Origin of the sequence: Glycomyces dulcitolivorans, from assembly GCF_003265355.1 — a bacterium.
Lineage (GTDB): Bacteria > Actinomycetota > Actinomycetes > Mycobacteriales > Micromonosporaceae > Glycomyces > Glycomyces dulcitolivorans.
Genome location: NZ_QFRW01000076.1, coordinates 1 through 56937, shown reverse-complemented (window position 1 = coordinate 56937; position 56937 = coordinate 1). Strand labels below are relative to the sequence as shown.

The following is a 56937-nucleotide window of genomic DNA, read 5'->3' as shown; positions in this document are numbered from 1 at the left end:
CTCCAGGCCTTCGACCAGATCTACGTCATGACCGGCGGCGGCCCCTACGGCCACACCCAGACCCTCGTCATGGAGATCTACGAGTCCGGCTTCCGCAAGCTCGACATCGGGTTCGCCTCGGCGCTGTCGTACGTGCTGCTCATCGCGACCCTGCTGCTCAGCCTCGTGCAATTCCTGTTCTTCGGCCGCAAGGAAAAGGACCTGACCTCATGAGCGCCCTCGCCCGCCGGTCCCGGCTGCGGGACGTCACGCCCGGCACCGTACTCGCGGTGATCGCGCTCGTCCTCGTCAGCGCCGTCGTCCTGCTGCCCATCGCGATCATCGTCTTCACCGCGTTCAAGCCCGTCGCCGAGGTCAACGCGTTCCCGCCGAGCCTCCTGCCCGACACGTGGACCCTCGACAACGTCAAGGAGGTGACCTCGGAGCTGCCGTTCGCGCGCCTGGTCGGCAACAGCTTCCTGTTCGCCGGCGGCGTCACCGCGTTCGCGCTCGTCTTCGACTCGCTCGCCGCCTACGCCTTGGCGCGCATCGACTTCGCCGGACGCAAGGTCCTGCTGATCGCGATCATCGCGACCCTGATGATCCCGTTCCAGGCCACGCTGATCCCGCTCTACCAGCTCGTCGCCGACCTCGGCTGGGTCAACACCTACGCCGGGCTCATCGCGCCCCGCGCCGCCGACGCGTTCGGGATCTTCTTCCTGCGCCAGTTCTTCCTCTCGCTCCCGCGCGACGTCGACGCGGCCGCCCGCATCGACGGCGCCTCAGAGTTCCGGGTGTTCCGGTCGGTCGTGCTCCCCAACGCCGTCCCGGCCCTGCTCACCCTGGGGCTCTTCACCTTCGTCAACAACTGGAACGACCTCCTGTGGCCGCTGGTGTTCACCACCGACGCGGACATGGGCACCATCACCTCCGGCCTGACGCTCCTCACCGGACCCAGCGGCATCGTCCCCCACGGCGTCATGATGGCCGGCTCGCTCATCGCGATCCTGCCGCTCGTCATCGCGTTCCTCCTCATCCAGCGCCGCTTCATCGAGAACATCGCAACGACAGGACTCAAATGACCTCCCACCCATGGCACCGCGACGGCAGGCTCCACTTCGCGGTCGGCGTCGAGGACACCTTCGTGCCGCAGTCGCGGCCCGGCGAGCGCGCGATCGACGAGTACGCGCTCACCGAGCACTACGAGAAGTGGCACGGGGACCTCGCGCTCGCCTCCGGCGCCGGTGCCGAGCTGGTGCGCTGGGGCGTCCCCTGGCACCGGATCGAACCGGCCCTGGGGCAGTGGGACTGGAGCTGGCTCGACCGAGTCATGAACCGCTTCGCGGAGCTGGGGCTGCGCCCGATCGTGGACCTCATGCACTACGGCACGCCACTGTGGATGGAGGGGCAGTTCGCGCACCCGGACTACCCCAAGCACGTCGCCGAGTACTCCGCGGTGGTCGCCGACCGCTACGCGCACCTCGGGTTCACCGACTACACGCCGGTGAACGAGCCGATGATCCACGCGCTGTTCTCGGGGGAGTACGCCTACTGGCCGCCGTACCTGTCGGGCCCGGAGGGCCTGAGCACCATGGTCGGCCAGCTCGCGCGCGGCTTCGTGCTGGCCCAGCGGGCGATCGGCGACGTCCTCGCAGACCCCGTGTTCGTCCACGTGGACGCGGGGATGCGCTTCACCGGCGACACCGACGCCCCCGAGCACCGCGAGCACGCCGCCCGACTGAAGGAGCAGGTCTTCCTCGTCGAGGACCTCGTGACCGGCCGGGTCGACGACGCGCATCCGCTGGCGCCGTTCCTGCGCGCGAACGGCTGGGGCGACGGCGACTTCGCGTGGTTCGCCGAGGCCCCGGTCCGCCCGGACGTGGTCGGCGTCAACTACTACCCGCTGCACTCCACGGAGGTCTTCGAGGCGGGCGTGTTCCACACCGGCGGGTTCCCCGACCCGCGCCCGGTGCGCAACGACGGCACCGCGGGGCTCGTCGAGCTGCTGCGCGAGGCCGCGGACCGCTACGGCGCCCCGGTGATGCTCACCGAGACCTGCGTGACCGGCTCGGTCGAGGCCCGCCTGGCGTGGCTCGACGAGTCCGTCGCGGCCCTGCACGAGCTGCGCGAGGCGGGGACCGACGTCGTCGGGTACACGTGGTGGCCGCTGTTCGACATGTACGAGTGGACCTACCGCCACTCCCAGGAGCCGCGCGAGGCGCACCGGCTGACCATGGGCCTGTGGGAGCTCCAGGAGACCCCGGGCGGGCTCGACCGGGTCCGCACCCCGATCGCCGACCGCTTCCGCCTCCACGCCGATCACGCTGCGGCGCAGACGATTCGATAAAGTCCCCGCCGATCCCGCATAGTCCGCGGAGACACGGGTAGCCGAACTCCACAGGACTTGCACGAAGGGGACAGAGGCCGCCGGTCCGGCGCCAGGGGGGATTCGGACCGGCGGCCTCATTACGCCATAACGCCAGGGCGAGCAGCGCCACCGCGACCGCCGCCAGGCCGAGCCCCGCGATCTGGCCGCGCTGCAACCGCTCCCCGAGGACCCGCCGCGCCAGCAGGACCGTCCCGGCCGGGTAGAGCGCGACGATGACCGCGACGACCGCGAGGTCGCCGCCGCGGGCCGCCAGCAGGAACAGCAGGTTCGCGATCGAGTCGAGCGCCCCCGCCGTCGCCGACAGCGCGTACGCCGGCTTCTCCGGCCCGAGCCGCCGGTGCAGCAGCCCGGCCGCCGCCAGCGTCAGCGCCGAGGCGACCGCCCGGCCGATCAGGAGCGGCCCGACGCCGCTGTCATCGGGCGCCTGGTGCAGGAACACCAGTTGCAGCGCGATGGCCGCGCCCGCCCCGAACGCGAGCAGCAGGGCCTTGCCCGACGGCCGTGAGGACCGCGCGCCCGGCCCGGCGCTCACCAGCACCACCGCCGCGAGCGCCAGCGGCAGGCCGATCAGCCCCGCCGTCCCGAGCCGCTCGCCCTGCACGAGCCCGACCGCGACCGGCAGCATCCCCGACACCAGGGCCGTCACCGGCGACAGCACGTTCATCGGCCCGATCGCGAGCGTCCGGTACAGCAGCAGGAACGCCGCCGCCGACGCGAACCCCGAGGCCGCGCCCCACACCAGCGTCGCCGGGGCGAACGAGGCCCCCAGCAGCGGCCACAGGGCCAGCTCCACCACCAGGCTCGCCGGGGCCGCGATCATCACCGTCCGCAGCACGTGCGCCTTGCGCGCGCCCAGCCCGCCGAGGAAGTCGGCGGCGCCGTACGCCAGAGAGCTGCCCAGCGCCAGGACGAGTGCGAACACCATGACCTCCAAGATTTGACCGGAACGAATACTAGGCCCTGGTCACCCCGTCCCGCCCCGCCCGGAACCCGCCGCACCCCGATGGCAGCATTGGGGAGTGATCATCCTGCCGCGACTCGGGGGCGCCGGGGCCCCGGCCGAGACGGCCGACACCGCGAGCGGCGCGACCGCCGCACCGGACGTGCCGTGGACGACGATCGTCCACAACGACCCGGTCAACCTCATGAGCTACGTGTCGTACGTCTTCCGCACCTACTTCGGCTACACCGAGTCCATGGCCGAGAAGCTCATGCTCGACGTCCACAACAAGGGCCGCGCCGTCGTCTCCTCCGGCAGCCGCGAGGAGATGGAGCGCGACGTCCACGCCATGCACGGCTACGGCCTCTGGGCCACCCTGAGGCAGGACCGCTGATGGAGGGCTTCGAACCGTTCCCCGGCGGCGCCGCGATCCGCCTCGGCCAGGCCGAGGCGAGCATCCTCCGCGGACTCGCTTCACAGCTCGTGGACCTCCTCGCCACCCGCGGTGAGAGCGTCGACGACCCCATCGCCGCGATCTTCGAGCCCGGCCCCAGCGAACCGCCCGCCGACCCCGTCCTGGCCCGGCTCTTCCCCGACGCCTACGACGACGCGGACGACGCCGAGGAGCACTCCGCGGAGTTCCGCCGCTTCACCGAGAACGACCTGCGCAACCGCAAGCGCGACGACGCCAAGGCCCTCATCGCCGACGTCGACGCCCTCGGCCCCGACGGCGGCATCCTCAGCCTCGACGCCGAGGACTGCCGGCGCTGGCTCGGCGCCCTCAACGACCTCCGCCTGGCCGTCGCCACCCGCCTCGGCATCGCCACCGAGGACGACGCCGAGGAGCTCTACGACCTGCCCCCCGACGACGACCGCGTCCCCACCGTCATCGTCTACTCCTGGCTCAACCTGTTGCAGGACAGCCTCGTCGAAGCGGTCATGCCCTAACGCCTTCTATGCCGCTCTTCCACGATTGCGGCCGCCCTTCGGAACGCCTCCAGGACCCTGCCGACCGCCAGGCGCTCGGCCCGGTCGGCGCGCAGGATCGCCGTGATGTGGCGCCGCGTCGGCACGTCCTCGATCTCCCGCAGCACCAGGCCCGCGCCCGTCGGGGTCGTGAACCGGGGGAGGACCGCGACCCTCCGGCTGGCCGCCACCAGCGCCTCGACCAGGCGGTTGTCGCGGATGCGCTGCGACACCCGCAGCGACACCCCCGTCGCCTGCTCGATCGACCCCAGGACGTGGTCGAACGGGTAGCCCTTCGGCACCCCGATCCACTCGCAGTCCACCAGGTCCTCGGTCCGCACGGACTCCTTCGCCGCGAGCGGATGGTCCGCGGCCATCGCCACGTCCAGGGGCTCCCTCGCCAGCGGTTCGACATGCAGCGGCGCCGTCCCCTCCGGACGCACCCCCGTGAAGCTGTGCGCGACCACGATGTCGTTGTCGGCCGCCAGCGCCGCGAACTCCGCCTCGGCGATGTCGAAGTCGCTGCACCGCAGTTCGATCGCACTCCCCTCCAGCTCCCGCATGACCTCCGGCAGCAGGAACGTCCCCGCACTGGGGAGCACCGCCACCGTCACCGTCCCGGACGGCTCTCCCCGGAACGAGTCCCACCGGGCCCGCACCCGCTCCAGCGCGGCCGCGACCTCCGCGCCGCCCCCGGCCAGCACCCGGCCCGCCTCCGTCAGCCGCAGCCCCCGGCCCGAGGGCTCCACCAGGACCATCCCGAACTCGCGCTGCGCGGCCTTCAACTGCTGCGAGACCGCCGACGGCGTCCGGTGCGTGGCATGCGCCACTTCAGTCACACTGCCCCGCAGGGCCAGTTCGCGAAGCAAGTCCAGGTGGCGTACGTCCATGAAGCGATGCTACACAGTGCCTTAAGCATTTTTCATTTGTGCTTCATCGTCCGGCCGCCGATGATTGGACCCATGCCCGTTCGCTACGTACTGCTCGCCATGGCCGTCGCCGTCATGTGGGGCCTCAACTTCATCGCCATCGACGCCTCGCTCCAGCACTTCCCGCCCATGTTCCTCGTCGCGCTCCGCTTCGCGCTCATCGCGATCCCCACGATGCTCCTCGTCAAGCGCCCCGACGTCCCCCTGCGCTGGCTCATCGGCTACGGCCTCGGCTTCGGCACCCTCCAGTTCCTGTTCCTGTACTGGGGCATGGCCGCCGGCATGCCCGTGGGCCTCGCCTCGCTCGTGCTCCAGGCCTCCGGGCCCTTCACGATGCTCCTGGGCGCCACCTTCCTGCGCGAACGCGTCACCGGCCCCCAGCTCCTCGGCATCCTCGTCGCCGTCGGCGGCCTCGCCGTGGTCGGCTGGCAGCGCGCCGAGCACGCCAGCGTCATCCCGTTCCTGCTCACCCTCGCCGGCGCCCTCGGCTGGGCCATCGGCAACATCTCCAACCGCCAGGCCCGCGCCGCCAACCCGCTGCACCTGACGCTGTGGATGTCCACGGTCCCGCCGCTGCCGATGCTCGCGCTGGCCCTCGCGATCGAGGGGCCGACGCGGATCCTCGACTCGCTGACCACCTGGACCCCGGATGCGGTCCCGGCCGTCCTCGGCCTGCTCTACACGGTCGTTATCGGCACGATCCTCGGCTCGGGCCTGTGGACCTGGCTCATGTCGCGCCACCCCGCCGGCGTCGTGGCGCCCTTCTCGATGCTGGTGCCGGTGACCGGCATGACCGCCGCGTGGCTCATCCTCGGCGAGACCGCGACCCTCCCGGAGTTCCTCGGCGGGTTCCTCGTGGTCGGCGGCGTCCTCCTCGGCGGGCTCAAGCGCCGCCCGAAGGCCCTCCCCGACCTGGTTCCGGCCGTCGCCCGCGCGGGGGACTGAGGGACCCGTCCCGGATGGCGGGCACGCGTTGCAATATTCCTAGCGGAGACGTAGGATTCGCAGGCCGCCCCGTGTGCCCGCGCTGTATCCGACGGAGTGTTCCATGCGCCAGCTGTTCAGCTTCCCCAATCCGGTCAACGAGGTCTCCGCGCGCCTCGTCGCCGGAGGCGTCGTGCTCATGAGCCTCGCCGCCCTGGTCCTCCAGGCCGAGTGGCTCGTGGTGATCATCGCCCTGGGCTTCATCGCCCGCGTCCTGACCGGCCCGACCCTGAGCGTCCTCGGGCAGCTCGTCACCCGCGTCATCACGCCCCGCCTGCCGGTCGCGGCCAAGCCCGTCCCGGGCCCGCCCAAGCGCTTCGCCCAGGGCATCGGCGTGGCCTTCTCGGCGACCTCGGCGCTGCTGCTCCTGGTCTTCGACGCCGACCTGGCCGGCTGGATCGTCCTCGGCGCGCTCGCGGCCGCCGCGACCCTGGAGTCGGTGTTCGCGTTCTGCCTCGGCTGCAAGATCTTCGCCGTCCTCATGCGCGCCGGGATCATCCCCGACACGGTCTGCGAGGCCTGCAACGACATCTCCGCCCGCACCGAGGCGAACCTCCGCCGCAAGGCCGCGGCCGCCTCAGCTCCCTAGGGTGCCGAACACCTTCGGCCACCACGCGTCCGCCTCGAACGCCCGCTCGTCCACCGCGCGCAGCGTGAACCGCATGCCCCGGTTCAGCGCGGCCCGCACGTCCGCGGCGCCCGTGGCCTCGACCGCCGCGCCGATCCTGCGCAGGAACTCCACGAACCACCGGTAGCTGGAGTTCACCCCGCGCACCGCCACGTTCGACGGGTCGAACTGGAGGACCTCCCCGGTCCCCGGGTCGAGCACGTACAGCAGGCTCGACCCCGGCTCGACCGCGCCCAGCACGATGAACCGGACGTCGAGGTCGGTCCCGTCGGCGCTGACCTGGATCTGGTCGAACACCGTCAGGCCCTCGGGCAGCACGGTGGAGTACAGGCCCGGGATGCCGTCGGGGACGTCGAGGTCGTCGGGCAGCGCCGCGGCGCTGATCCCCTTCGCGAGCCACGCCTCACGCGGGTACTGCAACGCGCTCACCTCAGGCTGCCTTCGAGCTGCATGAGCGCGATCGACCACCACGACTCCGGGTCGGCGAGCGCCCCGGGGTCGATGCCGTTCCAGGCGGCGCGCAGCGCCCTGGCCCGCGCGGGCCGCCCGGCCGCGCCGGTGTCGCCGTCGACGAACCGCGCGAACTCGTACAGGTACCCGGTCAGTGCCTTGAACGTGGAGTTCACCAGTTCGAGCGTGCCCTCCGCGACGCCCAGGAGCAGGACGCGCCCGCTCGCGGTGTCGAGGCAGAACAGCAGGTTGTCCCGGTCGGAGGGGACCGCGCCGATCACCTTGAGCTGCAAGCCGCCCTCGCCGAGGCTGATCGAGGAGTACAGCTCGAACCGCCCGGTGAGGTAGGCGGTGTAGACCGCCGACATGTCGATGGGCAGGAAGTCCACGTCCGGATACGCGGCCGCCGGGGCCGCGAACTCGCGCATCCACTCGTCCCTGGGGAACCGGATGACGTTGTCGGGCTCCCACGCCCGCAGGTACGCGTCGCGATCGGTCACTACTCCGCCTCTCCCGCAACGAGACCGGCCTCGATCAGGTACGAGTACCACGGGTCGGTCTCCCACCACGGCTCGCTCTGGCGGTCCACCGGGCCGCGGATCTCCTTGTGGCGCGGGCCGATCGCGACCGTGTCGATGAACTCGGGGACGTCGGCGCACCTGAGGACTACCGAAGAGTCCCAGCCGTACTTGAAGTACGAGTTGACGTACACGATCACTTCACCGGAGGCTTCGTCCATGAGCAGCGCGTCCTCGTAGCCGATGTCGCCGATCCGCAGCCACGTGCGGTCGTCGATCGGCTCGCCCTCCGAGTCGACCGGCCGCGAGGGCTTCACCTGCTCCTCGGGCCGGACGTCGACCCCGCCGAAGCTCGCCGCCGCCGTCAGCCGGTAGAACTCGCCCAGGCCGCCGGCCCACTCCCGCGACGGCTCGGCCCCGTCGGCGATCTCCACGACCGCGTACGTCGCGTACGGCGGGTCCTCGTCGGCGTCCTCCCAACGGCGTTCGAGCTCCTCGACCGCCCCGGTCGAGCGCAGCAGCGCGATCTTGCGCGCCATCTCGTCGCGGTGGTTCATGGTGCGTCTCCTTCACGGGTTCCCGGCTGCGCACTTCACTGTACGATGTTGATCCTGACCTGCGCCCCCGGCGGGACCTGGAGCAGCTGCGAGTTGATCTGCCCGCCCATGCCGTGGTTGGTCACCGAGTCGATGCCCCACATGTTCGCCTGCTGGTCCCTGCCGCCGAGCTGGAGCTCGTGCGCGTGGTCGATCTGCTGCTGATCCAGCTCCTGGAGCCGCCGGTTGACCTCCGCCTGGTTCTCGGAGGTGTGCAGGATCTCGTACTCCTTGTCGCGGCGCCACTGGTCGACGGTGCTGCCGCGCGTGTCGCCGTCACCGGTCTTCTTCGTCAGTTGGCCGTCCTCGCCGAGCTGCTGGAGGTGGTTCGCCTTCGCGTCGAAGTCGGCCTGGTCCCAGTCCTCGTGCTTGCGCAGGTTGATGGTCCACGAGCCGTCCTCGTTCTGCGTGGGCGGGTCGAGGTCCTTGGTGAACCCCGAGGTGTAGTCGGGCTCGTGCTTCGGGCGCTCGGGCGAGCCCTTCTTGGGGATCTCCAGGACGGTGCCGTCCTCCATCTTGCGCTTGCGCCGGTGCGGGTGCGCTTCGGGCGCGCCCGGCTGCTTCGGGCGGGCCTCGGTGATGCGGGTGCGCGTCTCGGCGGAGTCGCCGGCGTGGCTGCGGCCCGACAGCGGGCTGCGGACGCGCCTGGTGTCGGTGTCCGAGTCCGAGTCGGTACGGGGACGGCTGGTGTCGACGTCGACGTCCACATTGGTGCGGGGTCGGCGGGCGTGGAGGCCGAGCAGCCCGAATACGATCGGGACGAGCAGGGCCTGGCGGAGGAGTCGGCGCATGGCAGTCACCCGAAGAGGAGGTCGCGGAGGGCGGTGATGGAGTCGATGAGGCCGGTGATCCAGCCGAAGATCTTGCCGACCCATTCGGTGATCCTGATGACGGCCTTGGGGATGACCCAGGCGGCGCCGATGCCGACGGTGAACGCGACTTCGGCGGCCCAGGCGATGAGGGAGCCGATGCACTCGGCCACGAAGTCGCGCACGAACTCCCGGACCATGGACACCAGCTGGCCCGCGCCGCGCGTCGCCGTCCCCAGCGACAGCGCCGTCCCGCCGACACAGGCGATGACGTCGGAGTTCGCGTCGGCCATGCCCCGGTAGGCGTCGGCCGCGCCGCCGCTCCAGGACTGGACGTCGGCGATGATGGCGGTCATCTGCTCCGCCATCGCGAAGCACTCGTTCGCGACGTTGTCCCACGTCATCGCATGGGCCTCAACCAGAGTCGGGTTCCCGGCGAGCATGTCCAGAGCCTCTTTCAGGGGCTGGACGTGCTCGATGAGCCACCCCACCCCCGCGGAGGCGAGCGTCCCGATCGGGTCGATGACGGCGCCGACGGTCTCCAGGGCGACACCGAGACCGGCGACGGACGCGTCGATCCAGGACCCGGAGTCGATGGCCATCGCCAGACCCGCATACGACTCGACGATGCCCGCACCGGTGAACCCGGCGCCGGGCTGGGCCGGGACGTCGGACGCGGTGGCTACGAGATCAGTCATGCCGGCCCGCCTCAGATCTCGGCCTGGATGGAGGTGTACTCGCCGGCGACGGCCTCGTCGACGGCGTCGTAGTCGTCGGCGGTGCCGCGCACGGCCTCGGCCAGGAGCTGGAGGTTCTCCTGCGCCATGGTGGTGAGCTCCTTCTGCTCGTCCTGCCGGTTCGAGAGGATCGGCGGCAGGAACTGGCAGATGATCCCGTAGGCCTCGTTGTCCTGCGCGACGGTGTCGATCGCGGAGAGGACGGCGTCGAAGCGCTGGCGCACGGCGTCGATGTTGGCCGCGTGGGTGCGCAGGTCGTCGGTGACGACTTCGAACCGGTCGCTCACTGCTCCTCCGCCTCGGGTTCGGGGAAGCGCATCTTGATGGAGTCGACCAGCGCCCGGGCGGTGGGGGAGCCGGGGTCGAGGCGCGCCTCGACGGCCGCGCGGGCGTTCTCCATGAGGACCTTCCCGGCGTTGTCGTAGGCCTGCATGAACTGGCGCTCGGCGTGGCGAAGCTGCATGCGCTGGAAGTCCGGGGCGAACTGGACGCTGACGACGGCGCCGGAGGAGTTGAGCTTGACGGCCACCACGCCGTTGTCGTCCCGGCCGACCGCGGTCAGCTCCTGGACGGCCTCGGACGCGGCGATGGCGTCGGCGGCCCGTTTCTCGGCACGCTCCTTCCAGTCCGCCAGGGCGGCCCGGGCGTCCTCGGGGGCGCTGATGTTCGCGAAGGGGTTGTTGTTGTCCACAGCTGTCCCGTTCCGTGCGAGGACCCGTGGATACCGAGGGTCCGGCAGTGGTTACAACTACGGAATATAAGGCTTGTTCACTATCCGTGGGAAGCGTCCCTGTTGCGGGAGTGCACTGCGCAACACCAGTGAGATTGAAGTGATTCGATTGGCCGCGTGGTTGGCACGAATTCGGGAGACAAGGACTCAGCTGGTCGGAAGGTGCCTCGCCACAATGGCCCCGGCGTCCTTCGCCGGCACCGACCCGTAGTTCAGGCCGCGGCCCTCGCCGAGCCTGGAGGCGCAGAACGCGTCGGCGACCTCGGTGGGGGAGTGGCGCACCAGCAGCGACGCCTGCAGCGCCAGGCCGAGGTCCTCGGTGAGCCGCCGCGCCCCCGTGGGGCCGAGGCCGGCGGCGAGGGTCCGCTTCACCCCGTCCACATGCGCCGCCAGCCGCGCGTCGGCGGCCGCCGCCGGTTCGACCTCGGCGAGGAACGCCTCCGCGGTCTCGGGGGCGGTCGCCAAGGCGCGCAGCACGTCCAGGGCGATGACGTTGCCCGAGCCCTCCCAGATCGACAGCAGCGGCTGCTCGCGGTAGCGGCGCGCGAGCGGCGCCTCCTCGATGTATCCGTTGCCGCCCAGACATTCGAGGGCTTCGGCCGCATGCGCGGGGCCGCGCTTGCACACCCAGTACTTCGCGACCGCGGTGGCCAGGCGCCGGAACGCGGCCTGCCCGGGGTCGTCGTAGGCCGAGGCCAGGCGCATCATGACCGCGGTCGCGGCCTCGGATTCGACGCTGAGGTCGGCGAGGACCTGCGTCATGAGCGGCTGGTCGACCAGGCGCCTGCCGAACGCGCTGCGGTGCGCCGCATGCCAGGTCGCCTCGGCGACGGACTGGCGCATCCCGGCGGCGGTGGCGATGACGCAGTCGAGGCGGGTGTGGTTGACCATCTCGATGATCACCGAGACGCCGCGGCCCTCCTCGCCGACGAGGTGGGCGAGGGCGTCGTCCAGTTCGATCTCGGCGGAGGCGTTGGACTTGTTGCCGAGCTTGTCCTTCAAGCGCTGCAAGCGGATCGCGTTCCGCGTCCCGTCGGGGAGGACGCGCGGCAGCAGGAAGCACGAGAGGCCGCCGGGGGCCTGGGCGAGGACCAGGAACGCGTCGTTCATCGGCGCCGAGCAGAACCACTTGTGGCCGCGCAGCACGTACGAGCCGTCCCCGGCGGGGGCCGCGGTCGTGGTGTTGGCGCGGACGTCGGAGCCGCCCTGCTTCTCGGTCATCGCCATGCCGACGAGGACGCCGGCCTTCTCGGCGGCTGGGCGCAGCCCGAAGTCGTAAGTGCGCGAGGTGATCCGCGGCTCCCACTCGGCCGCGAGCGCGGGCTCGGCGCGCAGGGCCGGGACCGCGGCGTACGTCATGGACACCGGGCAGCAGTGGCCCGGCTCGACCTGCGCGAGCAGCGACATGAGCACCGCCCGCGCCGCGTGCGCGCCCGCCTTCGGTGCCTCCCAGGGCATCGCGTGCGCGCCGTACTCGACGGCCAGGCCCATGAACCGGTGCCAGGACGGGTGGAAGTCGACCTCGTCGGCGCGGTTGCCGTACCGGTCGTGGGTGCGCAGCACCGGCGGGTACCGGTGGGCCTCTTCGGCCCAGCGAGCGGCCTCGGCCGATCCGAGGACCGCGCCGAGCCGGCGCGCGTCGTCCTCGACCCAGTCCGCCCCGGCCCGGGCCGCGGCCTCGCGCAGGGGAATGTTCGCGTCGTACAGGTTCAGGTCCGCGAGCGGNCGACGTGGGTCTCGGTCATGGTGCTCCCCGGGCTCGGCAGGTCCCACATCGTAGTACGCGGGGGTGCGGCCGGACCACTGGTCCGGCCGCACCCGCTCACCGGTCTAGAAGGCGCCGTTCGGCATCCGGCTGCGCGCGTCGAGCGCGGCCACATCGCCCGGGAAGTCCAGGTTCGGGCAGCTCAAGCCCTCCTCGGGGACGGTCCGGTCGGTGTAGTAGGCGTTGACCGCGTCGTCGACGCAGGTCGAGTACCCGCCGTAGATGGTGTGGAAGTAGCCCTCGTAGGTGATGAGGTGCCCGTCGGCCTGCTCCGAGGAGGCCAGGGTCCACGGGTAGACCGTGGCCGGGTCGTGCTCGTTGCCGATGAACACGATCGGGGGCGCGGAGCGGGGGACGTCCAGCTCCTCGCGCTCGTTCGTGTAGTCGATGTCCGAGCCGATGCAGGTGAGCGCGTGCTGGTTGTACGGCGTCCACTCCACGTTGGGGGAGTCCTCGGCGAGGTCGGCGACGAGCGTCGCGAGCTCGTCGTAGTCCTCGATCTCCCAGCCCCAGTCCTGGCACCAGGCCGGGTAGTAGAGGTACTCGTACTCGGGCTCCTCCTCCTGGAGCAGCCGGGCCCCCGGCAGCAGGACGCCGTCGCGCATGGCGGCGTACTCCTCGGCCAGGGCGGTCCAGCCCTGCGGGTAGTTCGCGGTGAAGGTGAAGTTCTCGGCCAGGCCGATGAAGTCGAGCGGCAGGCCCTCGTACGGGTCGGTCAGCTCGCCGGCCCGCGCCTTGGCCTTCAGCTCGGCGTACACGGTCTCGACGTCCTCGCCGTAGAGCGCGCACTCGGGCGCGGACTCGCACCACTCGGCGAAGGAGACGAAGTTCTCCTCGACGGCCGCGGTCTCGGTCCGCATGAAGTCCCATGTGGATTCGAGGCTGTGGTCCATGTTGCCGTCCAGGACCATCGTGCGGATGTGGCGCGGGTACTCCTCGGCGTACTGCTGGCCCATGATGGTCCCGTACGAGTAGCCGAGGTAGTTGAGCCTGCCCTCGCCGAGGGCGCGGCGGATGCGCTCGATGTCCTCGACGGTCTCCAGGTTCGAGACGTGGTCGAACAGCCGCCCGGTGCGGTCGCGGCAGTCCTCGGTGAGCGCCTCGTTGGCGTCCTCGCGGGCCTCGAATCCGGCCTGGTCGGTCGGGAAGGGGACCGAGAGCATGTCGAGGAGCGCGTCCTCGCCGCACAGCACCTGGGTGCTGGTGTTGATGCCGCGCGGGTCGAAGCCGACGATGTCGAACCGCTCGGCGGCCTCGCCGGTCAGCGGGTTCCAGTTGATGATCGTGTCGACGCCGGAGCCGCCGGGCCCGCCCGGGTCCATGAGGACGGTGCCGATCTTCTCGTCCGGGTTGGTCGCCTCGCGCTTGGCCAGGCCGATCTCGATCGTGCCGCGCCAGGGCCGCGAGTAGTCGAGCGGGACATCGATCTGGGCGCACTCCACCCCTTCGGCGGGGTCGACGTCGGGGCAGGGGCCCCAGTCGATGCCGCGCGGGTGGGCCGAGGCCGAGAGCGGGTTGACGGCGAGGAACGTGAGGGTGAGCGCGGCGGCGGATGCCGCGGCCGCGAGGGTGCGGGTGAGTGGTCTCAAGCCGGAATGCCTTCCAGTCGAAGGGGGTCCCTTCCGCGCGGAGGTGCGCGGTTCCTCTCAGGATTGTAAAGAACGTACGCATTTGCCGGGGGTCACCGGCGATGTCCCTTTAGTCCGTCGAAACCGCTTCCGTCACTGCCGCAACGGGAGTGCTCACGCCGCGGGCAGGAGCAGCCCTTCGAGGTGGGACCGGAGCTCGGCGCCGATGTCGACCGCCTCGGGGTCGTAGAGCCACTGCACCTGGAGGCCGTCCCACAGCGCGACGAACCACCGGGCCTCGCGGCGCGGGTCGCGGCCCGGGTCTATCTGGCCGCTGGCCCGGAGCATCGCCATGACCGACTCGAAGTGCGCGACCACCCATTCGAAGCGGCGCTTGAAGTACCCGTGCGCGGGGTGCCCGAGGGCGGTGGCCTCCCCCGAGAGGACCGTGTACAGCTCGATGAGGCCGGGGCGGGCGCCGTCGCTGCGCGCGCCCGCGACGATCTCCCGCAGGAACGCCCTGGGCCGCAACGGCTCGCGAATGCGCTCGTTGACGCGCTCGTCGCGGCGGGTGACCACCGCCGTCAGCAGCTCGTCCTTGGTCCCGAAGTGGTGCAGCAGCGTCGACTTCGAGGACCCGACGCGGGAGGCGATGTCGCTCAAGGAGGTCGAGGCGAACCCGCGCTCGGCGAACAGCTCGGTCGCCGAGTCGATGATCTTCGCGCGCCGCTCGCGGCCGGGCGCGTACCCGGTCTCGTCGGGGACCAGGGCCTCCTGCACCTCCACGGCCATGCCCGCCTCGGCGGCCGGGGCCTCGGAGAAAAGGTCCCCGCGCGGCCCGCCCGCGCGCGCGAAGTGCGCGTCCAGCTCGGCGGGCACGTCGACCTCGTCGAGGTACAGCGACATGACCTGGAGGCCGTCCCACGCGGCGATGAGGCCGCGCTCGATCGCGAAGGCGCCGTGCCTGACCTGCCGCAGCTGGTCGTAGCGGCGCCGCATGTGCTCGTGCGCCGGGTGCGACGACGAGGCCGCCTCCCCCGCGAGCGCCGCGAACAGCTCCACGTACCCCGTGACGTCGGCGTTCCGGCGCGCCAGCGCCGGGACCGAGACCTCCGGCGGCAGGTCCAGGTGCTCGTCGTACCAGGCCCGGTTGGCGTCCTCCCAGCGCGTGAGCAGCGCCAGCAGCAGGTCGTCCTTGGAGGAGAAGTACCGCAGGAGCGAGGCGTGCGAGATGCCGGCCTTCGCGGCGATCCCCCGCAGCGAGACCCCGCCGAAGCCCTCGGCGGCGAACAGGTCGCGGGCCGCGTCCAGCAGCTCCTCGCGGCGGGCGAGGCCGGGGGCGTAGCGGCGCACAGTGGGCACTCGGGCTCCTTTCGGGCGGCGCCTGCGCACCGCGCGCCAAGCCTATACGTCCTTGAGCGAATTCCGAGACCAAAAAGCTAACCAGTCGGTCAGGTTTCGAGCTACAGTCCTGAACAGCGGGGGCGACGGAGCCCCCACTGGAGAAAGGTCCCTCCGATGACAACGTCGTCACCTCTGGCCGCGGAAGCCCCCCTCGCGCCCGCCCGCGAACCCCGCAGCTACCCCTTCGCGCTCGCCGGAGCCAACTTCGGCCTCTACGTCGCGCTGCTGACCCCGGTCATGGTCTCCATGGCCTTCAAGGTCCAGCACCTCACCGGCTCCCCCGAGGAGGCCGCCTCCTCCCTCGGCCTGGTCCTCGGCGTCGGCGCCTTCTTCGCCCTCGTCGCCAACCCCCTCGTCGGCCGCCTGTCCGACCGCACCACCTCCCGCTTCGGCATGCGCCGCCCCTGGATCGCCGGCGGCGTGGTCACCGGCTTCCTCGCCCTCGCCCTCATCGGCGCCGCCCAGTCCGTGTGGGTGGTCCTCCTCGGCTGGTGCGTCGCCCAGACCGCCCTCAACGCCGTCATGGCCGCCGCCAACGCCACCCTCCCCGACCAGGTCCCCGCCGAACGCCGCGGCAAGACCTCCGGCATCGTCGGCATCACCACCCCGCTGGGCATCCTCGGCGGCTCGGTCCTGGTCAACTTCATCGACGGCGACTTCGCCCGCTTCACCGTCCCGGCCGCCCTCGCCGTCGTCCTGTGCCTGCTCTTCGTCTTCACCCTCAAAGACCGCGTCCTCACCGAGAAGCCCGCCCAGCGCTTCACCATCGGCCAGTTCCTCGGGTCCTTCGTGTTCAACCCCGTCAAGCACCGCGACTTCGCCTGGACCTGGCTCACCAAGTTCCTCGTCATGTTCGGCTACGCGGGCATCGCCGCCTACCTGCCGTACTACCTCACCGAGGAGTTCCACCTCAGCGAGCAGGAGGCCGTCTCCACGATCCTGGCCGCGAACGTCGCCTCGATGCTCATGATGGCCCTGTCCAGCCCCATCGGCGGCGTCATCTCCGACCGCCTCGGCAAGCGCCGCGCCCCGGTCGCCTTCGCCGGCGTCGTCATGGCCGTCGGCCTCGCCATCCTCGCCTTCGCCCCGAGCGTGGCCGTCGTCGTGATCGCCCAGGGCGTCATCGGCCTCGGCGCGGGCGCGTTCTTCTCCGTCGACCTCGCGCTGGCCACCCAGGTCCTGCCGAACCCCGACGACACCGCGAAGGACCTCGGCGTCCTCAACATCGCCAACGCCCTGCCGCAGTCGATCGCCCCCGCCATCGCCCCGGCGGTCCTCGCGATCGGCGGCGCGACCCCGCTCGGCGGCTACCCGTTCTGGTACCTGTTCGGCGCGGTCGTCGCGCTCGCGGGCGCCGTCCTGGTCTACCGCATCAAGGCCGTGAAGTAGAAAGGAAACCGACCATGTCCGATCTCGACACCCGATACAAGGACGCCTCGCTCCCGGTCGCCGACCGCGTGGAGATCCTCCTGGCGCAGATGAGCCTGGAGGAGAAGGCCGGGCTGTTCTTCCACACGATCATCGTCCCCAGCGAGGACGGCGAACTGGCCGGCCCGGACGCGATGTTCGGCGGACCCTCCAATGAGGAGTACGTCTCCGGGCTCCTCATGAACCACTTCAACCTCCTCGGCGGCATGCCGTCGGCGCGCCTGGGCGCCCGCTGGCACAACCGCCTCCAGGAGGCCGCGCTCAAGACCCGCCTCGGCATCCCGGTCACCATCTCGACCGACCCGCGGCACGCCTTCAGCGACAACCCCCTGGCCGCCCTGGCCTCCGGCGCGTTCTCGCAGTGGCCCGACATGCTCGGCCTCGGCGCCCTCCAGGACGAGGGCCTCGTGGAGCGCTTCGGCGACATCGCCCGCCGCGAGTACACCGCGGTCGGCATCCGCGTCGCCCTGCACCCGCAGATCGACATCTCCACCGACTCCCGCTGGGCCCGCCAGCTCAACACCTTCGGCGAGGACCCCGACACCGTCTCGCGCCTCGGCGCCGCCTACATCCGCGGCTTCCAAGGGGCCGAGCTCGGACCGGAGTCGGTGGCCGCCATGGCCAAGCACTTCCCCGGCGGCGGCCCCCAGAAGGACGGCGAGGACCCGCACTTCGCCTACGGCCGCGAACAGGTCTACCCCGGCGGGAAGTTCGAGCTCCACCTCCAGCCGTTCGAGGCCGCCCTCAGTGCCGGCGTCTCGCAGATCATGCCGTACTACGGGATGCCCGTCGGCACCGAATACGAGGAGGTCGGCTTCGGCTTCAACAAGTCCGTGCTCACCGGGCTCCTGCGCGAGCGCTACGGCTTCGACGGGATCGTGTGCACCGACTGGGGCCTGATCTCCGACGGCGAGATCATGGGCCAGCCGTTCCCCGCCCGCGCCTGGGGCGTCGAGCACCTGACCCCGCGCGAGCGCATGATCAAGATCCTCGACGCCGGCGCCGACCAGTTCGGCGGCGAGGCCCTCCCCGACCTCCTCGTCGACATCGTCAAAGCGGGCGAAGTCTCGGAGGAGCGCATCGACGCCTCCGCGCGCCGCCTCCTGCGCGAGAAGTTCGTCCTCGGCCTGTTCGACCGGCCGTTCGTCGACGAGGACGAGGCCGAGCGCACCGTCGGCGCCGCCGAGTTCGCGGCCGCCGGCGAAGCCGCCCAGCGCGCCTCGGTCACGCTCCTGACCAACGACGGGACCCTCCCGCTCCGCAAGGGCCTCAAGCTCTACGTCGAGGGCATCGACACCGAGACCGCCGCCGAGTACGGCACCGTCGTCGCCACCCCCGAGGAGGCCGACGCCGCCGTCATCCGGCTCCAGGCCCCCTTCGAGCAGCGCGCCACCGTGTTCGAGAACTTCTTCCACGCCGGATCGCTCGAATTCCCGGCCGAGACGGTCGACCACGTCGCCGCCGTCGCGGCCGCCGTCCCCACCGTCGTGGACGTCTTCCTCGACCGGCCCGCGATCCTCGGACCCGTCGTCGACGCCGCCGCGGCCGTCACCGGCAACTACGGGACCAGCGCCCGGGCCCTCCTCGACGTCCTCACCGGCAAGGACGCGCCGCGCGGGAAGCTCCCGTTCGACGTGCCCTCCAGCACCGAGGCCGTCGCCGCCAGCCGCCCCGATGTGCCGTTCGACACGAAGGACCCGCGCTTCCGCTTCGGACACGGCCTGACCTACTAGTCGTGTTCGCGACATGCGGGGACCGTGTGCTACGGTTCCCGCATGTCCGCCGTCCGCTGGTATCAGCGCTTTACGCAGGCTCCGGGTGGAGCCCGCGGTCACTCGCGCTGACCTACGGACACCCGGAGCCACAAGGCAGAGACGATCGTCTCTGCCTTTCGTCGTGAGGCGGGCCGGCCCGGGCTGAATCTGCGTGGACATCCACCCGCCTCTGCAACCAGAGGAGACTTCCGCGCGATGAGCACGCCTTCCGCCCAGCCCGCCCCGCAGACCAGCGACCTGCGCGTCCGCGGCTTCCAACCGCTCGTGGCACCCGCCGTCCTGCGCGGCGAGCTGCCGCTGGGCCCCGACCGCGCCGCCCTCGTCGAGACCAGCCGCGCCGCCGTCAACGACGTCCTCGCCGGGAACGACGACCGGCTCCTCCTCGTCGTCGGCCCCTGCTCGGTCCACGACCCCGCCGCCGCCAAGGACTACGCGCAGCGCCTCGCCGCGGCGGCCGCCCCGCTCGCCGACGACCTCCTGGTGGTCATGCGCGTCTACTTCGAGAAGCCCCGCACCACCGTCGGCTGGAAGGGCCTCATCAACGACCCGCACCTCAACGGCACCCACGACATCGAACTGGGCCTGCGCCTCGCCCGCCAGGTCCTCCTCGACGTCCTCGACACCGGCCTGCCCGTCGGCTGCGAGTTCCTCGAACCGCTCAGCCCCCAGCACATCGCCGACGCCGTCTCCTGGGGCGCCATCGGCGCCCGCACCACCGAGAGCCAGGTCCACCGCCAGCTCGCCTCGGGCCTGTCGATGCCCATCGGCTTCAAGAACTCCACCGACGGCGACCTCGGCGGCGCCATCGACGGCTGCCGGTCGGCCGCGGGGGAGCACACCTTCTTCGGCGTCGACGAGGACGGCCGCGCCTCCATCGTCTCCACCAGCGGCAACCCGGACTGCCACATCATCCTCCGCGGCGGCCGCGGTGGCCCCAACTACGGCCCCGCCGACGTTCGCGACGCGCTGGCGCTCCTCGCCAAGCACGGCATGACCGAGTCGCTCATCGTCGACGCCAGCCACGCCAACTCCGGCAAGGACCACGTCCGCCAGGCCGAGGTCGTCCGCGAGCTCGGCGACCGCATCGCCATGGGCGAGAAGGGCATCGCGGGCCTGATGATCGAGAGCTTCATCGAACCGGGCCGCCAGGAGCCCGCCCCGCTCGACACCCTCGTCTACGGCCAGAGCGTCACCGACGCCTGCGTCGGCTGGGACGAGACCGAGCGCCTCCTCGGCGAACTCGCCACCGCGGTCCGCAAGGGCCGCGAGCGCCGCGCTTAGACGCACCGGAACGGCGCGCCCGCTCTCGCGGGCGCGCCGTCCTGCGTCACTCGGCGTCGGGGTTGACCACCTGGTACAGCGCGTGGTCCTGCCAGCGCCCCGCGATCCGCAGGTATTCCGGCGCCAGGCCGTACCGCACGAACCCGTTGCGCTCCAGCACCTTCTGCGAGCCGACATTGTGGACCAGCGTCTCGCCCTGGATGCGGTGCAGCCCGAGCTCGCCGAACGCCACCGCCTTCGCCAGCCGGGTCGCCTCGGTCGCGATCCCGCGCCCGGCCTCGGACCGGGACACCCAGTACGCGAGGCTGCACGACTGGAACGCGCCCGGGATGATCGAGTTGAGCATGACCTGCCCGACGATGCGGCCGCCGTCCAGGATGACGAGCGAGCGCCCGGTCCCGATCTCGGCGGCCGCGATGGCCGACGCGAGCAGCGCGGCCACGCCCTCATCGGTGAAGTACTCCTCCGGGCGCACCGGCTCCCAAGGGGCCAGGTAGTCCCGGTTCTCGCGTCGCAGCTCGGCGATCGCCGCGGCGTCGCCGAGGTGGACGGGCCTGATCGTGATCATCCGATGCGTCTCAGACGAGGCCGGAGAGGCGGTCGTAGACGAACGCGATCGCGAGGATGCCCGCCAGGAGGAGGGCGACCGCCACGACGACCGCGGCCCCGATGACCCAGCCGGCCCACCGGCCGGGGCGCTTCGGCGGCTGCGACTGCTGCGAAGGGTAGTAGGACACTTGCTCGCTCCCGTCAGAAGTACGACGGAAGCGACCATAGTGGGCCGATGCAACGGCGGCTGTCGGGCCCCGTCCCTAGTCTGTCGGGACGGGGCCCGACGACCGGGCTCCGCGGCCGCCTACCGCGAGGAGCACGTGATGGAGAAGTACGACGTCAAGAAGGCCCGCAAGGACCTCTACGCCCCCTCGGCGAAGGACTTCAGCGTTGTCGACGTGCCCGAGCTGCGGTACCTCGCCGTCGACGGCCACGGCGACCCCAACACCGCGCCCGCCTACACCGAGGCCGTCGAGGCCCTCTACGGCACCGCGTACGGCCTCAAGTTCGACTCCAAGCGCAACCTCGACCGCGACTTCACCGTGGGCCCCCTCGAAGGGCTCTGGCGCGCCGACGACCCCGCCGTGTTCCTCACCCGCGCCAAGTCCGAATGGGACTGGACGATGATCGTCAGCCTCCCCGAGTGGATCACCGACGCCCAGGTCGAGGCCGCGGTCGCGAACGCCGCGAAGAAGAAGGGCAACCCCGCCCTCGCGAAGCTCCGCGTCCTCGCCCTCGCCGAAGGCCCCAGCGTCCAGATCCTCCACATCGGCTCCTACGACGACGAGGCCCCGACCCTCGACCGCCTCCACCGGACCTACATGCCCGAGCACGGCCTCGCCTTCAACGGCGACCACCACGAGGTCTACCTCAGCGACCCCCGCCGCACCGAGCCCGCGAAGCTCAAGACCATCCTGCGCCAACCGGTGAAACCGATCTGATCACGTTGGGGTGCAACGGGATCACCTCAAGTTCCGACCGCATCGGGGCAACTTCGCGCGGGACGCCGGTCGTATAGAACTCGCCGGGTTCGTCCGAACCCGGCGGACCCGTCCGAAAGGTGCGCCCATGTCGAACGCAGCTTCGAAACCCCGGACCCGATGGGCCGCAGCGGCGGCGCTCGCCGCCGTGGCGGCGGCCGCCCTGTCCTCGGGTGCGGCGAACGCCGAGACGACCGGTGAACTCGGCGCCGCCGCCACCTGCACGCTCGCGACCATCGCGCCGCCCAGCGGCACCGACTCCACCGAAGTCCTGGGCATGAGCGCGAACGGCGCCAACCTCACCTACGTCGCCTACACCGCCGCGACCTCCAACACCACCCGCGCGTTCGTCCGCATCAACGGCTCGACGACCGAGGTCAACCTCCCCGGAACCGGCGACCGCCTCTACGACGTGAACAACGCGGGCCTGGCCGTGGGCCGCGGCACCGACACCGCGGGCAACATCGCCTACTCCTGGAAGGCCGGCGTCCAGACCCGCCTCTCGACCGGCTCGGGCCTTGCCGTCGACGTCAACGAGTCCGGCGTCATCGTCGGCAACACCGGCCCCGCCAGCGACAGCGCCGCGGTGTACTGGCCGGCCGGCTCGACCACCCCGGTCGCACTCCCCGTCCCCGCCGGCGCCGACTACTCCTCGGCCACCGCGATCGACGACGACGGCACCATCCTCGGCTTCGCCGTCGTCGGCTTCGTGCAGAAGCCCTACGTCTGGCACCCCGACGGAACCTACGAGGAGCTGACCGGCCCGGCCACCGGCGAAGAGGACACCCTCGTCGCCACCGCCGTCGACGGCGCCACCGCCGTCGGCTACGTCAGCGGCATCGGCGAACTCGCCGGCGGCCTGCGCTGGGACCTCACCGCCCCCGGCACCTACGAGCAGATCGCGCTGCCGCTCGCCTCCGACGTCAACGGCGCCGGGACCATCGCAGGCAACAACGGCTCGGACGCCGCCTACGAGACCGCCGCGGGCGCCGTCACCGTCCTGCCCGGATACAACGCCACCGGCTACGACATCGCCGAGGCGATCGACGAGTCCGGCACGTTCCTGGCCGGCAAGGTCGGCACCGGCTCGAACTCGTCCGGCCTGCCGCTCTTCCGCGCCGCCACCTGGACCTGCGCCTAAAACGCACCGGTGCCCCGCGAGTTGCAGCGGGGCACCGCTCAGGTCTCCTCGGTCCGGTACACCGTGAACCCGCGCTTCTCGTAGTTCCCCAGCGCCACGGGGGAGTCGTCGGTGCAGGTGTGCCCCCACACCCGCCGGGGCGCAACGAGACCCGGCCAGCGCTCGGCCAGCGTCCAGGCCCGTGCGATCCCCTCCGACAGCAGGTGCCCGCCGAGACCGCGGCCGATGAACGCCGGGAGCAGCCCGAAGTACGCCAGCTCCACCTCGCCCGCCGCGCTCCCGTCCAGTTCGGCGAACCCCACGGGCGTGCCGCGCACGTACCCCACCCACGTCTCGACCCCGGGCCGCTCCAGGTAGGCGCGCCACTGCTCCTCGGTCCAGACGAGGCGGTCGGTCCAGTTCCACCGGCCGCCCACCGCCGTGTACAGGAACCGGCTGAACTCGGTGCTCGGGATCTCGGAGCGCACGAGTGCCACGTCCTCGGCCGGGGCCTTCGCCGGCGCCAGGTCCGCGCGGTCGCGCATCTCGAAGTACCAGGTGGTCAATGTCATGCGGTCCCTTTCTCGCGGTGGCCGGATGATCGCACATGCGAGGATTCGGAACCATGACCGCCCTACCGACCGACGTCCTCGCCTGGGGCGCGCTGGCGCTCGGGGCCCTGTGCGTCGGCTTCGCGAAGGCCGGGATCAGCGGGACCTCCTCGATCGCGATCGTCCTGTTCGCGGCCGTGATGCCCGCGAAGGAGTCGACCGGGGCGATGCTCCTGTGCCTCATCCTCGGCGACCTGTTCGCGGTCCGCTACTACTCCCGCCACGTCGAGTGGCGCATCCTCGCCCGCCTCGCGCCGTGGACGGTGCTCGGCGTCCTCGCCGGGGCCCTAGTCCTCGACGCGGTGGACGACGCGGTCGTGCGCCCGCTCATCGGCGCGATCCTCCTGGTCCTGCTCGGCCTGCAACTGGCCATGAAGTACACGCGCCGCGACAAGGACTCGGCCCCCGACCTGCCGCCGCTGCTGCGCCACGGCGCCTCGGCCGCGACCGGCACCGCCGCGGGCGCGGCCACGATGCTCGCCAACGCCGCCGGGCCGGTCATGGTCCTGTACCTGTTCCTGGCGGGCTTCTCGAAGCTCCAGTTCCTGGGGACGATGGCCTGGTTCTTCCTGGCCGTCAACCTGTTCAAGGTCCCCTTCAGCGTGGGCCTGGGCATCATCGACTGGTCGACGGCCCTCCTGGCCGCCTGCCTCCTGCCGGCCGTGGCGGTCGGCGCGCTGGCGGGCCGGGCGGTCGTCAAGCGGGTCGCGCAGCGCCAGTTCGAGATCGCGACGCTCGCGATGACGGCGGTCGGCGCGGTCCTGCTGATCCTCTAGCGCCAGACGACGCGGAGGTTGTCGCGGTGGCCGAGGCGTTCGAGGTGGACGGCGAGGGCGTCGCGGAGATTGCTCAGGGACGCGCCGTCGTCGGCGATCACCAGGAGCGACAAGGACTCCGGGCCGAAGTTGAGCAGGCCCTCGCCGATCCCGAAGTCGAGCCGGTAGCCGCCGGGCAGCGGCTCCACGGGCACCTTGCGCCCCAGCAGTTCCGCGAGCAGGTCGGCGTAGTTCGCCGATCTGGGGGTCGCGACCTCGGCCGTGGAGACCAGCAGGGCGCCCTGGTCGTCGCGGATGGCAGTCGTCTCGATCATCCGTTCCCCTCTAAGCTTCATTGCCACGAACCCTCGCCGCAGGGTACAACCGCAGGTTAATCACCGCGGCACCCATTTGTCAATGACGACAACAAATCCAGGTGCGGGCAGGTTGACAGGGATGTTATCGATAAATATATTAGTATCGATGTGATCGTGCACATACTCCAGTTAGGAGCATCCTATGCCGTCATCACCCCTGAGCCGCCGCCGGCTCTTCCAAGTCGCAGGTGCGGCCGCCGTCGCGACCGCCGTGACCGCACCCGGCACCGCTCACGGCGCCGTCGCGCCCGTCCGCACCGACATCGGCAACCTCGCCCAGCCCTTCGCCCTCGGCCGCGTCCGACTGAACGCGGGACGCTGGCTCGACAACCAGAACCGCACCCTCTCGTACCTGCGGGACGTCGACGTCAACCGGCTCCTCTACAACTTCCGCGCCAACCACGGCCTCTCCACCGGCGGCGCCGCTGCGCTCGGCGGCTGGGAGGCCCCCACGTTCCCGTTCCGCACCCACTCCCAGGGCCACTTCCTCACCGCCTGGGCCCAGGCCTGGGCCGTCCTCGGCGACACCACCTCCCGCGACAAGGCCAACACCATGGTCGCCGAACTCGCCAAGTGCCAGAACAACAACGGCACCGCCGGCTTCGCCGCCGGATACCTCTGCGGCTTCCCCGAATCCGACTTCACCGCCCTTGAGAACGGCACCCTCAGCAACGGCAACGTGCCCTACTACGCGATCCACAAGACCCTCGCCGGACTCCTCGACGTCTGGCGGCTCAACGAGAACACGCAGGCCCGCGACGTCCTCCTCGCCTTCGCCGGCTGGGTCGACACCCGCACCGCCCGCCTCACCTCCAGCCAGATGCAGACCGTCCTGCGCACCGAGTTCGGCGGCATGAACGCCGTCCTCACCGACCTCTACCAGCAGACGGGCACCGCGCGCTGGCTCACCGCGGCCCAGCGCTTCGACCACGCGGCCGTCTTCGACCCGCTCGCGAACGGCACCGACGCGCTCAACGGCCTGCACGCGAACACGCAGGTGCCCAAGGCGATCGGCGCCGCCCGCGAGTACAAGGCCACCGGCACCACCCGCTACCGCAACATCGCCGACAACTTCTGGTCCATCGTCACCGGCGCGCACACCTACGTCATCGGCGGCAACTCCGAGGCCGAGCACTTCCGGCCGGCCAACGCGATCGCGGCGTACCTCGACACCGACACGTGCGAGGGCTGCAACTCCTACAACATGCTCAAGCTCACCCGCGAGCTGTGGCAGATGGACCCCGAGGACGCCTCCTACTTCGACTTCTACGAGCGCGCCCTCCTCAACCACCTCATCGGCTGGCAGGACCCCGGCAGCGCCCACGGGCACATCACGTACTTCACGCCCCTGAACGCGGGCGGGCGCCGCGGCGTCGGCCCCGCCTGGGGCGGCGGCACCTGGTCCACCGACTACAACTCGTTCTGGTGCTGCCAGGGGACCGGCGTCGAGACGTTCACCAAGCTCATGGACTCCGTGTACTTCTACTCGGGCACAACGTTGTTCGTGAACCTGTACACGCCCTCGACCCTCACCTGGTCCGAGCGCGGCGTCACCGTCGCCCAGTCCACGACCTACCCCGTCGGCGACACCACCACCCTCACGGTCACCGGCTCCGTCTCGGGCTCCTGGACGATGCGCCTGCGCATCCCCTCGTGGACGCAGGGGGCGACGGTGAGCGTCAACGGCACCGCCCAGAGCATCGACACCACCCCCGGCACCTACGCGACCCTCACCCGCTCGTGGACCTCCGGCGACACCGTGACCCTCAGGCTCCCGATGCGCCTGGTCATCGAGCCCGCCAACGACAACGACGGCGTCGGGGCGGCCGTCTTCGGCCCCACGGTCCTGTCCGGCAACTACGGCTCCACCACCCTGAGCGCCCTCCCGGCCCTGGAGACCGAGTCGATCCAGCGCACCAGCACCTCCTCGCTCGCGTTCACCGCGACCGCGAACGGCGCCAACGTGAACCTCGGCCCGTTCTTCGACGCCCACGGCCACAACTACACCGTCTACTGGAACACCGGCGGCGGCGGGAGCACCGACACCCCCGCCTACAAGCTGTACAACGCCAACTCGAACCTGGTCCTCGGCGTCCAGGACATGTCCACGGCCGACGGCGGCCTCGCGATCCAGTGGAACGACACCGGGACCGCCGACCACTACTGGGAGCTCCTGGCCTCCGGCACCGCCCTGAAGCTGCGCAACCGCAACAGCGGCAAGGTCCTCGGCGTGCAGAACATGTCCACCGCCGACAACGCCCCGGCCCTCCAGTGGGCCGACAACGGCACCGCCGACCACCTGTGGACCCCCGTCGACCAGGGCGACGGCACCCACAAGCTCCGCAACTCCCACAGCGCCAAGCTCCTCGGGATCCTGGGCGCCGCGACGGCGGCCGGGGCCCAGGCCGTCCAGGCCCCCGACGACGGCACCGCCGACAACCGCTGGCGCTTCGTCCCCGTCGGGTCCCGCCGCATCCAGAACGTCAACAGCGGCCTGGTCATCGGGGTCCAGAACATGTCGACCGCCAACGGCGGCCTCGCGATCCAGTGGGCCGACTCCGGCACCGCCGACCACCTGTGGACCGCCGTCCTCGACACCGGCGGCTACTTCCGGCTCCGCAACGCCAACAGCGCCAAGGTCCTCGGCGTCGAGAACGCCGCCAACGCCAACGGCGCCCGCATCGTTCAGTGGGACGACAACGGCACCGCGGACCACCGCTGGCGCCTGCGCTGGGGGAGCGGCAACGCCTTCCGCATCCAGTGCGCCAACGGCGGCCGCGTCCTCGGCGTCTCGGGCGCCTCCACCGCCTCGGGCGCCCAGGTCGTCCTGTGGGACGACAACGGGACCAACGACCACCTGTGGCGGTTCATCTAGCCTCCACCACGGCTTCGGGCCGGGTCCCTTGCAGCGCAAGGGACCCGGCCCGAAGCGCGTTCCGGGCGGGAGTCCGATCACCGACAAGCCCTAGCCAACCGGTTGGTCTGACGGTAGCATCCACTACTCCACTGAGGAGTTTTACAGCCTCAGCGAGGCCGTCAAGTCCGCCGCCCGGTCCTATGAGGAGGACATCCGGCAGGGCTTCGACCTGCTCCACGTCGACACCTCCGTCGACCTGGACGGCACCGCCCCCGTCGAGGCCGCCATCGACCGCGCCGTCGAGCTGTACGCCGGCGCCGTCGAGTTCGCCCGCTCCATCGGAGTCGAGCCGATGTTCGAGATCGGCTTCGAGGACCAGGGCTCGGACACCAACGACCCGGCCGAGTTCGACGAGCAGGTCGGCGCCGCCCTCGCGCGGCTGCGCGGAGCCGGGCTCCCCGACCCCGTGTTCATCGTGGTCCAGACCGGCACCAAGGTCCTGGAGACCGTCAACGTCGGCGCGCTCGGCATCGCCCCGTTCGCCGTCTCCTCCACGGTCCGCGAACTGGCCGCCGTCACCCGCCGCCACGGCGTCGCGCTCAAGGCCCACAACTGCGACTACCTCACCCGCGAGCAGCTGGGCCACCTGGAGCGCGCCGGCGTCGACGCGCTGAACGTGGCCCCGGAGTTCGGGGTCGTGGAGAGCCGGGCGCTGGCCGCGCTGCTGCGGGAGCTGGGGCTCAACGTCCAGCTGGAGCGGTTCCTGGCCCTGTCCTACGAGTCCCGCTCGTGGGAGAAGTGGATGCGCCCGGGCACCCGGGCCACCGACACCGACCGGGCCCTCATCTCGGGCCACTACGTGTTCGCGACCGACGCGTTCCGCGACATCAAGGCGGCCGCCGTCGACCGCGCCGAGCGCCGCGGCATCGACCTCGACGCGCGCCTGCGGGACGCGATCGCCGCCGCCATCGCGTCCTACCTCGCCGCCGCGCACGGGCTGCTGCCGCTCATGCGGTCGCTGGAGCCGTTCCGGGAGATGACCGAGGACGACCCCGGCTGGGAGTCCAGGTACCTGCTCGGCCACGCCTTCCACCTGCTCGGCGAGGCGGCGTGCCGACTGTCGGACATCAAGAAGCGCACCGGCGAGGACGACGAGGAGGCCCTGAGCCCGATCGACCTCGCGCAGGGCCACTACCTGTACGGCGTGCTCTTCCTGGAGAACGCGGTCCGCCAGCTGGAGACCACCGGTGCGGTCTCCCAGCACGAGGCGCTCGGCCTGCTGTAGCGAGCTGGCCTGGGACGATGTCGTCCCGCTGCTGCCGGGCCGCCGCGCCTACGAGACCGTGCGGCTGCTGACCCCGCACCTCGACGCCGCCTCCGAAGGCGCCGAGCTCGAACGCGTCCAGGCCGCCGACCTCGCGGGCGTGCGCGCCTGCGCGGGGGCCGTGGCCCTCACCGAGGAGCTGTCGGCCCGCGGGCTGCCGTGGGCGATCGTGACCTCCGGGAGCCGCCCGACCGCGACGGTCCGGTTGCGCGCCACCGGTTTCCGGGTCCCGGACGTCCTGGTCACCGCCGACGACGTCACCAGGGGCAAGCCCGACCCGGAGGGCTACCTGAAGGCCGCGCGGCGCCTGGGCGTCCCGCCGGAGGACTGCCTGGTGGTCGAGGACGCCGAAGTCGGGGTGCGCGCCGCCCGCGCGGCGGGCGCGCGCGTCTCAGGTGTGGCCGGACCAGGCCTGGGAGCCGCGGCCGGCGAAGTCGACCTCACGGTCGCCGCCCCCGGAGACCTCCTGGGGCGCATCGCGACCGACGTCTAGGACTCGGCTTCGAGGGTCCTGCCGAGCGGCTGCACGACCGCGATGGAGTCCGCCTCCGCCGCTTCGCCCAGGTGCTCGCGCAGGACCCTGAGGTAGGTCGGGCGCGCTTCCTCCACTTTGGCCCTGCCGGCGTCGGTGATCTGGGTGTAGACGCCGCGGCGGTCGTTGGGGCACACGTACCGCTCGGTCAGGCCCAGCTTCTCCAGGCGCCCGACGAGGCGGCTGAGCGAGCTCTGGTTGAGCGGGATGGCGTCGGCGAGGATCTGCTGGCGCAGGTGCCCGTCGTCGTCGGAGTAGTGGAGCGCGGCCAGGGCCGTGTACTCCGAGAGCGAGAGGCCGTGCTCGGCGCCGAGGGCGCGGCCGGCCGCGTCGTCGACCTGGCCTTGCAGGATCCGCATCGACTGCCAGTGCCGCTCAAGGGCGGACGGGAGCTGGATGCGCGGACTCACCGTGGTGACAAGTGGCATGTCGTCGACCTCCTGGGCTCGGCCGCGTAACGGCGCTGCAATGAACTTTATCATGCACCTCCATAACTTGCTCTTGCAACTCATGCATGGACGTCTTATGCGTATGCATAGAATTGCTTCGGGGCGCGGTCCGCGCCGTCCGCACCGGGAGGCTTCGGCCGCCGCCCGTTGACAGTCCATGCATTCCAACAGAAGGAGTCCGGAGGGCCATGCCTCTTGCACTCTTCGCGCTGATGATCAGTGCGTTCGGTATCGGCACCACAGAATTCGTGGTCTCGGGCCTGCTGCCCGAGATCGGCGACGAGATGGGGGTGAGCCTGCCGACCGCGGGGCTGCTCATCTCCGGATACGCGCTCGGCGTCGTGGTCGGCGGCCCGATCGCCACCGCCGCGGGAACCCGCCTGCCGCGCAAGAACATGCTCGTCATCCTGATGCTGCTGTTCATCGCGGGCAACCTCATCGCGGCCGTCGCCGAGACCTACGGCCTCCTGATGACCGGCCGCATCGTGGCCGCCGTCTGCCACGGCGCCTTCTTCGGCGTCGCCTCGGTCGTCGCCGCCGACCTCGTCGACGAGTCGAAGCGGTCCCGCGCGATCTCCATGGTCTTCACCGGCCTGACGGTCGCCAACGTGGTCGGCTCCCCGCTCGGGACCTGGGTCGGCCAGGGCTACGGCTGGCGCGCGACCTTCTGGATGATCACCGCCTTCGGCCTGGTCAGCCTGCTCGGCATCCTCTTCCTGGTGCCCAAGCAGCCGCGCCCGGCGGAGTCGAGCCTGCGCCGCGAGCTCGCCGAGTTCAAGCGCCTCCAGGTCTGGCTCGCCGTCGCCATCGCGGGCCTGAGCATCGGCGCCCTGTTCGCCGGCTACAGCTACGTCGCGCCGCTGATGACCGAGGTCGCCGGGTACTCGTCCGGCTCCCTCACCGGCCTGCTCGTCCTCTTCGGCGTGGGCCTGGTCATCGGCAACCTCCTGGGCGGCCGCTTCGCCGACCGGGCCCAGGTCCCGACCCTGCTGGTGACGACGGCCCTGCTCGCGGTCGTCCTGGTGGCCTTCACGTTCACCGCGCACTTCCAGATCGCCGCCGCCGTCACGCTCATGCTCCTGGGCGGCGCCGGCTTCGCCACCGTCCCCGGCTTCATGACCCGCGCCATCGACAAGGCCGCGGGCGCCCCGACCCTCGCCTCCGCGATCGCGTCCTCAGGCGCGAACCTGGGCATCTCCATCGGCGCCTACGCCGGCGGCCTCACCATCGGCGCGGGCCTGGGCTACACCTCGCCGCTGTGGGTCGGCGCAGTCATGGCCGCACTCGCGTTCGCGGTGACCGCCTGGTCCGGCGCCCTCGACCGGCAGACCGACCGCATTGCCCCGCAAGCGGTCCCGGTCGGCGAACCCGCCCGACCCTGACCCGACCCGACGACACCGGCCGCGCCCCGACGGGCGCGGCCGGTCCCGTCCCCGGATATCGAGGGGACCGGTCCCCGCCCCAGGCGCTACCTTGGTAGCCCGGGCGAGTGGGAGGCCGAGCGGTGTACGGGATGTCTGAGCAGGAGCGCTACGCGTTGAAGACCGCGCACCTGAAGGTGTTCGTCGGCGACGACGACCTGCACGGCGACGACCTCGCCCCCCGCCGCCGCGCCAAGCTCGCGGGCCGGGCCCTCGACACCGCCGAAGCCCACCTCTCCCGCCTCGACCCGCTCCTCACCGACGTCCGCCTCCGCTGCGCCCAGGCCCTCCACGAGGCCGGCACCGACCCCAAGCGCCTGCGCGACCGCCTCGGCTCCATCGTCCGCGAAGCCGCCGTCGTCTACGGCCCCGACGCCCTCGTCGTCTACGAACTGCGCCGCATCCAGTCCCAGGAGCGCCCCATCGGCGGCCCCCGCGCCCAGCGGAAGATACAACGCGCCCAAGACCTCGCCGAGAGCCTCCGCGACGAAGGCGGCATCGACTACGTCTTCGCCGCACAGGACCTCGCCGAACTCCACCGCCGGGCCGGCTCCCACCGCCGCTTCAAGGACACCGCCGCTGAACTCGTCCGCGACCGCACCCGCCTCGGCCTCGACGAGGACGAGCAGACCGTCTTCGCCCAGCTCACCGGCGCCTCCCTCGTGGAGGCCGGTGAATTCGAGCAGGCCCTGCCGCTGCTGGAGGAGGCCCGCAAACGCGCCCGTCGCGAATCCGACCCCTGGGAGACCGGGTTCCTCGACGTCGGCACCGCCCAGTGCCAGCTCGCCTCCGGCAGAGCCCGCGACGCCGAAGCCGTCCTCCGCGAATCCCTGCAACGAACCGCGAACGGCGGCAGCGAGGACGGCAGGCACCTCGCCAAACTGCGGCACCGCACCATGTACGAACTCGGCACCGCCCTGTTCCGCCAGGACCGCCTCGACGAGGCCCTCGACCGCTTCCAAGAGGCCTGCGACCTCATCGCCCACACCGCGAACCCGCAGGACGGCACCTTCACCGCCTACCGCAACACCAGGATCTACGCGACCCTCCGCGCCCGCGGCGAGGACCCCTCCTAACGGGCCCCGGCCGCGACCAGACGCGGCAGCACCTCGCCGATCGGCTCGCGCAGCACCGCGGCGGCGTCACCGTCGTACGGGGTCGGCTCCGCATTGACCACGACCAGGCGCGTCCCGCGGGCCACCGCGTAGTCGCACAGGCCCGCCGCCGGGTAGACGCCGAGCGAGGTCCCGATCGCGACGAACAGGTCCGCCCCCCGCGTCGCCGCAACCGCCGCCTCGATCACGTCCGCATCCAGCTGCTGCCCGAACGAGATCGTCGCAGACTTCAAGATCCCGCCGCACTCCAGGCAGGCCGGATCCGCTTCTCCCGTTTCGATCCGCGGCAGCACCTCGGCCATCGGCAGCCGGTCCCCGCACTCCAGGCACGCCGTCTCCCGCGCAGTGCCGTGCAGCTCGACCACGAGCCCCGCCGACGAACCCGCCGCCTGGTGCAGCCCGTCGATGTTCTGCGTCAGGACCGCCCGCAGCCGCCCCGTCCGCTCGAATTCGGCCAGCGCCCGGTGCCCCGCGTTCGGCTCGGCCGTCCACACCGGACTCGCCAGCCGCGCCGCCCACGCCTGCCGCCGCACCTCGGGATCGGCCACGTAGTTCTCGAACGTGAACAGGTGCTGGGCCGCCGGGTTCCTCGTCCAGACCCCCTGCGGCCCGCGGAAGTCCGGGATGCCCGACTCGGTGGAGATCCCGGCCCCGGTCAGGACCACGACCGCCTCGGCCTCCCCGAACCACCGGGCCACCTCGGATACGGAAGTCACGCTCACCTGAGCGAACGTACCCCAGACCCGCCGCACCCGGGCGACCCACCGGCGCCGCGAACCCGTCCCGTCCCCGACGCAACCGGATACCGCGTAGGCAGCGCCTTTGTGGCGGGCACGAAATTCGTTGCCCCCGAAGCGAACTGGAGACGCCATGTCGAAACGGCACTCACTGGCCGTCCTAGCGGCGATCGGACTGGCCGCGGCCGCGAACCCCGTCCAGGCCGAACCACCGGCCGAACCGCGGGACGACCCGGGGCACTCGCAACTGGACGCGATCACCCTCCCCACCGGCGACCTGGTCCACCTGACCGCCGACGGCTCCTACCGCACCGAACCCGCCGACGGCACCGCGGCGTTCCACACCGCACAGGAACCCGACGGCGACCGGCTCATCGTCCCCGTCGACGCCCTCGCCGCGCTCGCCGACGGCGGACTCTCCCTGGAGCAGTTCAACATCGACGCGCTGGCGCGCCTCGGGATCACCGACGCGGGCGACCCCGAAGCGGCCGAACTCCTTCAAACCGAGACCGCGCCGCAGGGCGGCGAACCGGCGCTCATCCAGGTCGACTTCACCGGCCTGTGGCCGGACGGCACCGCGCCCGACGCGACCTTCCTGCGCTGGATCGACGTCGACACGGGGGAGTACAACTCCGAGATCTTCGACGGCGGCACCGGCACCCTCGAACTCGCGCCCGGGCACTACCAGATGGTGCCCTCGATGGACCGGTTCGCGACGCAGGAGACCGTCGCCGGAGTCCTCGACGTCCGCGTCGACGCCGCCGCCGAGCCGATCGTCTTCGACGGCGCCGCCGCGACCCCGGTCGGCTTCGACACCGACCGCGAGGCCGAGACGCAGTGGCGCGAGTTCTCCGCCTTCAGCTACCTGCCGGGCACCCGGGACGGCGTCCAGGGCGGCCTGATGACCGACGGCGACTGGGCGATCTCCGTGGTCCCGACCGACTGGGACACCACCGGAAGGGACGTCGGCTTCAACCTGCGCGACGAGCTGACGAGTCCCGAAGGGTCCGCCGAGCCCTACAGCTACAGCCTCTACGGCCAGCACACCGACGGCATCCCCGCCGATCCGGCCTTCCGCGTCCGCGACGAGGACCTGGCCCGCGTCGAGATGGACTACGACAGCCTCGGCGTCGACGCCCGGATGTACCGGGTCAACCTCGCCGTCCACTCCGTCTACTCGATGTCGGGCTACATGGACAGCGGCTACGTCGACCTGCCTTCGACGCGCACCGAGTTCTACTCGGCCGGACCGGACCTCAGCTGGAGCCACCTCGGCATCCTCGGCCTCGACTCCGAGGACGGGCAGCGGGCCGACGTCATGCACCACAGCGGCGTCCTGAAAGGGGGCTCGACCACCGAGACCGGCTGGAACCAGGGGCCGGTCACGGTGGGGCTCGACCTCGCGGGAGCCGCGTACTTCGTGCCGCGCTTCTACCGCTGGGAGGACGCAGACCTGCTGCTGACCAACCCGTCGATGCACTCAAGCGGCTCGCCCGACGAGGCGGTCAACAACTACGAGACCCCGGGCCAGACCGTCCTCTCCCAGAACGGGCTCGGGATAGCGAAGTCCGAGTACGGCGGTGAGATGGCGACCGAGCTCGCCCTGGTCCCGGCCGGCCGCTACGACCTGTACGCCGAGTCGCACCGCGACGTCCCGTGGACGGTCCTCGGCACCGACTCGACCGCCGAGTGGTCCTTCGCGACCGCACCGGGCACCGAAGACACCGTCCTCCCGGTGTCCGTCGTGGACTTCGACGCCGAGGGCATCGAGAACGGCTTCGCCGACGCCGATGCGCCCCAGCAGGTCACGCTGGCGTTCGCCACCCAGCCCGGCGCCGAGCAGCAGACCTGCACGGCCATGACCTTCGAGGTCTCCTACGACGACGGCGCGACCTGGACCCCCGTCCCGATCGACCGCGACGGGAACACCTCCACCGCCGAACTCGTCCACCCCGCGGGCGCCGAGTTCGTCTCGATCCGCTTCACCGCCGCCGACGACGCGGGCAACACCGTCGCCCACTCCACCATCCGCTCCTACGGGCTCCGCTAGCCCCGGACGCATCGCGGGCCGGCCCCAGTCCAGGGGCCGGCCCGCCCTGGTTTCCCTTGCGGATCAAGCGATCTTCTTGTGGTAGACGACCATTGCGACGGCGTAGGCGGCGATGAGGACGCCCGTGCACCAGGCGAGGGCGATCCAGATGTCGTCGTTGACCGGCCGCTGGTCGTACAGCGCCCGGATGGTGTTGACGATCGAGGTGACCGGCTGGTGCTCGGCGAAGGCGCGCACCGGTCCGGGCATCGTGTCGGTCGGGACGAACGCCGAGGAGATGAACGGCAGGAAGATCAGCGGGTACGCGAACGCCCCCGCACCGTCCGGAGTGGACGCCAGCAGGCCTGCGATGATCGCGACCCACGTCAGCGCCAGCGTGAACAGCACCAGGATGCCCGCGACCGCGAGCCAGTCGAGGAATCCCGCCGAGGAGTGGAAGCCCATGAGCAGGCCCACCCCGAAGATGATGACCAGCGACAGCAGGTTGGACACGACCGAGGTCATGACGTGCGCCCACAGCACCGCCGACCTCGCGATCGGCATGGAGTGGAAACGCTCGAAGATCCCGCTCTGGAGGTCCCCGTACAACCGGAACGACGTGTACGCGATGCCGCTGGCGATCGCCATGATCAGGATTCCGGGCATCAGGTAGTTGACGTAGTTGTCGGTCCCGGCCTCGATCGCCCCGCCGAGCACGTACACGAACAGCAGCATCATCGCGATCGGCGTGAGCGTCACGGTGATGATGGTGTCCAGGCTGCGGGTGATGTGGCGCATCGAGCGCCCCAGCAGGACGTTGGTGTTGCTCAGGGTGTGCGCGCTCATGACCGCGCCTCCTCGTCGTTCGCGGGGGACTTGTCGCCGACGACGGCGAGGAAGACCTCTTCGAGGGTCGGCTGCCGCTCCACGTACTCGACCGTCGCCGAAGGCAGCAGGGCCCGCAGCTCGGCGAGCGTCCCGGACACGATGATGGTGCCCTGGTGCAGGATTGCGATGCGGTCGGCGAGCTTCTCCGCCTCGTCGAGGTACTGCGTGGTCAGCAGGACCGTGGTCCCGGAGTCGGCGAGGTCCTGGATCACGTTCCAGACCTCGATGCGGGCCTCGGGGTCGAGCCCGGTGGTTGGCTCGTCGAGGAAGATCACCGGCGGTTCGCCGATGAGGCTCATGGCGATGTCCAGGCGGCGGCGCATCCCGCCGGAGTAGGTCGCGACGCGCCGCCCGCCGGCGTCGGCGAGGCCGAACCGCTCCAGCAGCGCGTCGGCGATCTGCTTGGGTCCCTTGGCCTGCCGGAGCCTGGCGATCATGACCAGGTTCTCGCGGCCGGTGAGGACCTCGTCGACCGCGGCGAACTGCCCGGTGAGGCTGATGGACTCGCGGACCCGCTCCGGCTCGGAGGCGACGTCGAAGCCGTTGACGCTCGCCGTGCCCCCGTCCGGTTTGAGCAGGGTGGACAGGATCCGCACGAGGGTGGTCTTGCCGGCGCCGTTGGACCCCAGCAGCGCGAAGATGCTGCCGCGGGCGACGTCGAAGTCGACTCCCTTGAGCACGTGCAGGTCCTTGTAGGACTTCTGGACGCCCTTGATCTGAATGGCCGGTGGCACAGGGGTGTTCATGGCTCCTCGATTCGGCGGTGGAAAGAGGGCGAGCAGCAGGCCGAGGTCGATCACGACCGCTACTCGCAGAAGATGCGCACCTTGGTGTCGGTCTGGTCGACGTCCAGGGTGAGCTCGTCGAGGGCGTCGACCAGGTCTTCGAGCTGGTTCGGCTTGATCTCGGTCAGGTCGATCGCCACGCCCTGCTTGTGGAGCTCCTGGTTGGCCCGCTCCAGTGCCTGCGGCGGCACGAAGACCGCGAGCTTGACCCCGGCGCGCAGCAGCTTGAGCGGCACCCGGATGTTGACCTTGGTCTCGCCGCTGTACTCGTCGTTGGCGTCCACGACCAGGCGCAGGAACTTGGGCCTACCCTTGGTGCGGGCCGGCACGGCCGCCTCGGGCTCCTCGGCCTCGACGGCGGTCAGGAGGCGCTCGGCCTCGTCGGTGGTGATCTTGCCTTCGGCCAGCATCTGGAGGATCTGGCGTCGCTGTTCGTTCACGGTTCCCGGTTTCCTTTTCATCTGACGGAGACGAGCACAGCCGTGCGGCCCTGCTCGATCTCGAAGCGGGCGCCCGGCAGCGCCCAGAAGATGCGCCCCACGCCGGCGAGTGTTTTGAAGGGCGGCAGGTCGAACATCAGGCACGCGATGATCCCGCCGATGACCGCGAGCAGCAGCAGCGGCGACAGCAGCAGGACGATCGGGACCACGGGGAGGAACAGCCGCCGGTAGCGGCCGTCCTTGCGGCGCCAGCGCGCCGTCACCAGTTGGGGGATCATCGGGACCTCTCCAGTTCCGCCAGCGCCTCGTCGACGCTGATGTCCCCTTGGCGCAGCCGCTCGATGACGTCGGCGCCGGTCGGGGCGGGGTCGGTGTCGACGAAGTCGAGGTGCCCGGCGATCCGGTTGAGACGGGCTTTGACCGTGGGGTAGCTGACCCCGAAGATCCGCTCCATCTCCTTGATCGAGCCGTGCGACCTGACGAACGCGGCGACGAACACCTGGTCGTCGGCGCTGAGCTGCGCCAGCTGCGGCGGCTCGAACTCGCCTTCGACCGCGATCCCGCTCTCCACGAGCCGGACCCGCTCGACCTTGAACTCCTGCCCGCGCGTCAGGTCGGTCAGCTCCTGCCAGTCCATCCCGGCCCCTTCTCCCTCGACGATGTTCGTCCTTCATTTGTAACTTGAGAAAATCAAGAAGTCAACTCAAGAATCTTGAGTTTCTTAATTTCTTGATTGAACGCAAGAAAAAACCGCCCGGTTAGGGGCGGTTGATCCTGGTTACTGGTCCTAGGCGTGCTCGGCCAGGTGGGCGCGGATGCCCTCGACGATGAGCGCGTGGTCGTCGAGCGAGGACAGGCCCGAGGCCGTCGCGGCCGCGACCACGCCGACGCCCTCCACCCGGATCGGGAACGACCCGCCGGTCACCGCGTACTCGACCGGGTCGAGCCCGGCGTCCGCGGGGGAGACGCCCTTGGCGTCCAGCTGCATCTTCACGAGCGCGCTGCTCGACTCCTTGCGCAGGACCACCGCGGCCTTGCGCGCGATCCACGACTCCTGGTCCGGGGTGCTTCCCGGCAGCGCCGCGCGGAACAGGATCAGGCCGGGGCGGCGGATGTCGATGCCGACCGGATGCCCGGCCTCCCGCGCGATCTGCGCGATGCGCGAGCCCAGCCTCCACGCGTCATCGTGGTCGAACGAGGGGAAGACCAGGTCGCTTTCCTGGCGCTCCAGTTCGGTGATCGCGTCGCTCATGTCCGCATGTCCTCCGGTCGTCTCGGCAGCGGGGTCAAAGATACGGGTCGGCGTGAGAATATGCCCGTACCTCTCGAACCTGCGGAAGGATACGGCTCATGCTGGGTCTGGAACTCATCGTCGTGATCGGCGCGGCCCTGGTCGCCTGCCGCATCGGCGCGCAGCGCACCGGGATCGCCGCGCCCGTGCTGCAACTCGCCGCCGGCGTCCTCCTCGGCCTCATCCCCGCCTTCGGCGCCCTGGAGCTCCCCTCCGAAGTCGTCCTGCTCCTGTTCCTGCCCGCGCTGCTGTGGTGGGAGGCGTTCAACACCTCGCTGCGCGAGATCCGCCGCTACCGGCGCGCGATCTTCCTGACCAGCACCCTGCTCGTGGTCGCCACGGCCGCGGCCGTCGCCGCCACCGCGCACGCCTTCGGCCTCCCGTGGGGCCCGGCGTGGGTGCTCGGCGCGGCCCTCGCGCCGACCGACGCGACGGCCGTCAACGTCGTCGCCCGCTTCCTGCCGCGGCGCCAGATCATGATCCTGCGTGCCGAGTCCCTGGTCAACGACGGCACCGCGCTGGTCGTCTTCGGCCTCGCCGTGGGCGTCGTCGTCGGAGGCGAGCATTTGAGCGTCGCCCACATCGGCTGGGAGCTGCTGGTGTCCTACGGCGGCGGGATCGCCGCGGGCGTCCTGGCCGCGCTCGTCTGGGTCTACCTGCGGCGCCACACGACCGACACGCTCGCGGCCTCGACGATCTTCTTCCTGATCCCCTTCACCGGGTACCTGCTCGCCGAGCTGATCCACGCCTCCGGGGTGCTCGCGGCGGTCGCGGCCGGGCTCATCGTCAGCCAGACCAGTCCCGTCTACGGCTCCGCTCCCGCGCGGCGCCAGATCTTCGCGACCTGGGGCTTCGTGACGTTCCTGCTCAACGGCGCCCTGTTCGTCCTCATCGGCATCGAGTCGCAGTCGGCCGTGCGCGGCATGGTCGGCGCCGACCTGCTCCACGCGCTCGGCATGGTCGTCGCAGTCTCGGCGGTCCTGGTCGCGGTGCGGATCGCGTTCCTGTTCGTGTCGGTGTTCTTCATCCGGCTCCTGGACCGGCGCCCGCAGCAGCGGGCCCTGCGGGTCGGCTGGCGCGCCCGGATCGTCTCGGGGCTGTCGGGGTTCCGCGGCGCGATCTCCCTCGCGATCGCGATCGCGGTGCCGACGGTGATCGACTCGGGCGCGCCCTTCCCCGGCCGCGACACCATCGTGTTCGTGACCTTCGGCGTCATCGTGGTGATGCTCCTGCCGGCGTTCTTCCTCCCGGCGGTCATCCGCTGGGCCCGGCTCCCGGAGGACACCGAGCCCGACGAGGAGCTCCACTTCGCGCGGACGCAGGCGTCGAACGCGGCGCTCGAAGCGCTGCCGCGGCTCGCCGAGGCGCACGGGACCCACCCGGAGGCCCTGCGCCGCTTGGAGGCCGAGATGCGCGAGCACCTCGACTTCCTCGACGCCGACCCCGAGGACGACGGCCCCGAGACCGTGCCGCGGCTGCGCGGCGACTACGACCGGCTGCGCCTGGCGATCATCGCCGAGAAGCGGACCACCCTGATCCGCCTGCGCAACGAGCGCCGCATCGACGACGCGGTCCTGCGCCGGATGCAGACCACTCTCGACATCGAGGAGATCCGCCTCCTGGAGGACCCCGACGACGAGGACTAGGCGGCGGGTTCGATGGCCTGCGTGAAGAGGTCGTTGCCGTCGAGGTCCTTGAGGGTCACCTCGCAGACCTCGGTCTCGGCGTCGATGAAGACCTCGCCGAAGAACTGGTAGCCCACGGCCGGGTTCGTGTTCGCGACCGGCGGCGGCTTCTGGAACACCACCTGCGGACCGAACGTGGCGTCGAGGCGCCCGGGCCCGAACGAGCCCGCGTTCAAGGGCCCGGACACGAACTCCCAGAACGGGTCGAAGTCCTGGAACGCGGCCCGGTCGGGGCTGTAGTGGTGGGCCGCGGTGTAGTGGACGTCCGCGGTCAGCCACACCAGGTTCCGGATCTCCTCGCGCTTGCAGTGGGCGAGGACGTCGGCGATGTCGGCCTCGCGCCCCAGCGGCGCGCCGTTGTTGCGCTGGGCGATGCCCTCGTAGATGTTGGTGCCGTCGCCGATGACGAGCCCGATCGGCAGGTCGGCGGCGATGATCTTCCACGTCGCGGTCGAGGCCGACAGCTCGGCCTTGAGCCAGGCGCGCTGCTCGTCGCCGAGGAGGCGCCCGCCCTCGGGGGCGTTGTTGGGGCCGTTGGCGTCCTTGAAGGTCCGCATGTCGAGCACGAACAGGTCCATGAGGGGCCCGTAGGCGATCCTGCGGTAGATCCGCCCGTCAGGGCCGGGGCCGAAGCCGCCGGGCGTGTACTCGAGGAACGCCTGCCGGGCGCGGGCGGCGAGCACGTCGACGCTTTTCTCGGTGTACTCGGGCAGGTCGAGGATCTCGCCGGGGTACCAGTTGTTGACCACCTCGTGGTCGTCCCACTGGTTCACCATCGGCACCTTCGCGAGGTATTCGCGCAGGTTGTCGTCGAGGAAGTTGTACTGGAACTGGGCCCGGAACTCCTGCAAGGTCTCGGCGACCTTGGATTTGCCCTCGGTGGTGACGTTGCGCCAGAGGGTCCCGTCGGCCTGGACGACCTCGGCGGCGATCGGGTTGTCGGCGTAGATGAAGTCGCCCGAGCACAGGAAGAAGTCCGGGTCCGAGGCCGCCATCGTGTCGAAGATCCGGTACCCGCCCAGGTCGGGGTTGATGCCCCAGCCCTGCCCGGCCAGGTCGCCCGACCACTGGAAGCGGATGTCGGCCGGCACGTCGGAGGCGGTGGTGAACGAGCCTTCCAGCGGCGCCGAGCAGTGGTCGCCGTGCGCGCTGACCCGGTAGTGGTAGGTCGTCCCCGGCTCCAGGCCCTCCAGCCGCAGCTTCCCGGTGAAGTCGGTCGCCTCGGTCAGCGCCGGGCCCGTGATGGTCCTGGCGCGCTTGAAGTCCGGCCTCGCCGCGAGCTCGACCCGCATCTGGGAGGCCCGGTCGGCCCGCGTCCACACGACCGCCCCGCTCCCGCTCACGTCCCCGGACTGGATCCCGTGGGTCAGCACGGGCCGCGAGGCGGCGAACGAGATCCCCGGGACCCCGAGCGCGACCGCGCCCCCGGCTCCCGCGGCCAGCAGCCGGCGTCGGTTCATCTGCACAGTGGTCTCCATCCAGGACTCGATACGCGCCTCCATTGCGGCGCATAAAGGTACATACGCCGCGGCGCTGCGGGAAGGTTGCACCGATTCTGCCCGAAACCGACCGGAACGCGGCCCTGGGGCCGGGCCGCGTTCCGGGCCGCGCCTACTCGTCGGGGACGAAGTCGCCGATCAGGTGGAGGTTCTGGATCGCGGCCATGCCCCACTGGGCGGCGTCGTTGGTCGCCATGCGCGGCCACCAGTCGGTCGGGTTCAGGGTCGTCTCGACCCGCTCGAACGCCGGCCACGTCTCGGAGTCCCCCTGCCAGTACTCGGCCTGGGTGCGGAACACCTTCCAGGCGTGGCGGGCCTGGGACTCGTCGCCGGTGCGGGCGTACACCTGGGCGTTGCCGCGGCAGAACGCCCACAGGAACAGGTCGCCGAAGCGGCCGCCGTACTCGGCCTCCTGCTCGGCGCGGGTCGCGGTGTAGAACCGGCTGTAGCGCAGCCAGTCCGCCTCGAACGCGGGCATGTCGACCTGCTGGAGCAGCTCGGCCACGATCTCGAAGCGCCCGAAGCCGCTGGAGAGGTTCGAGCGCTCGACCACGGGCGTCTCGGCGACCGCGTACCGTCCGGTCTCCATGTTGTACGGCGCGCTGCCCTGCGCGAACCCGTTGGGCTGGGCCGCGATCGTCTCCATCGTGCCCAGGACCTTGTCGCGGCACCACTCCCACTCGGGCCCGCGACGCTCCCACTCGGTGAGCCACGCGGCCGCCAGCGCCGCCCAGCTGGTGCCGAAGCCGATGTCGATCGCGGTCGGGTCGGGGACCCACGGGTCGGTCTCGGGGTCGCGGATCTTGCGGCCGGTGTCGAGGACCAACGCGGTCTTCTCCGAGTCGTGGAGGAACCGCAGGATGCCGCCGACGCGCTCGTCGGCGGTCAGGTAGTAGAAGTACCGCCAGTAGTTCGCGTTCGAGATGCGCACCTGCTTGGACGAGTCGCCCCAGTGCATGACGCCGTGCCGCGTTCCCAGGCCCGCCCAGTCGCCGAGGTGGTAGGTGTTCACCTCGGTCGTCTTGCGGGTCATGGCCTCCGCGAAGCGGAACGCCTCGGCGGTGCCGGTGTGGAGGTAGTACTGCCACAGCCACTGGTCGGTGGAGAACTCGGAGTTGTCCCACGCGTAGCCACCGACGTCGTAGCGCCACACCCGGCGGTCGCCGTCCTGGGAGTGCATGACGTCGCCGTAGTCCCAGAACCCGTACCAGTGCCGTTGGTCCTGCGCGTTCCTGTAGTACGCGAAGTTCGCGTCGAGGAGGTCCTCGGTGGACTCGCGGAACGGGTGCGAGCGGTCGACGGGCCCGACGAGCCCGCCGAAGGCGCCGACCGCGCTCAAATGCTCGGGCGGGGCGACGACCTGCGGCTGGGCGCGCACGGCGTCGGCCATGGCCCCGAGCCGCTCGGCCGAAGGTGTCGCCTCCAGGGCCCAGAACAAGAGCTCTGAAGTGCGGGCGACGCCGTACGGGGTGTCGAAGCCCGCCTCCCAGTCCTCGTAGGTGATCTCCAGGGCGTCGAGCTGCTTCGCGTAGGTGTCCTGGCCGAGGCCGTCGTGGTAGAACCGGTTGTCCATCGGCTGGGCCTCGGGCGACCACATCCACACCGTCACCGTCGCCTCGTCGGTGCAGGCGCCGCGGACGTCGAGCCCGGAGGGGTGGCGCTGCCAGAAGTCCTTGAGGCCGAACGCGAACCCGCCGGAGGCGCCGCCGACGTACCCGAACCCGGAGGCCCGGCGGCCCTGGTCGACCGGGACCCAGCCGTGGCCTTCCTTGGTGCGCTTCTTGACCGCGTAGCCCTCGCTGGTGAGCTGGGTGAGCGAGTAGTCGCCCCAGTCGGGGATCCACTGGAGCCGTGAGGTGACCCGCTGGTCCCACGTGGACGGGTCGGGGAGCGCCCGCCCGGCGATCTGGGCCTCCCGCACGGCCGCACCGGGGTCGCGCCGCAGACCCGTGATGCCCTTGACGGCCTCGGTCAACTGGCCGTGGCCCTCGCCGACGAAGCGCACGTGCCGGTCGTACATCGCGTCGGTGAGCGGAATCTTGAAGCGCACGCCGAGCCCGGCGATGAACGCGTCGTCGCCGTCGGAGTCGTAGACGAACGTGTGCACCATGCGGAACGACTCGCCGCCGGCGTAGAAGTACAGGCGCACGGTGAACGGCAGCCAGGACCGGCCCCGGCCGCGGGTCTTGCGGTGGTTGCCGTCGATGCGGATCACGGCGCGCACCGGGCCCTCCTGCTCGACGGTGACCTCGTCGATCTCGGAGGTGTAGCGCTCGCGCGTGACCGAGCCGGTCTCGGTGTCGGGGGCCTCGGCCTGGGTGATGTTGACCAGGTGGCCGTCGCTCGCGATGGTCCGGTCGCCGCGCTTGACGTGCTTGATCAGGTCGGTCCCGGACTTGCCGATGCGGGCGGTGATGACGCCGGTGGAGACGTCGATGTGGTTGCGGGACTTCGTGACCGACACCGGGAACGCGGGGGAGGAGGCCTCGCCCGCTGCGAGGGTGAACGACTCCTGTGTCGCGGCCGGCCCGACGGCGTGCGCGGTCCACTTCAGCGACCCGTCGGGCCAGTAGGCGAGGGGCCAGGTCTGGACCGGGACGGCCGATCCGTCGGCGCCGGTGAGTTTGAACGCCTGGTCCTCGCCGAAGCGGCCGGGACCCCAGGGGACGCCCCAGGTCGAGCCGGGGGACTCGGCCGGTGCGCCTTCGAGCCACTTGAGCCGCACCGAATCCGGGCCGGGGTCGGTGGCGGGGCCGGTCTGGGCGTGGGCGGGCTTGAACAGCGCGGCCGCGGCGGCGACGCCCGCGGTCGTGGCGAGCACGCCGCGGCGGCTGAACCCGGTGCGGGCCGCCGGTTCCGGTGCGGGGGAAGGGGTCGGCATGGAGCCTCCAAGGAGAGAATGAGGGGCTTGGATGTAAATCGTTTCAACTCAGGGGGTTCAATATAGTTACCCATCGATGTATCGTCAAGCGATCCAGGGTGAGCCCCATACGGCCGACACCAAAGTCGGCGACGAGGTCTGGCGGCGCGCCCGATCCACCGGCATACTTGGAGCGATCATGAAAACGTTTAAGCGACTCACCGCGGTCGCGGTGGGGCTCGCAGCCGCCGCCGCGCTCGCGGTGAGCGCCCCGACCACCCACGCCGAGGAACCCGTCCGGGCCCAGCAGACCGTCCGCCCCATGGAGGACCTCGGCCGCGGCGTCGCCGCCGTCCGCAACGGCTCCAGCGTGTTCGTCAGCTGGCGCCTCCTCGGCCTCGACCCGGCCGGCATCGGCTTCAACCTCTACCGCTCCGCCAACGGCGGCGCCTGGACCAAGCTCAACGCCGCGGTCCTCACCGGCGGCACCAACTACACCGACACCGCCGCGAACCTCGCCCAGTCCAACGCCTACCGCGTCGCCCCTGTCGTCGGCGGCACCGAGCAGGCCCCCAGCACCGCGTTCACGTTGACCGCCAACCACGCCGACGAACCGGCCGTCCGCATCCCCCTGCGCGCCGGCGGCCCCGTCAAGTTCACCTGGACCGGCGACCTCAACGGCGACGGCGAGTACGACTACGTCGTCGACCGCCAGACCTCCCCGCAGTCCATCGAGGCCTACACCGGCACCGGCCAGTTCCTGTGGTCGGTCAACCTGGGCCCCAACAGCACGAACCAGGACAACATCGAGCCCGGCTCCGCCACCGTCGACGTCGGCCACTGGGACGGCGTCACCGTCCAGGACTTCAACAGTGACGGCTTCGCCGAGGTAGCCCTCAAGTTCGCCGACGGCGTCGTCTTCGGCGACGGCCAGACCTGGACCCACGCCGACGACAACCGGCAGTGGATCGGCATCCTCGACGGCCGCACCGGGGCCCTGCGCAACTACGCCGCCGTCCCCCAGACCTATCTCGCCGACGGACCCATGGCCATGCAGTTCGGCGTCGGCTACCTCGACGGCACCCGTCCCTACCTGGTCGCCTCCATGAAGAACCGCATCGGCAGCGGCGACTTCAACATGATGATCGCCGCCTGGACCTGGTCGGGCCAGAACCTCACCCAGCAGTGGGTCTGGCACCGCGGCGCCACCGACGCCCCCGACGGCCACAACATCCGCATCGTCGACGTCGACGGCAACGGCACCGACGAGGTCGCCCACATCGGGTTCGTCCTCAACGGGAACGGCACCCTCCGCTACTCCCTCGCCGGACAGGGCATCATCCACGGCGACCGGTTCCACATCGCCGACCTCGACCCCGCCAATCCCGGCCTGGAGGGCTACGGCGTCCAGCAGGTCAACCCCAGCGGCCTGCGCGAGTACTACTACGACGCCGCCACCGGCCAGATCATCTGGAAGCACGTCCTCTCCGGCACCGCCGACGTCGGCCGCGGCATGGCCGGCGACGTCGACCCCCGCCATCCCGGCATGGAGGTCTGGTCCTTCGACGGCCTCTACAACGCCGCCTCCAACCAGCTCACCGAACCGAACACGTCCCTGCGCCCCTGGCCGCAGCTGGGCCTGTGGTGGGACGGCGACCTGACCATGGAACTGCTCAACGACGGCAAGCTCGAAGAGTGGGACCCGCTCAACCCCACACCCACCAACAGCCTGCCCCGCATCGAGACCGTCACGAACTACGGCGCCGTCAAGGCCGCCCAAGGCGGACCCGTCCTCGTCGGCGACCTCCTCGGCGACTGGCGCGAGGAGGCCGTCTACACCAACGCCGCCTACGACCAGCTCATCGTCTTCACCACCGACAAGCCCACCACCACCCGCCTCTACACGCTCGCGCACAACCCCGAGTACCGAAACTGCATGACCACCAAGGGCTACATGCAGTCCCACCACACCGACTACTTCCTCGGCGCGGGCATGACCGCCCCGCCCGCACCCCCGATCACCTACTGACGCCGCCGCGGGGCCGCCCCGGCGGCCCCGCCCGACCCCCTGGACTGAACCCTGTGACCACTCCCTTGCGGGCCTTCGGCCCGCTCGACCAGACCCGCACCGGCTGGCAGATGGCCGCGACCGCCCTCGCACGACCTGCGACCGCGCTCGCCGCCGAAGGACCGGACGCGATGCCGGTGACCATGTCGAACCACACCCACGCCGAGAACTGGTTCGAACTGCTCACCCGCCCGCTCTGGGGCCTGGCCGCGGCCGGCGACGCCGCCCCCGCGGACCTCTGGGACGCCCTCGCCGCCGCCCTCGCCCGCGCCCTGGACCCCGCCGACGACTGGTACGCCGGCGACTTCGGCGACGCCGACCAGCGCTGCGTCGAGGCCGCCGCCCTCGCCTGGGCCCTCGCCACCGTCCCCGAACTCCTGTGGGACCGATTCGGCCCCAAGGCGAAGGACGACGCCGTCGCCTGGCTCTCCCAGTCGTACAAGACCGGAGTGGTCGACAACAACTGGCACTGGTTCCCCGTCTTCGTCGGCCACGGCCTCGACGCCGTCGGCGCCCACCGCGACCCCTCCATCGCCGCGGCCCACCTCGACCGCATCGGCGAGTTCCACCTCGGCGGCGGCGTCTTCAAAGACGGACCCCAAGGGCGCGTGGACTACTACAACCCGTTCGCGTTCCACACCTACGCGCTCCTGCACTACCGCGCCTGCGGCGACGACCGCTTCGTCGAACCCGCCGCCGACTTCGCCCGCACCTTCCGGTCCTGGTTCGCCGCCGACGGCGCGGCCGTCCCCTACGGGCGCAGCATGGGCTACCGCTTCGCCCAAGGGTCCCTGTGGGGCGCTCTGGCGGCCGCCGACGTCGAGGCCGTCCCGTGGGCCGAGGCCGCCGGGTTCAGCCGCCGCCTGCTCCAGTGGTGGTGGGACAAGCCGATCCTCACCCCCGACCACCGCCTCACGGTGGGTTACGGCTACCCCAACGACGCCCTGGTCGAGCAGTACCTCACCGCCGGATCGCCCTGGTGGGCCGCGAAGCTGTTCACCGGACTCCTCGCCCCGGCCGACCACCCCTACTGGCTAGAAGAACCCGCCGTCCCGGAGCCGGGGACCGACGCGAACCCGGCCGCCGCGGCCGTCCACGTCCGCGACTCGGGCGGCAATGTCACCCGCCTCAACGGCCAGTCCTGGCGGTCGAAGATGCGCGGCGGCAAGGACACCTACGCCCGCCTCGCCTACTCCTCGCTGACCGGGTTCTCCCACGCCGTCGACGGCCCCGGCCTCGAAGCCGCCGCCCCGGACGGGACGCTCGTGCTCTCCGAGGACGGCGTCCACTGGCGGGGCCGCGAGGACGCCGAGTCCTGCGCGATCGACTGGAGCGGCCGACTCACCGTGGTGTGGCGCCCTTGGGAGGACGTCACCGTCACCTCCGAACTCCATGCCTCCGAAGACGGCTGGCACACCCGCACCCACGTCGTCGACACCGCCCGCACCCTCCACACGGGAGAGGGCGGCTGGTGCGTGCCCCGCGACGGCCATGAAGCGGCCGTGGCGAACGACCGCGTCGCGGTCGTCTCCCGCGGCATCCGCTCCGAGGCCCTCGACGACGCCGGGAACCGCGAGGCCCGCCTCGTCTGGCCCATGCCCGGCACCCACATGTACTGGCCCGCAACGGTCCTGCCGGTCCTCACCGGCGTGCTCGAACCCGGCCGCCACGTCTACCGGGCCCGGTTCTACGCCGGAAGGGAGTGACCGACCCGCTTGACAGGCTTGGAAACCGCGATCTAAGGTGACCGCAGCCGAAGTTAAAACGATTTAACCCCTACTCAAGACGACCCCATCCCCTCACGAAGGAGTTCAAAGATGAGCCACCCCGTCCGCCGCCGCACCCTCCTCACCGGCGCCACCGCTACCGCCGCCCTCGCCGCCACCGCGGCCTGCGGCGACGACGGCCCCGCCGGGACCGCCGACGACCCGATCGAGATCAGCTTCGAGTGGTGGGGCGACGAAGCGCGCGCCGAGGTCACCCAGCAGGCCGTCGACCTCTTCATGCAGCACAACGAAGGCATCAAGGTCAAGGCCAACTTCGCCGACTACCCCGCCTACTGGGAGAGCCTCACCGGCCGCATGGCCTCCCGCGACCTCCCCGACGTCTTCCAGATGGACTACCCGCGCCTGCGCCAGTTCGGCGGCACCGGGATGCTCCTGCCCCTCGACGGCCTCGTCGACACCGCCGACTTCCGCGACGGCGTCCTCGACACCGCGAAACTCGACGGAAAGCTCATCGCCGTCCCCGTCGGCAGCAACGTCTTCGGCCTCATCTACCGCCCGGACTGGTTCGCCGAGTACGGCATTGCCGTCCCCGAAACCGGCTACTCCTGGACCGAGTACGCCGAACTCGTCCGCTCCCTCACCGCCGCCCTCGGCGACGGCCGCTGGGGCGGCGGCGACTGGACCAGCTCCTACCTCCTCGCCGAACTGTGGCTGCGCCAGCAGGGGAGCAGCTTCTACTCCGACGACGCCGCGAGCCTGAACTTCACCAAGGAGCAGCTCGTCGAGTGGTGGACCCTCGCCGCCCCGCTCCAGGAGGACGGCTCCGTCCCCTCCCCGGAGGAGACCGCCGCCGAGAACGCCCCCGGCGTCGCCGCCGGCACCATCGCCACCGAACTGCGCTGGGACACCGCCGTCAACGGCTACTGGACCACCATCACCGACAACGGCGGCACCCTCGACATCATCGCGCCCCCCACCGCCGACCCCGCCAACCTCGCACTCCACCTGCGGCCTTCCATGCAGTACGTCATCGCCGCGAACTCCGAGCAGGCCGAAGCCGCCGCCAAGCTCATCGAGTTCCTCCTCGGCGACCCCGAGGCCGCCAAGATCCTCGGCACCAACCGCGGCATCCCCTCCACCAAGACCGCCCTCGACAACGTCGAACTCGACGCCGCCTCCCAGGCCGTCATGGCCTACGAGGCCACCGTCGAGCCGCACCTCGCCGCCGCCCCCGTCGTCCCGCCCGCGGCCGCCGGCGCCATCGAAGCCAAGTTCACCGAGATCTACCAGCAGGTCCAGTACGCGACCATGACCGCCGCCGAGGCCGCCGACCTCTTCTTCACCGAAGCCGAGACGCTCTTCGCCAGCGAGCAATAGCCGCCCCCGAGGGGCGGGGGCCGCCTGAGGGGTCGGCCCCCGCCCCGGACTTGACACGCCCGAACCGACGGTGAATCATTGTTTCAGAAACCGTTTCCGGAAACTCTGAAACTAAGGCGGACAGCTTGGCGCGCAAAGGAAGCACCACCGGCGACGGCAAGCGCAGCACCACCATCCGCGAAGTCGCCGAGCGCGCCGGCGTCTCCGTCGCCACGGTCTCGCGCATCCTCTCGGGCACCTACCCCGCCGCCCCCGCCACCCGCGCCAAGGTCATGAAGGCCGTCGAGGAACTCGACTACGTCGCCAACCACCACGCCCGCGCCCTCCAGGGCACCACCCGCAAGAGCATCGCCATCATCGTCAACTCGGTGATCTCCCCGCACTACGCCCATGTCGCCCAAGGCGTCCAGACCCAGGCCGCCGAGGACGGGCGCCTGTGCCAGATCGGCACCACCGGCGGCGACGCCGAACGCGAACTCGCCATGGTCCAGTTCATGCGCGAGCAGCACCCCGAGGCCGTCATCCTCGTCGGCAACGTCAACGCCGACGACGAGTACAGGGCCCGCATGAGCCGCTACGCGCACGCGCTGGCCGCCATCGGCTCCCGCCTCGTCCTGTGCGGGCGGCCCCCGCTCGGCCCCGACGCGCCCGCCGTCGTCGTCGAGTACGACAACACCGGCGGCGCCTTCGCCGCCACCAGCCACCTGCTCTCCAACGGCCACAAGCGCATCCTGTTCCTCGGCCGCCGCCCCGGCTACACCACGCCCGACGCGCGCCTGGCGGGCTACCGCAACGCCCTCGCCGCCCACGGCGTCGCCCCCGACCCCGCCCTCGAAGTCGACGGCACCTTCGAGCGCTTCGAGGGCTACCGGATGATGCGCGCCCGCCTCGACGCCGGGCCGCCCGACTTCACCGCCGCGTTCGCCGCCAACGACCAGATCGCCGCCGGCGCCCGCCAGGCCCTCCTCGAATCCGGCCTGAGCATCCCCGGGGACGTCTCCCTCGTCGGCTTCGACGACCTCCCGCCCGCCGCCGACATCGACCTCACCACCGTCTACCAGCCCCACGAGGAGCTCGGCCGCACCTCCGTGCGCCTCGCCCTCGAACACGCCCGCAACGGCGGCCCGCCCCCGCACACCACGCTCGGCGCCCACCTCGTCCTGCGCGGCTCGGTCCGCCCTATCGTTGCCGCATGAGCGAACCCAGCAGCGCCCTCCCCATCGAGACGATCGTCTTCGACGTCCTCGGCACCATGGTCGACGAACCCCGCGGCCTCACCGAGGCCCTCCGCGAGGCCGCGCCCGCCGCCGACACCGGCGAACTGCTTGCCCTGTGGCAGCGGCACATCGAACGCGAACAGGACCGCATCGTCAAGGGCGACCGGCCCTTCGCCACCGCCGACGCCCTCGACCGCGAAGCCGCCGAAGCGGTCGCCGCGCACGCCGGGATCACCGATGCGGCCGTCCTCGACCGCCTCGCCGGAGCGGGCCGCCGCCACCCCGCCTGGGACGACTCCGCCGCGGGACTGGAGCGCCTCGCGCGCCGCTTCCCCGTCCTGGCGCTGTCGAACGCGAACCGGGCCTCGCTCCTCCACCTCACCGCGAACGCCGGCCTGCGCTGGCACCAGGCGCTCTCGGCCGAGGACGCGCAGACGTACAAGCCCGCGCCCGAGGTCTACAAGCTCGCCGTCACGGCGGTCGGCCGTCCGCCCGAGCGGCTGCTCATGGTCGCCGCGCACGCGTGGGACCTCCGTGGGGCCCAGGCGATCGGGATGCGCACCGCGTACGTCCACCGCCCGGTCGGCGACCCGCCGAAGGACACCGACACCTTCGACTGGCACGTCGAAAGCCTCGGCGAACTCGCCGAGGCCCTCGAAGCGGGTTAGAGAGCGGTGGGGACCCTGGTCGTGACGAGGCCGACGTCGCTGAGGAAGCGCTCCAAGGCGATCGTGGCGATCCCGGTGGCGACCGAGTTGCCGCGCACTGTGGACACCTCGACCTCCAGGTCGGCGGCCGAGTCGCCCGGGGCCTCCTCGACCACGCTGCGGCGCACCGCGGGCACGAGGTGGTCGCCCAGCGCCCACACGGTCCAGCCTGTCAGCGTGATGGTCTCGGGGTTGACGATCGCGACGAGGTCGGCGAGCGCGGCCCCGAGGTAGCGGGCGGTCCGCTGGATCGTCTCGGTGACGGCCGGGTCCGGCGCGGGCGGCTCCAGCGCCGAGGCGAGGGCCCCGATGAAGTCCCGCTGCAAGGGGACCGAGGCGAGCGGGTGCGTCGGGGCAATCGCCGCCAGGGTCTGCTGGATGCCGAGCGCCCCGATGTACGCCTCGACGCAGCCGTTGCGCCCGCACCGGCAGGGGCGGCCGTCGAGGGCGAGGAGGCTGTGGCCCCATTCGCCGGCGAAGTTCGTGGCGCCGCGCAGGATCGCGCCGTTGAGGATGATCCCGGCGCCGACGCCGGTGCCGAGGTTCACGGTGATGGTGCTGGAGTGCCTGCGGCCCTGGCCGAACCACAGTTCCGCGGTGGCGATCGCCTTGAGCGGGTTGTCGATCACGATCGGCAGGTCGAGGCGTTCGCGGAGGCGGTCGACGTGGCGCCAGGTCGCGTTCGGCATGACCGGCGCAGCCCCGCCCCAGCGCTGCATGGAGCCGGGGAGCGAGATGCCGACGCCGAGCACGTCGCCGCGCAGCGTGCCGGCCCGCAGGAGTGCGGCGTCGACGGCGCGCGCGACGCCGTCGACGACCTCTTCGGTCTCGTCGTGCCGCTCGTCGGCGGCGACCTCGGCGGAGGCGACCTCATCGAGGGCGGCGTCGAAGACGACCGCCCTGATGTAGGTCTCCGCGACGTCGACGCCGACGATGCGGCCGCGATCCTGGTTGAGCCGCAGGAGTGTCGTGGGCCGTCCGACGCGTCCGGAGGCCACGCGCGCCTCGGTGACGATCCCGCCCGTGAGCAGGTCGCTTACCACCGTGGCGACGGTCGCGGTGCTCAGGCCCGTGGTGCGCGCGAGCTCGTTGCGGGTCGTCTCGCCCGCGGCGAGCAGCGCGTGCAGCACGTCGAGCCGCGATTCGCTGCGTATGTCTCGCGAGGTGCGCCTGGTGGGGGCCATCGGTACTCCTGGGGGCTGTGCGGTCTACTCCGGTGCGGCGGTTGCGGTCACGGCCGTGAGGCGCGGCTTCGCGCCTCCCGCCGTGCCGCGGACCAGCAACCTGACGGTACCGGAGTTCCACGCGGCGGGAATCCACAGTCGAGCGGGATCGCCGCCGGTGAACCGCGGCCGGTGCGGGTCGTCGAGCCACACCCTTCCGAGGAGCTCACCGCCTGCGAAGGCGCTCACGCGGACCTGCTCGCCCTTGAACCGCAGCGACTGCCCCCCGGCGGGGACGGCCACGTCGAGCCAGACCTCGTCCCAGGGCCAGACCTCCAGCGGCAGTTCGATTCCGGTGGTGCGGGAGGCGTCCTGCCCGGCCAGCGCGATGATCGCGGTGTCCGGCTGGGCCTGGACCTGCCAGTCCCCGACGGGTGCGAGGCGGAGCAGTTCGACGGCGCCGCCGCCCGAGCCGGGCCAGTGGATCGCGGTGACCGCGAAGTCGCGGCCCTGGCCGGGGTTCAGGTGCACCCACGGGTCGTTCGGGCTGAGGATGCGGGCCTCGCCGTCCACGCTCACTTCGACGGGCAGCGTGAGTCCGTCGATGTGGAAGGCGTAGTGGGAGACGCCGTCGACCGGGAGTGCGCGGCGGTAGGTCGCCGGTCGCCCGATGCGGGTGCTGCTCCAGCCGCCGAGGGACCGCACGGGTGCGGGGTCCCCGGCCCACTGCGAGCCGCCATCGACGGTCCACAGTGCATGGACGTCTTCGCGGGCCTCGACCGACCAGACCCGGCCGAGGCCGCGCAGCGACCCGAGCGCGAGGCCCGGCAGGCGGGCGTCGTCGAAGTTGGCGTGCCCCCACGTCTCGGCCGTGGCGGCGAACCCGGTCGTGCCCGCGGTCGGCACGGTGAACGTGGCGCCGTAGACGACCCGGGTCGGCAGGGCCTCCCCGTCGAGGGCGAGGTCGACGATGTCGGCCGCGCCCTCGATGAGCACTTCCGCCACGTTGTTGAGCGCGGTCGCGTAGTGCGTGCGCCCGCGGTAGACGCCGACGGCCTCGGAGGCCGGCGGCGTGTCGAACATGACCGTCTCGCCTGAGCGCGTCGCCAGCAGGAGCCTGCTCGCGGCGGTGATCCTCACGGGTTCGTCTGCGGGGCCGGTGAGCTCGGCCTTGGCGCCGTCGGGGTCGGCGACGTCCTCGGGGTGGAGGACGACGACTTCCCACTGCACCGCACCGAACCGGACCGTGTACTGCACCGGCTTGCCCGGTTCGGGCGCGCCGAGCTCGGCGACCACGGAGGTCTCGCCGTCGGCCGACAGGCCGACAGAAGACGCCACGCGCGAGGCGAACCGGAGTCCGGTCTCGTCCGCGCCGACCAGGTCGGCGGAGGCGAAGCGGAGCACGCCCGGCAGGCCGAAGCCCGCCAGCGGCAGCTCCTGGAGGATCAACGCGGTCGAGCGCGGCGCGAGCGCGACCACGACCTCGCCGATGCCGGCGGTGCCGATCGTGGCGAAGCCGGTCTCCTCGGACAGGTTCGGGATGCCGGTGACCGTGCCGCCGCCGTCGAGGACGAGCCGCGACGGCGACGAGCTGGTCGTCACCGAGACCGACTGCACGCCTTCGGCTTCGGTGGTGCGGGCCTTGGCGAGCGCGGGACCGAGCGTGCGCGCGAACGCGGTGAGCACGCGGGCCTCGGCGGTCTCGGGCCGCGCCTCGCCCACGGGGGAGAGGTAGCCGCCGAAGTCGTAGTCGTGGGTCATGAACCCGCCCGGGTCGCCCCAGTTGCCGACCGAGGGCGTGTACCCGAAGTCGTACCCCGACGCCTGGAGGTACGGCGCGATCAGGGTCGCGCCGCTGACCATGAGGCGGCGGAGCGTGGCGTGGGTGCGGTTGGTCTCGGTGACCAGCAGCGGCAGGCCGCGGGAGGCGACGAGGTCGGCGTACCGGCGCACTTCGGCCTCGACGAACGGCGAGCGGTCGTCGGGGTAGAAGTTGAACGCGGGGGCCACGCCCTCGACGTCGCCGTTGGCGCCGACCAGGTCGCCCTGGCCGGCGCAGGCGATGAGCGGCACCTCGATGCCGTGCCCGGTAGCCATGTCCCGCAGCGCACTGATGTAGGCGTGCCGGTCGGCGGTGTCGAAGAAGTCGAGCTCGTTCTCCAGCTGGACCGCCACGACCGCGCCCCCGCGGCCCCACTGGCGCTCGGCCAGCAGCGGCATCGCCCGGTCGAACCAGCCGCGCACCTGCTCCAGGAACTTCGGCTCGGCCTGGCGCAGGCGCAGGTCCTCGTCGAGGCCCAGCCACGCCGGCAGCGCGCCGCCGTCCCATTCGGAGCAGATGTACGGGCCGGGCCGCGCGATGACGGCGAGGCCGGCCTCGTGCGCGAGGTCGAGGAACGCCCCGACGTCGCGCCGCCCGGCGAAGTCCCACACGCCGGGGGCGGTCTCGTGGAAGTTCCACGGCAGGTAGACGTCGATCGCGCGGTAGCCGGTGGCGCGGACCTGCGCGAGCCGCGCCTCCCAGGTCTCCCTGGGGAGCCGGAAGTAGAACAGCGACGCGCAGAGCAGGGCCTCCTCGCGGCCGTCGAGCACCAGCCCGGTGGGGCGGAGCTCGACGGTGCTGTTCACGACGCCCGACGTGGACAGATCGGTCATTACTTGACTCCCGCGCTTCCGCCTTGGAGGTTCATCTCGTAGAGGTACTTCTGGCCGATGTAGTAGATCGCGATCATCGGCAGGGTCAATATGATCGACCCGACCATGACCAGGTTCCACGGCGGCAGCTGCATCTCGTTGCTCGTCCCCGTCATGTACTGGAGGCCGAGCGCCAGCGGCATCGACTCCTCGGAGTTGAGGTAGATGAGCGGGCCCATGAAGTCGCCCCACGCGTGGGTGAGCGTGAAGATCGCGATGGCCGTGAGGATCGGCCACATCATCGGCAGGATGATCTTGCGGTAGATCCCGAAGTAGCCGAGGCCGTCCATCTGGGCCGCCTCGTCGAGCTCCCCGGAGATGCGGGAGACGAACTGCCGCACCAGGAACACGTTGAACGCGTTGGTGAAGAAGTTCGGGATGATCAGCGGCAGGTACGTGTTGACCCAGCCGAGCTCCTTGAACAGCAGGAACTGCGGGATCATCGTGATCTGCGCGGGGATCATCATGGTGGCGAGCACGATGATGAACATGACGCCCTTGCCCGGGGCCCGCAGCCGCGCGAACGCGTAGCCGACGAGCGAGGACGAGAGCACCTGGCCGACCGCCGAGAGCGTGGCGATGAGGACCGAGTTGAGGACGAAGCGCCCGACCGGCAGGCCGGTCGCGGTGAACACCTCGGTGAAGTTGCGCCACTCGAACTCGGACGGGATGACCGTGAACGCGTTCTGCGAGCTGGTCAGGTCGCTGGAGAGCGAGATCGAGACCATGAGGATGAACGGCACGAAGAAGATCGCCGAGACGACCAGCAGCACCGCGTAGGTCGCGGGGGAGGCCTTGAAGACCGCCAGGAGGCGCGGTTCGCGCTCCTTCTTTCGTTTGCGCTCGGCGCCGGCGTGGGCCGGGGCCTGCGAGGCGAGACCGGTCATTTGACCTCCTGCTCGTAGAAGACCCAGCTGCGGGACCAGCGGAACGCGATGAGCGTGAACGCCAGGATCACCAGGAACAGCAGCCAGGCGACGGCCGACGCGTATCCGAAGTGGTAGAACGAGAACGCCTCGCGGAACAGCAGCGGCACCATCATCTGGCTGGCGTTGTCCGGACCGCCGGCGGTGAGGATGTACACCTGCGAGAAGATCTGGAACGAGCCGATGAGGCCCATGATCAGGTTGAAGAAGATCACCGGGGTGATCTGCGGGAACGTGACCGACCAGAACTGGCGCCACGAGTTGGCGCCGTCGATCTCGGCGGCCTCGTACAGCTCGCGCGGGATGCCGTTCATGGCCGACAGCAGGAGCACGGTGGCCCCGCCGGCGCCCCACGCCGACAGCACGATGAGCGCGGGCTTGACCCAGGTCGGGTCGAGCAGCCAGTTCGGGCCGTCGATGCCGAACCACCCGAGCAGGTCGTTCAGCGGGCCCGAGGGCGCCAGCACCATCTTGAAGACCATCGCCGTCGCCACGAGCGGCACCAGCGTCGGCAGGTAGATGAACGTGCGGAACAGCTTGCGGCCCCGGACCTTCTTGTTCAGCAGGTTCGCCAGCCACACGCCGATGACCAGGCCCAGCGGGACCGAGATCAGCGCGTAGTAGAACGTGTTGCCCAGGGCCTTCCAGAACACGGGGTCCTCGGTGAGCGCCTTGGCGTAGTTGTCCAGGCCCACCCACTCGGGGGGCGTGAACGAGTCCCACTCGGTGAAGGAGATGTACACGGAGGCGATCATCGGGCCCAGCAGGAACCCGACGAAGCCGATCAGCCACGGCGAGATGAAGAGCCAGAAGTAGAAGGCTTCTTTCCTGCTGCGCGACGACATTTTGCGGCGCCTCCCGGCGCGGCGCGCACT

54 protein-coding genes and 1 pseudogene (1 of these 55 only partly in view) are annotated in these 56937 nt (G+C 71.1%); 25 read left to right on the top strand and 30 right to left on the bottom strand.

Annotation, left to right across the window (positions count from 1 at the left end):
- From DI269_RS06960 to DI269_RS06950, 3 genes are all read left to right on the top strand, one after another.
- On the top strand, positions 1-213 hold part of the coding region annotated (locus DI269_RS06960) for a carbohydrate ABC transporter permease (RefSeq protein WP_198667220.1) (this coding region is incomplete at its 5' end). The annotated region extends 700 nt beyond the left edge of the window; 213 of 913 annotated nt are visible.
- Entirely contained in the window at positions 210-1061 is an 852-nt protein-coding gene (locus tag DI269_RS06955) for a carbohydrate ABC transporter permease (protein ID WP_112134373.1), read from the top strand. The genes DI269_RS06960 and DI269_RS06955, both read left to right, overlap by 4 nt.
- Positions 1058-2326, top strand: coding sequence for a family 1 glycosylhydrolase (locus tag DI269_RS06950; RefSeq protein WP_112134372.1), 1269 nt, complete (start codon positions 1058-1060; stop codon positions 2324-2326). Before DI269_RS06955 ends, DI269_RS06950 begins: the two co-directional genes overlap by 4 nt.
- A 133-nt stretch (positions 2327-2459) precedes the next feature.
- Here the strand turns inward: DI269_RS06950 and DI269_RS29005 are convergent.
- Positions 2460-3290 (bottom strand): annotated as a pseudogene (locus DI269_RS29005) (EamA family transporter); the annotation flags it as partial.
- Positions 3291-3471: 181 nt separating this feature from the next.
- Here DI269_RS29005 and clpS point away from each other — a divergent pair.
- Positions 3472-3702: an ATP-dependent Clp protease adapter ClpS gene (gene clpS / locus DI269_RS06940; RefSeq protein ID WP_408612273.1), complete on the top strand. Its 231-nt coding sequence runs from the start codon at positions 3472-3474 to the stop codon at positions 3700-3702.
- Positions 3702-4256: a DUF2017 domain-containing protein gene (locus tag DI269_RS06935; protein ID WP_112134370.1), complete on the top strand. Its 555-nt coding sequence runs from the start codon at positions 3702-3704 to the stop codon at positions 4254-4256. Before clpS ends, DI269_RS06935 begins: the two co-directional genes overlap by 1 nt.
- Here DI269_RS06935 and DI269_RS06930 read toward each other — a convergent pair.
- Positions 4253-5164: a LysR family transcriptional regulator gene (locus DI269_RS06930; protein WP_112134369.1), complete on the bottom strand. Its 912-nt coding sequence runs from the start codon at positions 5162-5164 to the stop codon at positions 4253-4255. The two genes, DI269_RS06935 and DI269_RS06930, sit on opposite strands and share 4 nt — an antisense overlap.
- Before the next feature lie 72 nt (positions 5165-5236).
- Here DI269_RS06930 and DI269_RS06925 point away from each other — a divergent pair, with 72 nt between their 5' ends.
- Together DI269_RS06925 and DI269_RS06920 are read left to right on the top strand one after the other, a co-directional pair.
- Complete coding sequence (locus DI269_RS06925; RefSeq protein ID WP_112134368.1) at positions 5237-6148, top strand: EamA family transporter; 912 nt, start codon at positions 5237-5239, stop codon at positions 6146-6148.
- Between the two features lie 103 nt (positions 6149-6251).
- On the top strand, positions 6252-6776 hold the full coding sequence (locus tag DI269_RS06920) for a DUF4395 domain-containing protein (RefSeq protein WP_112134367.1): 525 nt from the start codon (positions 6252-6254) through the stop codon (positions 6774-6776).
- Here the strand turns inward: DI269_RS06920 and DI269_RS06915 are convergent.
- From DI269_RS06915 to DI269_RS06875, 10 genes are all read right to left on the bottom strand, one after another.
- Positions 6765-7244, bottom strand: coding sequence for an SUKH-4 family immunity protein (locus DI269_RS06915; protein WP_157974807.1), 480 nt, complete (start codon positions 7242-7244; stop codon positions 6765-6767). The genes DI269_RS06920 and DI269_RS06915 overlap by 12 nt on opposite strands.
- Positions 7241-7765, bottom strand: a complete 525-nt coding sequence (locus DI269_RS06910; protein WP_112134366.1) for an SUKH-4 family immunity protein — start codon at positions 7763-7765, stop codon at positions 7241-7243. Before DI269_RS06910 ends, DI269_RS06915 begins: the two co-directional genes overlap by 4 nt.
- Positions 7765-8340: a hypothetical protein gene (locus tag DI269_RS06905; RefSeq protein ID WP_112134365.1), complete on the bottom strand. Its 576-nt coding sequence runs from the start codon at positions 8338-8340 to the stop codon at positions 7765-7767. Before DI269_RS06905 ends, DI269_RS06910 begins: the two co-directional genes overlap by 1 nt.
- Before the next feature lie 35 nt (positions 8341-8375).
- Positions 8376-9170, bottom strand: a complete 795-nt coding sequence (locus DI269_RS06900; RefSeq protein WP_157974806.1) for a hypothetical protein — start codon at positions 9168-9170, stop codon at positions 8376-8378.
- Positions 9171-9175: 5 nt separating this feature from the next.
- Positions 9176-9886, bottom strand: a complete 711-nt coding sequence (locus tag DI269_RS06895) for a hypothetical protein (protein ID WP_112134363.1) — start codon at positions 9884-9886, stop codon at positions 9176-9178.
- A gap of 11 nt (positions 9887-9897) precedes the next feature.
- Positions 9898-10212 carry a type VII secretion target gene (locus DI269_RS26855; protein ID WP_157974805.1) on the bottom strand — a complete coding sequence of 105 codons (315 nt, stop codon included), beginning with the start codon at positions 10210-10212 and terminating at the stop codon, positions 9898-9900.
- The gene (locus DI269_RS26850; RefSeq protein ID WP_157974804.1) at positions 10209-10616 is read right to left on the bottom strand and encodes a hypothetical protein; all 408 of its coding nucleotides are present in this window, start codon (positions 10614-10616) and stop codon (positions 10209-10211) included. The genes DI269_RS26855 and DI269_RS26850 overlap by 4 nt, the downstream gene beginning before the upstream one ends.
- 186 nt (positions 10617-10802) lie before the next feature.
- The gene (locus tag DI269_RS06885; RefSeq protein ID WP_198667221.1) at positions 10803-12428 is read right to left on the bottom strand and encodes an acyl-CoA dehydrogenase family protein; all 1626 of its coding nucleotides are present in this window, start codon (positions 12426-12428) and stop codon (positions 10803-10805) included.
- 57 nt (positions 12429-12485) lie between these two features.
- Entirely contained in the window at positions 12486-14009 is a 1524-nt protein-coding gene (locus DI269_RS06880) for an alpha/beta hydrolase (RefSeq protein WP_112134362.1), read from the bottom strand.
- 153 nt (positions 14010-14162) lie between these two features.
- Entirely contained in the window at positions 14163-15350 is a 1188-nt protein-coding gene (locus DI269_RS06875) for a TetR/AcrR family transcriptional regulator (RefSeq protein ID WP_198667219.1), read from the bottom strand.
- Positions 15351-15506: 156 nt separating this feature from the next.
- Here DI269_RS06875 and DI269_RS06870 point away from each other — a divergent pair, with 156 nt between their 5' ends.
- The 3 genes from DI269_RS06870 to DI269_RS06860 all read left to right on the top strand — a co-directional run bounded on the left by DI269_RS06870 (position 15507) and on the right by DI269_RS06860 (position 19876).
- A complete protein-coding gene (locus DI269_RS06870; protein WP_112134360.1) occupies positions 15507-16781 on the top strand; it encodes an MFS transporter in 1275 nt (424 codons plus the stop codon).
- Between the two features lie 14 nt (positions 16782-16795).
- Positions 16796-18553, top strand: coding sequence for a glycoside hydrolase family 3 protein (locus DI269_RS06865; RefSeq protein ID WP_112134359.1), 1758 nt, complete (start codon positions 16796-16798; stop codon positions 18551-18553).
- Between the two features lie 237 nt (positions 18554-18790).
- Positions 18791-19876, top strand: a complete 1086-nt coding sequence (locus tag DI269_RS06860) for a 3-deoxy-7-phosphoheptulonate synthase (RefSeq protein WP_112134358.1) — start codon at positions 18791-18793, stop codon at positions 19874-19876.
- Positions 19877-19922: 46 nt separating this feature from the next.
- On the opposite strand, the gene DI269_RS06855 is transcribed toward DI269_RS06860, so the two are convergent.
- Positions 19923-20444, bottom strand: coding sequence for a GNAT family N-acetyltransferase (locus DI269_RS06855; protein ID WP_112134357.1), 522 nt, complete (start codon positions 20442-20444; stop codon positions 19923-19925).
- A gap of 10 nt (positions 20445-20454) precedes the next feature.
- Entirely contained in the window at positions 20455-20613 is a 159-nt protein-coding gene (locus DI269_RS26845; protein ID WP_157974803.1) for a hypothetical protein, read from the bottom strand.
- 138 nt (positions 20614-20751) lie between these two features.
- Here DI269_RS26845 and DI269_RS06850 point away from each other — a divergent pair, with 138 nt between their 5' ends.
- The gene (locus DI269_RS06850; RefSeq protein WP_112134356.1) at positions 20752-21369 is read left to right on the top strand and encodes a GyrI-like domain-containing protein; all 618 of its coding nucleotides are present in this window, start codon (positions 20752-20754) and stop codon (positions 21367-21369) included.
- 127 nt (positions 21370-21496) lie between these two features.
- Positions 21497-22549 (top strand): hypothetical protein, encoded by a 1053-nt coding sequence (locus DI269_RS06845; protein ID WP_112134355.1) that lies wholly within the window; start codon positions 21497-21499, stop codon positions 22547-22549.
- A gap of 38 nt (positions 22550-22587) precedes the next feature.
- Here DI269_RS06845 and DI269_RS06840 read toward each other — a convergent pair whose 3' ends face one another.
- Entirely contained in the window at positions 22588-23100 is a 513-nt protein-coding gene (locus DI269_RS06840; RefSeq protein ID WP_112134354.1) for a GNAT family N-acetyltransferase, read from the bottom strand.
- Between the two features lie 53 nt (positions 23101-23153).
- Here DI269_RS06840 and DI269_RS06835 point away from each other — a divergent pair, with 53 nt between their 5' ends.
- On the top strand, positions 23154-23915 hold the full coding sequence (locus DI269_RS06835) for a sulfite exporter TauE/SafE family protein (protein WP_112134353.1): 762 nt from the start codon (positions 23154-23156) through the stop codon (positions 23913-23915).
- On the opposite strand, the gene DI269_RS06830 is transcribed toward DI269_RS06835, so the two are convergent.
- Positions 23912-24229 (bottom strand): DUF2218 domain-containing protein, encoded by a 318-nt coding sequence (locus tag DI269_RS06830; protein ID WP_157974802.1) that lies wholly within the window; start codon positions 24227-24229, stop codon positions 23912-23914. The two genes, DI269_RS06835 and DI269_RS06830, sit on opposite strands and share 4 nt — an antisense overlap.
- 184 nt (positions 24230-24413) lie before the next feature.
- Between DI269_RS06830 and DI269_RS06825 the strand changes: the two genes are divergently transcribed.
- The 3 genes from DI269_RS06825 (at position 24414) to DI269_RS06815 (ending at position 28945) form a co-directional block, all read left to right on the top strand.
- A complete protein-coding gene (locus tag DI269_RS06825) occupies positions 24414-27146 on the top strand; it encodes a beta-L-arabinofuranosidase domain-containing protein (RefSeq protein ID WP_112134351.1) in 2733 nt (910 codons plus the stop codon).
- A gap of 334 nt (positions 27147-27480) precedes the next feature.
- Positions 27481-28413 carry a hypothetical protein gene (locus tag DI269_RS06820; RefSeq protein WP_112134350.1) on the top strand — a complete coding sequence of 311 codons (933 nt, stop codon included), beginning with the start codon at positions 27481-27483 and terminating at the stop codon, positions 28411-28413.
- Positions 28376-28945 carry an HAD-IA family hydrolase gene (locus DI269_RS06815; protein WP_112134349.1) on the top strand — a complete coding sequence of 190 codons (570 nt, stop codon included), beginning with the start codon at positions 28376-28378 and terminating at the stop codon, positions 28943-28945. The genes DI269_RS06820 and DI269_RS06815 overlap by 38 nt, the downstream gene beginning before the upstream one ends.
- Here the strand turns inward: DI269_RS06815 and DI269_RS06810 are convergent.
- Positions 28942-29412: a MarR family winged helix-turn-helix transcriptional regulator gene (locus tag DI269_RS06810; protein WP_112134348.1), complete on the bottom strand. Its 471-nt coding sequence runs from the start codon at positions 29410-29412 to the stop codon at positions 28942-28944. The genes DI269_RS06815 and DI269_RS06810 overlap by 4 nt on opposite strands.
- 209 nt (positions 29413-29621) lie before the next feature.
- Here DI269_RS06810 and DI269_RS06805 point away from each other — a divergent pair, with 209 nt between their 5' ends.
- Both DI269_RS06805 and DI269_RS06800 read left to right on the top strand, forming a co-directional pair.
- On the top strand, positions 29622-30815 hold the full coding sequence (locus DI269_RS06805) for an MFS transporter (protein WP_112134347.1): 1194 nt from the start codon (positions 29622-29624) through the stop codon (positions 30813-30815).
- A gap of 131 nt (positions 30816-30946) precedes the next feature.
- The gene (locus tag DI269_RS06800) at positions 30947-31930 is read left to right on the top strand and encodes a tetratricopeptide repeat protein (RefSeq protein WP_157974801.1); all 984 of its coding nucleotides are present in this window, start codon (positions 30947-30949) and stop codon (positions 31928-31930) included.
- Here the strand turns inward: DI269_RS06800 and DI269_RS06795 are convergent.
- The gene (locus tag DI269_RS06795; protein ID WP_232822656.1) at positions 31927-32691 is read right to left on the bottom strand and encodes an SIR2 family NAD-dependent protein deacylase; all 765 of its coding nucleotides are present in this window, start codon (positions 32689-32691) and stop codon (positions 31927-31929) included. The genes DI269_RS06800 and DI269_RS06795 overlap by 4 nt on opposite strands.
- A 148-nt stretch (positions 32692-32839) precedes the next feature.
- Between DI269_RS06795 and DI269_RS06790 the strand changes: the two genes are divergently transcribed.
- The gene (locus DI269_RS06790; RefSeq protein ID WP_112134344.1) at positions 32840-34756 is read left to right on the top strand and encodes a hypothetical protein; all 1917 of its coding nucleotides are present in this window, start codon (positions 32840-32842) and stop codon (positions 34754-34756) included.
- A gap of 63 nt (positions 34757-34819) precedes the next feature.
- On the opposite strand, the gene DI269_RS06785 is transcribed toward DI269_RS06790, so the two are convergent.
- The 6 genes from DI269_RS06785 to DI269_RS06760 all read right to left on the bottom strand — a co-directional run bounded on the left by DI269_RS06785 (position 34820) and on the right by DI269_RS06760 (position 38100).
- Positions 34820-35581, bottom strand: coding sequence for an ABC transporter permease (locus DI269_RS06785; RefSeq protein WP_112134343.1), 762 nt, complete (start codon positions 35579-35581; stop codon positions 34820-34822).
- The gene (locus DI269_RS06780; protein WP_112134342.1) at positions 35578-36369 is read right to left on the bottom strand and encodes an ABC transporter ATP-binding protein; all 792 of its coding nucleotides are present in this window, start codon (positions 36367-36369) and stop codon (positions 35578-35580) included. Before DI269_RS06780 ends, DI269_RS06785 begins: the two co-directional genes overlap by 4 nt.
- A gap of 59 nt (positions 36370-36428) precedes the next feature.
- Positions 36429-36848 carry an SHOCT-like domain-containing protein gene (locus DI269_RS06775; protein ID WP_112134341.1) on the bottom strand — a complete coding sequence of 140 codons (420 nt, stop codon included), beginning with the start codon at positions 36846-36848 and terminating at the stop codon, positions 36429-36431.
- Positions 36849-36865: 17 nt separating this feature from the next.
- The gene (locus DI269_RS06770) at positions 36866-37126 is read right to left on the bottom strand and encodes a hypothetical protein (protein ID WP_112134340.1); all 261 of its coding nucleotides are present in this window, start codon (positions 37124-37126) and stop codon (positions 36866-36868) included.
- A complete protein-coding gene (locus DI269_RS06765; RefSeq protein ID WP_112134339.1) occupies positions 37123-37485 on the bottom strand; it encodes a DUF2089 domain-containing protein in 363 nt (120 codons plus the stop codon). Before DI269_RS06765 ends, DI269_RS06770 begins: the two co-directional genes overlap by 4 nt.
- Before the next feature lie 150 nt (positions 37486-37635).
- Positions 37636-38100 (bottom strand): heme-degrading domain-containing protein, encoded by a 465-nt coding sequence (locus tag DI269_RS06760; protein WP_112134338.1) that lies wholly within the window; start codon positions 38098-38100, stop codon positions 37636-37638.
- Between the two features lie 98 nt (positions 38101-38198).
- Between DI269_RS06760 and DI269_RS06755 the strand changes: the two genes are divergently transcribed.
- Positions 38199-39785, top strand: a complete 1587-nt coding sequence (locus DI269_RS06755) for a Na+/H+ antiporter (protein ID WP_112134337.1) — start codon at positions 38199-38201, stop codon at positions 39783-39785.
- On the opposite strand, the gene DI269_RS06750 is transcribed toward DI269_RS06755, so the two are convergent.
- Together DI269_RS06750 and DI269_RS06745 are read right to left on the bottom strand one after the other, a co-directional pair.
- Entirely contained in the window at positions 39782-41284 is a 1503-nt protein-coding gene (locus DI269_RS06750; RefSeq protein WP_112134374.1) for an alkaline phosphatase D family protein, read from the bottom strand. The two genes, DI269_RS06755 and DI269_RS06750, sit on opposite strands and share 4 nt — an antisense overlap.
- Positions 41285-41435: 151 nt before the next feature.
- On the bottom strand, positions 41436-44204 hold the full coding sequence (locus DI269_RS06745) for an exo-rhamnogalacturonan lyase family protein (protein ID WP_112134336.1): 2769 nt from the start codon (positions 44202-44204) through the stop codon (positions 41436-41438).
- A gap of 178 nt (positions 44205-44382) precedes the next feature.
- Here DI269_RS06745 and DI269_RS06740 point away from each other — a divergent pair, with 178 nt between their 5' ends.
- From DI269_RS06740 to DI269_RS06720, 5 genes are all read left to right on the top strand, one after another.
- Positions 44383-46212, top strand: a complete 1830-nt coding sequence (locus DI269_RS06740; RefSeq protein WP_157974800.1) for a rhamnogalacturonan lyase family protein — start codon at positions 44383-44385, stop codon at positions 46210-46212.
- A 53-nt stretch (positions 46213-46265) separates the two neighbouring features.
- On the top strand, positions 46266-47957 hold the full coding sequence (locus DI269_RS06735; protein ID WP_157974799.1) for a DUF2264 domain-containing protein: 1692 nt from the start codon (positions 46266-46268) through the stop codon (positions 47955-47957).
- A 111-nt stretch (positions 47958-48068) separates the two neighbouring features.
- Complete coding sequence (locus tag DI269_RS06730) at positions 48069-49355, top strand: ABC transporter substrate-binding protein (protein WP_112134334.1); 1287 nt, start codon at positions 48069-48071, stop codon at positions 49353-49355.
- Between the two features lie 125 nt (positions 49356-49480).
- A complete protein-coding gene (locus DI269_RS06725; protein ID WP_112134333.1) occupies positions 49481-50551 on the top strand; it encodes a LacI family DNA-binding transcriptional regulator in 1071 nt (356 codons plus the stop codon).
- Entirely contained in the window at positions 50548-51240 is a 693-nt protein-coding gene (locus tag DI269_RS06720) for a haloacid dehalogenase type II (protein ID WP_112134332.1), read from the top strand. Before DI269_RS06725 ends, DI269_RS06720 begins: the two co-directional genes overlap by 4 nt.
- Here the strand turns inward: DI269_RS06720 and DI269_RS06715 are convergent.
- Genes DI269_RS06715 through DI269_RS06700 form a run of 4 tightly spaced genes read right to left on the bottom strand, consistent with a single transcriptional unit; the run spans position 51237 to position 56907 of the window.
- A complete protein-coding gene (locus DI269_RS06715) occupies positions 51237-52463 on the bottom strand; it encodes an ROK family transcriptional regulator (protein WP_112134331.1) in 1227 nt (408 codons plus the stop codon). The two genes, DI269_RS06720 and DI269_RS06715, sit on opposite strands and share 4 nt — an antisense overlap.
- A gap of 24 nt (positions 52464-52487) precedes the next feature.
- Positions 52488-55097, bottom strand: coding sequence for a beta-galactosidase (locus tag DI269_RS06710; RefSeq protein ID WP_112134330.1), 2610 nt, complete (start codon positions 55095-55097; stop codon positions 52488-52490).
- Complete coding sequence (locus tag DI269_RS06705) at positions 55097-56023, bottom strand: carbohydrate ABC transporter permease (protein ID WP_112134329.1); 927 nt, start codon at positions 56021-56023, stop codon at positions 55097-55099. The genes DI269_RS06710 and DI269_RS06705 overlap by 1 nt, the downstream gene beginning before the upstream one ends.
- On the bottom strand, positions 56020-56907 hold the full coding sequence (locus tag DI269_RS06700; RefSeq protein WP_112134328.1) for a carbohydrate ABC transporter permease: 888 nt from the start codon (positions 56905-56907) through the stop codon (positions 56020-56022). Before DI269_RS06700 ends, DI269_RS06705 begins: the two co-directional genes overlap by 4 nt.
- Positions 56908-56937 lie beyond the last annotated feature (30 nt).

Coding starts and splice junctions, on each gene's coding strand:
- DI269_RS06740 (WP_157974800.1), top strand. CDS start 44,383: ATGAAAACGTTTAAGCGACTCACCGCGGTCGCGGTGGGGCTCGCAGCC.
- DI269_RS06810 (WP_112134348.1), bottom strand. CDS start 29,412: ATGCCACTTGTCACCACGGTGAGTCCGCGCATCCAGCTCCCGTCCGCC.
- DI269_RS06860 (WP_112134358.1), top strand. CDS start 18,791: ATGAGCACGCCTTCCGCCCAGCCCGCCCCGCAGACCAGCGACCTGCGC.
- DI269_RS06780 (WP_112134342.1), bottom strand. CDS start 36,369: ATGAACACCCCTGTGCCACCGGCCATTCAGATCAAGGGCGTCCAGAAG.
- DI269_RS06800 (WP_157974801.1), top strand. CDS start 30,947: ATGTCTGAGCAGGAGCGCTACGCGTTGAAGACCGCGCACCTGAAGGTG.
- DI269_RS06900 (WP_157974806.1), bottom strand. CDS start 9,170: ATGCGCCGACTCCTCCGCCAGGCCCTGCTCGTCCCGATCGTATTCGGG.
- DI269_RS06770 (WP_112134340.1), bottom strand. CDS start 37,126: ATGATCCCCCAACTGGTGACGGCGCGCTGGCGCCGCAAGGACGGCCGC.
- DI269_RS06820 (WP_112134350.1), top strand. CDS start 27,481: ATGTTCGAGATCGGCTTCGAGGACCAGGGCTCGGACACCAACGACCCG.
- DI269_RS06845 (WP_112134355.1), top strand. CDS start 21,497: ATGTCGAACGCAGCTTCGAAACCCCGGACCCGATGGGCCGCAGCGGCG.
- DI269_RS06790 (WP_112134344.1), top strand. CDS start 32,840: ATGTCGAAACGGCACTCACTGGCCGTCCTAGCGGCGATCGGACTGGCC.
- DI269_RS06905 (WP_112134365.1), bottom strand. CDS start 8,340: ATGAACCACCGCGACGAGATGGCGCGCAAGATCGCGCTGCTGCGCTCG.
- DI269_RS06920 (WP_112134367.1), top strand. CDS start 6,252: ATGCGCCAGCTGTTCAGCTTCCCCAATCCGGTCAACGAGGTCTCCGCG.
- DI269_RS06750 (WP_112134374.1), bottom strand. CDS start 41,284: ATGAACCGACGCCGGCTGCTGGCCGCGGGAGCCGGGGGCGCGGTCGCG.
- DI269_RS06870 (WP_112134360.1), top strand. CDS start 15,507: ATGACAACGTCGTCACCTCTGGCCGCGGAAGCCCCCCTCGCGCCCGCC.
- DI269_RS06935 (WP_112134370.1), top strand. CDS start 3,702: ATGGAGGGCTTCGAACCGTTCCCCGGCGGCGCCGCGATCCGCCTCGGC.
- DI269_RS06745 (WP_112134336.1), bottom strand. CDS start 44,204: ATGCCGACCCCTTCCCCCGCACCGGAACCGGCGGCCCGCACCGGGTTC.
- DI269_RS06730 (WP_112134334.1), top strand. CDS start 48,069: ATGAGCCACCCCGTCCGCCGCCGCACCCTCCTCACCGGCGCCACCGCT.
- DI269_RS06855 (WP_112134357.1), bottom strand. CDS start 20,444: ATGATCACGATCAGGCCCGTCCACCTCGGCGACGCCGCGGCGATCGCC.
- DI269_RS06835 (WP_112134353.1), top strand. CDS start 23,154: ATGACCGCCCTACCGACCGACGTCCTCGCCTGGGGCGCGCTGGCGCTC.
- DI269_RS06785 (WP_112134343.1), bottom strand. CDS start 35,581: ATGAGCGCGCACACCCTGAGCAACACCAACGTCCTGCTGGGGCGCTCG.
- DI269_RS06950 (WP_112134372.1), top strand. CDS start 1,058: ATGACCTCCCACCCATGGCACCGCGACGGCAGGCTCCACTTCGCGGTC.
- DI269_RS06760 (WP_112134338.1), bottom strand. CDS start 38,100: ATGAGCGACGCGATCACCGAACTGGAGCGCCAGGAAAGCGACCTGGTC.
- DI269_RS06715 (WP_112134331.1), bottom strand. CDS start 52,463: ATGGCCCCCACCAGGCGCACCTCGCGAGACATACGCAGCGAATCGCGG.
- DI269_RS06805 (WP_112134347.1), top strand. CDS start 29,622: ATGCCTCTTGCACTCTTCGCGCTGATGATCAGTGCGTTCGGTATCGGC.
- DI269_RS06720 (WP_112134332.1), top strand. CDS start 50,548: ATGAGCGAACCCAGCAGCGCCCTCCCCATCGAGACGATCGTCTTCGAC.
- DI269_RS06840 (WP_112134354.1), bottom strand. CDS start 23,100: ATGACATTGACCACCTGGTACTTCGAGATGCGCGACCGCGCGGACCTG.
- DI269_RS06705 (WP_112134329.1), bottom strand. CDS start 56,023: ATGACCGGTCTCGCCTCGCAGGCCCCGGCCCACGCCGGCGCCGAGCGC.
- DI269_RS06710 (WP_112134330.1), bottom strand. CDS start 55,097: ATGACCGATCTGTCCACGTCGGGCGTCGTGAACAGCACCGTCGAGCTC.
- DI269_RS06830 (WP_157974802.1), bottom strand. CDS start 24,229: ATGATCGAGACGACTGCCATCCGCGACGACCAGGGCGCCCTGCTGGTC.
- DI269_RS06765 (WP_112134339.1), bottom strand. CDS start 37,485: ATGGACTGGCAGGAGCTGACCGACCTGACGCGCGGGCAGGAGTTCAAG.
- DI269_RS06755 (WP_112134337.1), top strand. CDS start 38,199: ATGCTGGGTCTGGAACTCATCGTCGTGATCGGCGCGGCCCTGGTCGCC.
- DI269_RS06865 (WP_112134359.1), top strand. CDS start 16,796: ATGTCCGATCTCGACACCCGATACAAGGACGCCTCGCTCCCGGTCGCC.
- DI269_RS06700 (WP_112134328.1), bottom strand. CDS start 56,907: ATGTCGTCGCGCAGCAGGAAAGAAGCCTTCTACTTCTGGCTCTTCATC.
- DI269_RS06895 (WP_112134363.1), bottom strand. CDS start 9,886: ATGACTGATCTCGTAGCCACCGCGTCCGACGTCCCGGCCCAGCCCGGC.
- DI269_RS06925 (WP_112134368.1), top strand. CDS start 5,237: ATGCCCGTTCGCTACGTACTGCTCGCCATGGCCGTCGCCGTCATGTGG.
- DI269_RS06930 (WP_112134369.1), bottom strand. CDS start 5,164: ATGGACGTACGCCACCTGGACTTGCTTCGCGAACTGGCCCTGCGGGGC.
- DI269_RS06955 (WP_112134373.1), top strand. CDS start 210: ATGAGCGCCCTCGCCCGCCGGTCCCGGCTGCGGGACGTCACGCCCGGC.
- DI269_RS06850 (WP_112134356.1), top strand. CDS start 20,752: ATGGAGAAGTACGACGTCAAGAAGGCCCGCAAGGACCTCTACGCCCCC.
- DI269_RS06825 (WP_112134351.1), top strand. CDS start 24,414: ATGCCGTCATCACCCCTGAGCCGCCGCCGGCTCTTCCAAGTCGCAGGT.